The 57,671-nt window shown below is 40.8% G+C and carries 50 protein-coding genes (1 of these 50 only partly in view); 41 read left to right on the top strand and 9 right to left on the bottom strand.

Annotated elements, in window-relative coordinates:
* Positions 1–1,113, bottom strand: partial view of an ABC transporter ATP-binding protein gene (locus MHB64_RS20350; RefSeq protein ID WP_341135262.1) — the 5' portion only. Its footprint begins 729 nt before the window's first position; only the first 1,113 of its 1,842 coding nucleotides appear in the window; it begins with the start codon at positions 1,111–1,113; its stop codon lies beyond the left edge, outside the window.
* Between the two features lie 42 nt (positions 1,114–1,155).
* Positions 1,156–2,280, bottom strand: coding sequence for a helix-turn-helix domain-containing protein (locus tag MHB64_RS20345; RefSeq protein ID WP_094873422.1), 1,125 nt, complete (start codon positions 2,278–2,280; stop codon positions 1,156–1,158).
* A gap of 186 nt (positions 2,281–2,466) precedes the next feature.
* Here MHB64_RS20345 and MHB64_RS20340 point away from each other — a divergent pair, with 186 nt between their 5' ends.
* From MHB64_RS20340 to rbsB, 8 genes are all read left to right on the top strand, one after another.
* Positions 2,467–2,931 carry a DinB family protein gene (locus tag MHB64_RS20340; protein WP_094875613.1) on the top strand — a complete coding sequence of 155 codons (465 nt, stop codon included), beginning with the start codon at positions 2,467–2,469 and terminating at the stop codon, positions 2,929–2,931.
* A 51-nt stretch (positions 2,932–2,982) separates the two neighbouring features.
* A complete protein-coding gene (locus MHB64_RS20335; protein WP_094873419.1) occupies positions 2,983–3,378 on the top strand; it encodes a VOC family protein in 396 nt (131 codons plus the stop codon).
* A 140-nt stretch (positions 3,379–3,518) separates the two neighbouring features.
* Positions 3,519–4,499, top strand: coding sequence for a LacI family DNA-binding transcriptional regulator (locus MHB64_RS20330; RefSeq protein ID WP_042189849.1), 981 nt, complete (start codon positions 3,519–3,521; stop codon positions 4,497–4,499).
* A 27-nt stretch (positions 4,500–4,526) separates the two neighbouring features.
* On the top strand, positions 4,527–5,405 hold the full coding sequence (rbsK, locus tag MHB64_RS20325; RefSeq protein WP_341135261.1) for a ribokinase: 879 nt from the start codon (positions 4,527–4,529) through the stop codon (positions 5,403–5,405).
* A gap of 2 nt (positions 5,406–5,407) precedes the next feature.
* Entirely contained in the window at positions 5,408–5,806 is a 399-nt protein-coding gene (gene rbsD / locus MHB64_RS20320) for a D-ribose pyranase (protein WP_094873415.1), read from the top strand.
* An 18-nt stretch (positions 5,807–5,824) separates the two neighbouring features.
* Positions 5,825–7,306, top strand: a complete 1,482-nt coding sequence (locus MHB64_RS20315; RefSeq protein WP_076286606.1) for a sugar ABC transporter ATP-binding protein — start codon at positions 5,825–5,827, stop codon at positions 7,304–7,306.
* Between the two features lie 2 nt (positions 7,307–7,308).
* On the top strand, positions 7,309–8,277 hold the full coding sequence (locus tag MHB64_RS20310; RefSeq protein WP_341135260.1) for an ABC transporter permease subunit: 969 nt from the start codon (positions 7,309–7,311) through the stop codon (positions 8,275–8,277).
* Positions 8,278–8,289: 12 nt separating this feature from the next.
* Positions 8,290–9,207: a ribose ABC transporter substrate-binding protein RbsB gene (gene rbsB / locus MHB64_RS20305; RefSeq protein ID WP_094873412.1), complete on the top strand. Its 918-nt coding sequence runs from the start codon at positions 8,290–8,292 to the stop codon at positions 9,205–9,207.
* 68 nt (positions 9,208–9,275) lie between these two features.
* On the opposite strand, the gene MHB64_RS20300 is transcribed toward rbsB, so the two are convergent.
* On the bottom strand, positions 9,276–11,084 hold the full coding sequence (locus MHB64_RS20300) for an LTA synthase family protein (protein ID WP_341135259.1): 1,809 nt from the start codon (positions 11,082–11,084) through the stop codon (positions 9,276–9,278).
* Positions 11,085–11,290: 206 nt separating this feature from the next.
* Between MHB64_RS20300 and MHB64_RS20295 the strand changes: the two genes are divergently transcribed.
* From MHB64_RS20295 to MHB64_RS20230, 14 genes are all read left to right on the top strand, one after another.
* Positions 11,291–11,896 carry a sigma-70 family RNA polymerase sigma factor gene (locus MHB64_RS20295; protein WP_341109097.1) on the top strand — a complete coding sequence of 202 codons (606 nt, stop codon included), beginning with the start codon at positions 11,291–11,293 and terminating at the stop codon, positions 11,894–11,896.
* Positions 11,889–13,187 (top strand): DUF4179 domain-containing protein, encoded by a 1,299-nt coding sequence (locus tag MHB64_RS20290; RefSeq protein WP_341135258.1) that lies wholly within the window; start codon positions 11,889–11,891, stop codon positions 13,185–13,187. The genes MHB64_RS20295 and MHB64_RS20290 overlap by 8 nt, the downstream gene beginning before the upstream one ends.
* Before the next feature lie 68 nt (positions 13,188–13,255).
* Positions 13,256–13,741, top strand: a complete 486-nt coding sequence (locus MHB64_RS20285; protein ID WP_341135257.1) for a hypothetical protein — start codon at positions 13,256–13,258, stop codon at positions 13,739–13,741.
* 192 nt (positions 13,742–13,933) lie between these two features.
* Positions 13,934–15,946 carry a serine hydrolase gene (locus MHB64_RS20280; protein WP_341135256.1) on the top strand — a complete coding sequence of 671 codons (2,013 nt, stop codon included), beginning with the start codon at positions 13,934–13,936 and terminating at the stop codon, positions 15,944–15,946.
* Between the two features lie 143 nt (positions 15,947–16,089).
* Positions 16,090–16,821 (top strand): class I SAM-dependent DNA methyltransferase, encoded by a 732-nt coding sequence (locus tag MHB64_RS20275; protein WP_341135255.1) that lies wholly within the window; start codon positions 16,090–16,092, stop codon positions 16,819–16,821.
* A 65-nt stretch (positions 16,822–16,886) separates the two neighbouring features.
* Complete coding sequence (locus tag MHB64_RS20270; RefSeq protein ID WP_341135254.1) at positions 16,887–17,483, top strand: hypothetical protein; 597 nt, start codon at positions 16,887–16,889, stop codon at positions 17,481–17,483.
* Positions 17,480–18,064, top strand: coding sequence for an adenylyl-sulfate kinase (cysC, locus tag MHB64_RS20265; protein ID WP_341136106.1), 585 nt, complete (start codon positions 17,480–17,482; stop codon positions 18,062–18,064). The genes MHB64_RS20270 and cysC overlap by 4 nt, the downstream gene beginning before the upstream one ends.
* Before the next feature lie 18 nt (positions 18,065–18,082).
* Positions 18,083–18,862 (top strand): SDR family oxidoreductase, encoded by a 780-nt coding sequence (locus MHB64_RS20260; RefSeq protein WP_094874755.1) that lies wholly within the window; start codon positions 18,083–18,085, stop codon positions 18,860–18,862.
* 139 nt (positions 18,863–19,001) lie between these two features.
* Positions 19,002–19,478, top strand: a complete 477-nt coding sequence (locus MHB64_RS20255; RefSeq protein WP_094874754.1) for a GNAT family N-acetyltransferase — start codon at positions 19,002–19,004, stop codon at positions 19,476–19,478.
* A gap of 67 nt (positions 19,479–19,545) precedes the next feature.
* Positions 19,546–20,250, top strand: a complete 705-nt coding sequence (locus tag MHB64_RS20250) for a class I SAM-dependent methyltransferase (protein ID WP_341136105.1) — start codon at positions 19,546–19,548, stop codon at positions 20,248–20,250.
* Between the two features lie 20 nt (positions 20,251–20,270).
* Entirely contained in the window at positions 20,271–21,020 is a 750-nt protein-coding gene (locus MHB64_RS20245; RefSeq protein ID WP_094874753.1) for a DUF4184 family protein, read from the top strand.
* Between the two features lie 1,124 nt (positions 21,021–22,144).
* Entirely contained in the window at positions 22,145–23,365 is a 1,221-nt protein-coding gene (locus MHB64_RS20240) for an ATP-binding protein (protein ID WP_341135253.1), read from the top strand.
* 125 nt (positions 23,366–23,490) lie between these two features.
* On the top strand, positions 23,491–24,144 hold the full coding sequence (locus tag MHB64_RS20235; protein ID WP_094874497.1) for a YetF domain-containing protein: 654 nt from the start codon (positions 23,491–23,493) through the stop codon (positions 24,142–24,144).
* A gap of 94 nt (positions 24,145–24,238) precedes the next feature.
* The gene (locus tag MHB64_RS20230; protein ID WP_094874498.1) at positions 24,239–24,508 is read left to right on the top strand and encodes a hypothetical protein; all 270 of its coding nucleotides are present in this window, start codon (positions 24,239–24,241) and stop codon (positions 24,506–24,508) included.
* Between the two features lie 226 nt (positions 24,509–24,734).
* On the opposite strand, the gene MHB64_RS20225 is transcribed toward MHB64_RS20230, so the two are convergent.
* Together MHB64_RS20225 and MHB64_RS20220 are read right to left on the bottom strand one after the other, a co-directional pair.
* Positions 24,735–26,144 carry an MDR family MFS transporter gene (locus MHB64_RS20225; RefSeq protein WP_341135252.1) on the bottom strand — a complete coding sequence of 470 codons (1,410 nt, stop codon included), beginning with the start codon at positions 26,142–26,144 and terminating at the stop codon, positions 24,735–24,737.
* Positions 26,145–26,231: 87 nt separating this feature from the next.
* Entirely contained in the window at positions 26,232–26,657 is a 426-nt protein-coding gene (locus tag MHB64_RS20220; protein ID WP_094874500.1) for a MarR family winged helix-turn-helix transcriptional regulator, read from the bottom strand.
* A 205-nt stretch (positions 26,658–26,862) separates the two neighbouring features.
* Here MHB64_RS20220 and MHB64_RS20215 point away from each other — a divergent pair, with 205 nt between their 5' ends.
* The 5 genes from MHB64_RS20215 (at position 26,863) to MHB64_RS20195 (ending at position 30,633) form a co-directional block, all read left to right on the top strand.
* On the top strand, positions 26,863–27,378 hold the full coding sequence (locus MHB64_RS20215; protein WP_094874501.1) for a CAP domain-containing protein: 516 nt from the start codon (positions 26,863–26,865) through the stop codon (positions 27,376–27,378).
* A 170-nt stretch (positions 27,379–27,548) separates the two neighbouring features.
* Positions 27,549–27,938, top strand: a complete 390-nt coding sequence (locus tag MHB64_RS20210; RefSeq protein WP_341135251.1) for a hypothetical protein — start codon at positions 27,549–27,551, stop codon at positions 27,936–27,938.
* Positions 27,935–28,765, top strand: coding sequence for an AraC family transcriptional regulator (locus MHB64_RS20205; protein WP_280786499.1), 831 nt, complete (start codon positions 27,935–27,937; stop codon positions 28,763–28,765). Before MHB64_RS20210 ends, MHB64_RS20205 begins: the two co-directional genes overlap by 4 nt.
* Positions 28,766–28,838: 73 nt before the next feature.
* The gene (locus MHB64_RS20200; protein ID WP_341135250.1) at positions 28,839–30,068 is read left to right on the top strand and encodes a multidrug efflux MFS transporter; all 1,230 of its coding nucleotides are present in this window, start codon (positions 28,839–28,841) and stop codon (positions 30,066–30,068) included.
* Positions 30,040–30,633 (top strand): hydrolase, encoded by a 594-nt coding sequence (locus MHB64_RS20195; protein WP_094874505.1) that lies wholly within the window; start codon positions 30,040–30,042, stop codon positions 30,631–30,633. The genes MHB64_RS20200 and MHB64_RS20195 overlap by 29 nt, the downstream gene beginning before the upstream one ends.
* 69 nt (positions 30,634–30,702) lie before the next feature.
* On the opposite strand, the gene MHB64_RS20190 is transcribed toward MHB64_RS20195, so the two are convergent.
* Positions 30,703–31,515 carry an undecaprenyl-diphosphate phosphatase gene (locus MHB64_RS20190; protein WP_094874506.1) on the bottom strand — a complete coding sequence of 271 codons (813 nt, stop codon included), beginning with the start codon at positions 31,513–31,515 and terminating at the stop codon, positions 30,703–30,705.
* A 291-nt stretch (positions 31,516–31,806) separates the two neighbouring features.
* Here MHB64_RS20190 and MHB64_RS20185 point away from each other — a divergent pair, with 291 nt between their 5' ends.
* The 4 genes from MHB64_RS20185 to MHB64_RS20170 all read left to right on the top strand — a co-directional run bounded on the left by MHB64_RS20185 (position 31,807) and on the right by MHB64_RS20170 (position 39,258).
* Positions 31,807–32,358: a GNAT family N-acetyltransferase gene (locus MHB64_RS20185; protein WP_280786497.1), complete on the top strand. Its 552-nt coding sequence runs from the start codon at positions 31,807–31,809 to the stop codon at positions 32,356–32,358.
* Between the two features lie 155 nt (positions 32,359–32,513).
* On the top strand, positions 32,514–34,019 hold the full coding sequence (locus MHB64_RS20180) for a hypothetical protein (protein WP_341135249.1): 1,506 nt from the start codon (positions 32,514–32,516) through the stop codon (positions 34,017–34,019).
* 12 nt (positions 34,020–34,031) lie between these two features.
* Entirely contained in the window at positions 34,032–34,790 is a 759-nt protein-coding gene (locus MHB64_RS20175) for a DUF6063 family protein (protein ID WP_094874508.1), read from the top strand.
* Positions 34,791–34,824: 34 nt separating this feature from the next.
* On the top strand, positions 34,825–39,258 hold the full coding sequence (locus MHB64_RS20170; RefSeq protein WP_341135248.1) for a hypothetical protein: 4,434 nt from the start codon (positions 34,825–34,827) through the stop codon (positions 39,256–39,258).
* Between the two features lie 472 nt (positions 39,259–39,730).
* Here the strand turns inward: MHB64_RS20170 and MHB64_RS20165 are convergent, their stop codons facing one another.
* On the bottom strand, positions 39,731–41,194 hold the full coding sequence (locus MHB64_RS20165) for an ATP-binding protein (protein ID WP_341135247.1): 1,464 nt from the start codon (positions 41,192–41,194) through the stop codon (positions 39,731–39,733).
* A 205-nt stretch (positions 41,195–41,399) separates the two neighbouring features.
* Between MHB64_RS20165 and MHB64_RS20160 the strand changes: the two genes are divergently transcribed.
* Both MHB64_RS20160 and MHB64_RS20155 read left to right on the top strand, forming a co-directional pair.
* Positions 41,400–42,122, top strand: a complete 723-nt coding sequence (locus MHB64_RS20160) for an MOSC domain-containing protein (RefSeq protein ID WP_341135246.1) — start codon at positions 41,400–41,402, stop codon at positions 42,120–42,122.
* Between the two features lie 83 nt (positions 42,123–42,205).
* On the top strand, positions 42,206–44,275 hold the full coding sequence (locus tag MHB64_RS20155) for a serine hydrolase domain-containing protein (RefSeq protein ID WP_341135245.1): 2,070 nt from the start codon (positions 42,206–42,208) through the stop codon (positions 44,273–44,275).
* A 94-nt stretch (positions 44,276–44,369) separates the two neighbouring features.
* Here MHB64_RS20155 and MHB64_RS20150 read toward each other — a convergent pair whose 3' ends face one another.
* Positions 44,370–44,801, bottom strand: a complete 432-nt coding sequence (locus MHB64_RS20150) for a flavodoxin domain-containing protein (protein WP_094869257.1) — start codon at positions 44,799–44,801, stop codon at positions 44,370–44,372.
* 413 nt (positions 44,802–45,214) lie between these two features.
* Between MHB64_RS20150 and MHB64_RS20145 the strand changes: the two genes are divergently transcribed.
* The 5 genes from MHB64_RS20145 (at position 45,215) to MHB64_RS20125 (ending at position 51,839) form a co-directional block, all read left to right on the top strand.
* Positions 45,215–45,556 (top strand): DUF4181 domain-containing protein, encoded by a 342-nt coding sequence (locus MHB64_RS20145; RefSeq protein ID WP_179281539.1) that lies wholly within the window; start codon positions 45,215–45,217, stop codon positions 45,554–45,556.
* A gap of 210 nt (positions 45,557–45,766) precedes the next feature.
* Positions 45,767–45,988 carry a hypothetical protein gene (locus MHB64_RS20140; RefSeq protein ID WP_341135244.1) on the top strand — a complete coding sequence of 74 codons (222 nt, stop codon included), beginning with the start codon at positions 45,767–45,769 and terminating at the stop codon, positions 45,986–45,988.
* Positions 45,989–46,071: 83 nt separating this feature from the next.
* Entirely contained in the window at positions 46,072–47,442 is a 1,371-nt protein-coding gene (locus MHB64_RS20135; protein ID WP_094869259.1) for an MFS transporter, read from the top strand.
* Positions 47,443–47,480: 38 nt separating this feature from the next.
* Positions 47,481–49,181 (top strand): glycoside hydrolase family 3 protein, encoded by a 1,701-nt coding sequence (locus MHB64_RS20130; protein WP_341135243.1) that lies wholly within the window; start codon positions 47,481–47,483, stop codon positions 49,179–49,181.
* 123 nt (positions 49,182–49,304) lie between these two features.
* On the top strand, positions 49,305–51,839 hold the full coding sequence (locus tag MHB64_RS20125; protein ID WP_341135242.1) for a GH39 family glycosyl hydrolase: 2,535 nt from the start codon (positions 49,305–49,307) through the stop codon (positions 51,837–51,839).
* Here MHB64_RS20125 and MHB64_RS20120 read toward each other — a convergent pair.
* A complete protein-coding gene (locus MHB64_RS20120; RefSeq protein WP_179281540.1) occupies positions 51,787–52,632 on the bottom strand; it encodes a lipase family protein in 846 nt (281 codons plus the stop codon). The two genes, MHB64_RS20125 and MHB64_RS20120, sit on opposite strands and share 53 nt — an antisense overlap.
* A 215-nt stretch (positions 52,633–52,847) precedes the next feature.
* On the opposite strand from MHB64_RS20120, the gene MHB64_RS20115 reads away from it, so the two are divergent.
* The 3 genes from MHB64_RS20115 to MHB64_RS20105 are packed head-to-tail and all read left to right on the top strand — an operon-like array spanning position 52,848 to position 57,631.
* Positions 52,848–54,608, top strand: coding sequence for a cache domain-containing sensor histidine kinase (locus MHB64_RS20115; protein ID WP_341135241.1), 1,761 nt, complete (start codon positions 52,848–52,850; stop codon positions 54,606–54,608).
* Positions 54,586–56,229, top strand: a complete 1,644-nt coding sequence (locus tag MHB64_RS20110; RefSeq protein ID WP_341135240.1) for a response regulator transcription factor — start codon at positions 54,586–54,588, stop codon at positions 56,227–56,229. Before MHB64_RS20115 ends, MHB64_RS20110 begins: the two co-directional genes overlap by 23 nt.
* 22 nt (positions 56,230–56,251) lie before the next feature.
* A complete protein-coding gene (locus MHB64_RS20105) occupies positions 56,252–57,631 on the top strand; it encodes a carbohydrate ABC transporter substrate-binding protein (protein WP_341135239.1) in 1,380 nt (459 codons plus the stop codon).
* The last annotated feature ends 40 nt before the right edge of the window (positions 57,632–57,671 follow it).

Genomic DNA, 57,671 nt, shown 5'->3' with positions numbered 1-57,671 from the left:
AAAACCTACATTCTCAAAGGTGATAGGGCATAAACCACTAATTGTTTGGTTGTTATTCATCGGCGTTTTTTGCTGAAAATGTTCCTGATTACATTCACGGTTTTCATCTTCTTCAGGTAAATCAAGGACTTCAAACAATCGCTTACCTTGCGCCAGCGAGGCTTGTAATTCAGTCCATAGATTAGCCAGCTTTGATACAGGGTTTGTAATTTGCTCGAAACAAATAAGAAATGCTGCTACTGCCCCCACATCCAGTCTTCCTTGGATAACTAGATATCCGCCATAGGAGAGAACATATAACAATCCACTAAGAATAACGGCAAAGGGCATATTATAGCCCACAGCTTCTAAGCGTGTGACAGGTAAATGAATGTTGAAATATTGCCTAACACGTTGTGTGAATTGATGATGCAGTTTAGATGCCAGGGAGAAAGCACGCACGACCTCAGCACCCTGTACCGTATCTTGAATAAACATTTGTTGCGCAGTTTCAATTTGCTGTCTTTGCTCGTGCATGGAACGTAGGCGGGAAGTGAAGGGAATCATCACAAGTGGAACAAGCGAGCAAATCAATATAGTTCCGAGCGTTAAGGCATATTGGAGTGAGAGCAGATAAGTTAATAGAAATGTAATTTGCATCAGATTACTGAATAGTTCGATGGTCTTCTGATTGATACCTTGCTGGGCAGCTGGGGCAGAATCATTGATACGACTAATGAGATCAGCAGAATGATACCGGTCCAAATCTTTCATCTGTACATTTAGTAATCTAGCTAGCAAAGATACCTGAAGCTTAGAGGTCGACTTGAATTCAAGCACACCTGATAAGTAAGTCAATAAGAAGCTGGCTAAAGCATCTATAATAACGATTACTAGAGCAAAGATAGCACCAGACATCAAAAAGGACATGTTCTGATTCGTAGCAGCGTTGATTATACGTCGTAAAGATTCGGCTATCCCAACTGTTGCAAGGGAAACGACGGCTGCTAAGAGACATAATATGAGGTACCAGCCTAAATAGGGTTTTCCAAGTTTCAGTAAACGCATAAAAGTGTTAGAAACTACTTTGGATTTTTTGATCGAGTCTGCTTCTATGTTTGTAGATCCATTCACTTTAGACCCTCCCCACTATGGTTTGAATTTGCTGTGGTTCAATTAAAAGATAGGAGGTTCCTCATCGAGCATTACTTTTGTGGTGACGGCAAGTAATTCTCTCAATTTATCCATTCGAAGATGGTAATATAATCGATGATCGGTTCTTTTTAGTTCGATAAGGTCTAAAAAGAATAGGAAGTTGGCATGATAAGTTACTGCCGCGGGCGTTATGCCAAGTGCTGATGCAATTTCTTGTCCATAGTGAGGGCGATTCCTTAAGAGCAGCAAGAAGTCTAAACGCCGTTTATCCGAGAATGCTTTTAAAAAAAGTTCAGTTTTCTCTCGATCAGCAGCAGGTCCGAATACATGATCATTAAAAATGCCGAATATAACCCAAGCGATACGAGAACTTCCTGCGTAAAAGAAGAGAACATGATTCCCAACTTGTGAGAAAAAGCTGACATGAAAAGTAGTGGGAACATCATAAACTGCAGGTTCATTTTTGTTGATATCACGAATGAATCTTTCAGGATTTGCTAGGAACAGACCTTCATAACGCTGAGAGGCTTGTTCAGACTCCCTTCTTAACTCCTCTTTCCAAAGTGAAAAAACATCCTTGTAGAACTGGTGTAAGAGCTGCATATATCGTAGCTTGGCTTCTTCGGGATAAGCAAGACACTCTAGTAATGGCCCCTGCGCTTCAATCACATCCAGCTGCGGTTTTGTTCTTGCCACAAGCTCAGCCATTAAGCGGGTATCCTTCTTAACGATTTCCCAATCGTTTCCTTCTAGCAACTCATCTAATTTATCGTAATACACACCATATACCATTTCAGCGACTACCTTTTCTGCAGGACTCTTTTCCAATCGTTTTATCCATGCTTCAGCTGTTTGTGGTTCCGGACAGGTGCAAATGGATTCATAGAAAGCAAAATCGAGGGCTTTATGAAAAAAGTTGTACTGGAAAAAAAACTGAAGCTCTCTGTAGGAGTGAGGGGATAATCGTGCTCGTGCATCTTTATGATAAGACAACGCTTGTGGGTCCATTTCAAGTTTGTAATCCTCTGCTGCCTTAAGCAACTGCTCTTCACAAGCAATCATTCCCATAGAAACAATGAATTCCAAAGCTTCGTTGTACGCAAATTTTATGTTCGATAGTAAGGTATCTTTCATGTTATCTTCCATCATAACCTCCGATATTCTTTGTTGCATAATTTAAATGTTTGGATAATTCGACTAATATTTAATGATTACTTAATGTTAAAATAAACCATTCCTTTTCTTTTGTAAAGGGATATTTTACAATTCGTACTAACTGCTGGGATTCGGTTGACGTGCATGGTAAACTATGGATAAAAAAGGAGGGCTATGATGGACCCAATCGTGTTCAAACAAATTGAATTTGTACGGAGTGTTACCGTTCGTGCAGTTGAAGTACTTTCCGAGGAAATACTAGATATTATTCCACAGGGCTTTAATAACAACATTAGATGGAACTTGGGACATATTTATTTGGTGCAAGAGAAGTTTGCTTTTCATTCCGCTAGGGAGCTTATGCAATTGCCGGAAAGCTTTGAACGGTTATTTGCAAAAGGTACTAAACCTGCAGCGTGGAGCGAGAAACCACCAACACTTGAAGTGTTAATTGAGATGCTTTCGGAGCAACCCAAACGTATTCAGGAAGCTATGCACAATCGCTTAAGTGAGCAAGTAACCCCTCTTACAACGGGCAGTGGATTAACCTTAAATACAATCGGAGAATTCATAAATTTCACACTTTACCATGAAGGGATGCATTTTAATACAATCAAACTATTAAATCGGTTTGCTGATTAGAGTCTACAGAGATCTTTAGAAGACAGAAGTCTAAGGTCAAGGAGGTATCCGATGGAGGTTGGAAGAATTTTAGGTATTGCTTATAATGTGATTCCAGTTAAAGACTTGGAGAAATCTGCAGGTTGGTTTGTGAAACATTTTGGTTTTAATATTAGGGATCGAAGAGAAGGCAACCTAAGCTTATATAGAGAGAATAGACCGATCCTATGTTTAACACAAAGTGATCATGATTCTAGAGCTGTATTCGAGGTAAGAAATAAGAAAAGATGGGTGATCACTTTCTTTACTAATGATGCCGTATCACTTCATAACAATTTGAGTTGTGAAGATGTGAAAGTCGGAAACATTAGTGACGAAGGTGAGTATGGTAAGTTTTTTGTATTTGAAGATCTGGATGGTAATTTATTTGATGTTTGGGAACACCATGATTGTGAACTGGTTTATTAGTCTCACTAAGGATATCGAGTTCAATCGATATCTTTTGTTATATATTGGAACGAAAAAAGATTTGTAATGAAAACGGTTTTATGATAATCTAATTAATGTAATACATGTAACCGGTTACACATTGGGGGATGAATTGAATCATGATGACGATTAAAGATGTCGCAAAAATAGCAGGAGTTTCGGTAGCAACCGTTTCTAGGGTGTTAAATGAATCTGGTTATGTGAATATCGATACTCGAAAAAAAGTTGAGGCAGCTATTAAAGAAATGAATTATACCCCTAATGAGGTTGCAAGGTCATTGTATAAACGGAAATCCAAATTAATTGGACTTCTATTACCTGACATTACGAACCCATTCTTCCCGCAATTAGCACGTGGGATAGAAGATCGGATGCAGGAGCATGGTTATCGGATAATCTTTGGTAATAGTGATGAGAACGAGGAAAAGGAATTGGATTATATTCAAACCTTTATCCAAAATAATGTCATTGGCATGATCTCATCCACTAATTTTCCTGAGAAAGATATTTATTCTAATTTGAAAATTCCGGTTGTATTTCTTGACCGTACTTCTAATGACAGTCCCTCCGTATATGCAGATGGCAGAAAAGGCGGACGCCTTGCTGCTCAAGAAATCATTGCACGGGGGAGCACCAAGATTACAGTCATGCAAGGACCGGCACATATTAAACCGGCGCAAGATCGATTTCAAGGTGCAATTGAAGTACTTGATGAAATGGGAATCACTTATCAAGTGATCCAGACGTCATCCTTCTCCCACACAGAAGCGGAACAATGGGCTGTAGAGTTGTTTGATAAATATATAGATACAGATGGTGTAATTGCCAGTAATGATATCGTGGCTACAGCAGTAATTCATGAAGCACATCGCTTAGGTAAAAGAGTGCCACAGGATCTCCAAATCATTGGATTCGATGATATCCCACTCAGCAGCCTGTTGTCGCCTTCGTTATCTACTATCCGTCAGCCTGCACATGACATGGGCCGTGAAGCAGCTGGTTTACTTATTAAGTTAATTGAGCAAGATAAAGTAGAAGATAAAATCATTCAATTACCCGTCAGCTTTGTGGAGCGGGAAACAACAAGAAGAAAAGAATAGATGACAACATAAGAAAGGTTGATGGACATGGCTAAGATTTGTGTAATCGGAAGTTGTTCAATGGATTTGGTAGTGACCTCATCCAAGCGACCTCACGCAGGGGAAACTGTTCTTGGAGAGAGCTTCGCTACCGTTCCAGGAGGTAAGGGAGCGAACCAGGCTGTAGCTGCTTCGCGTTTGGGCGCAGAAGTTACGATGGTTGGTTGTGTGGGTGAAGATTTCTATGGTACGGAGATCATGGAGAATTTCAAGAGAAATCGGGTTCTTACCGCTAATGTGGAACCGGTTACACATATCGAGAGCGGGACTGCTCACATCATTTTAGCAGAAGGTGATAATAGCATTATCGTTGTAAAAGGAGCTAATGATTTAGTCACTCCTGAGTTGGTTGAGCGTGCGCTTGATACTATAAAAGGGTCTGATATGGTGCTAATCCAACAAGAAATACCCGAAGAAACAGTGTTTTATGTAAGTGAGCTTTGCGATAAATTCAAAGTACCTATGCTGCTTAATCCAGCACCTGCTCGTCCCATCAATGACACGATTATAGAAAATGCCGCCTATCTGACACCCAATGAACATGAATGTACAATTTTATTCCCTGGGATGAGTACTACAGATGCTTTACGGAAGTATCCTAACAAGCTGTTTATAACAGAAGGAAGCAAGGGCGTACGATTTTATGATGGAGAACAAGAAGTTCTGGTTCCTACTTACAAAGTTAACGCTATAGATACGACTGGAGCTGGAGATACTTTTAATGCGGCATTTGCAGTTGCTTTAGCTGAAGGCAGCTCCATTCTGGATAGTGTAAAGTTTGCCAATCGAGCAGCATCTTTATCCGTTACTAAATTTGGTGCTCAAGGTGGTATGCCAACAAGAGCAGAGGTGGAGGCGAATCTGTAATTATGAAGAAACACGGAGTGTTAAATAGTCATATTTCTAAAGTGCTTGCGGACTTAGGTCACACCGACACAATTGTCATTGCCGATGTTGGACTTCCTGTTCCACCGGGTATTCCGAAGATTGATTTGGCGGTTAAACTAGGGGTCCCTAGCTTCCAAGAGATCGTTGATATGATTTCAGAGGATATGGTCATCGAAAAGGTGATCGTTGCAGAGGAATTAGAGACTGACAATAAAGTCACCTCTCAATATTTGAATAATAAATTCAAGGGAATACCGATAGAGGCGTATTCACATGAGCAATTTAAGCAGCTGACCCAGCAGGCTAAGGTTATTATTCGCACGGGTGAAGCTAAACCATATGCAAACTGTATTTTACAAGCTGGGGTCTATTTTGGATAAAAAGGGGGTTCTAAGTGTATGCACATTACGATGAAAGATATTCATAAGTCTTTTGGCGCTAACCGTGTATTGACCGGTGTGGATTTTGAACTTAAGGATGGTGAAGTTCATGCCCTGATGGGTGAGAATGGCGCAGGTAAGTCTACGCTGATGAATATTCTGATCGGTCTGCACCAACGTGACCAAGGCACCATTCGTATAGATGATCAGGAGAAATACTTTACGAATCCCAAAGAAGCAGAACAATATGGAATCGCATTTATCCATCAGGAGCTGAATGTATGGCCAGATATGACGGTGCTGGATAATCTGTTCATTGGCAAGGAACGAACATCCAAATTCGGCCTGTTAAATAGGAAAGAGATGAAAGCGTTAGCAAATGAACAGTTTGCTAAGCTCTCTGTGACCATTCCTTTGAACCAAGAGGCAGGGGAATGTTCAGTAGGTGAGAAACAGATGATTGAGATCGCTAAAGCGCTTATGACTCATGCGAAAGTTATTGTTATGGACGAGCCTACCGCTGCATTAACCGAGAGAGAAATACAGAAACTATTTGAAGTCATTGCTTCGCTAAAGAAAGAAGGCGTCTCTATCGTCTATATTTCGCATCGGATGGAAGAGATTTTTACGATATGTGATCGAATCACCGTTATGCGGGACGGGAAAACCGTGGACACGAAGCCCATTCCTGAAACTAATTTTGACGATGTAGTTCGGAAAATGGTAGGTCGTGAATTAACGGACCGGTTCCCTGAGCGTACTTCTAAACCCGGAGAAGTGGTTCTTGAAGTTAAGAATGCTTCAAAGAAAGGGCAATTTAAAAATGCTAATTTCTCTGTACGAGCTGGTGAAATTATAGGATTCTCTGGATTAATGGGATCTGGACGTACAGAGATGATGAGAACCTTATTCGGATTAGAATCATTAGACCAAGGTGAGATTTGGGTGAAGGGACAGAAGATTACCATTCGGAATCCCAATGACGCTATGCAAGCTGGAATCGGCTTTGTAACAGAAGACCGAAAAGATGAGGGGTTAATCCTGGATTTCTCTATTCGAGATAATATGGTACTTACGAATTTATATGACTTCGCCCCTAAAGGTGTAATCAATGCTAAGAAGGAACAAGAATTCGTGGACATGCTTATTAAACGGCTGCACATTAAGACACAATCATCATCGACTTTGGTCCGGAATTTATCTGGGGGTAATCAACAAAAAGTAGTGATCGCCAAATGGATTGGTATTGGCCTCAGTGTTCTTATCCTTGATGAGCCTACACGCGGCGTCGATGTTGGGGCTAAGAGGGAAATCTATCAACTTATGAACGAATTAACGGAACGTGGCGTCGCCATTATTATGGTATCCTCAGAACTTCCTGAAGTACTAGGGATGAGTGACCGCATCGTAGTTGTTCATGAAGGGGAAATCAGTGGAGAACTTTCACAACAAGAAGCTACGCAAGAAAAAATAATGACGTTAGCTACAGGGGGGCAATAGTAATGACTACTATCAAAGATGAGAGTGTGAAAAAAGGTTTCCAAATCGGGCAAATCACGCAGAAATTAGGGCCATTACTAGGGCTAATCATTCTAATTATTATCGTAACCGTGCTGAACCCAAGCTTTATGGAACCCCTTAATATCCTGAATTTGCTTAGACAAGTCGCAATTAATGCGCTAATCGCTTTTGGGATGACCTTTGTTATTCTAACGGGTGGTATCGATTTATCAGTAGGGTCTATTCTAGCTTTATCCAGTGCCTTCACTGCCAACTTGATGTTGTCAGGCTGGGATCCAATCTTAGCTATTGTTGTGGGTTGTTTAGCGGGTGGAATGATGGGGATGGTCAACGGACTGATGATTACGAAAGGCAGAATGGCGCCTTTTATTGCTACACTCGCGACCATGACTATTTTCCGCGGATTAACGCTTGTATACACGGACGGTAATCCGATCACAGGTCTCGGTGACAGCATGACGTTCCAATTGTTTGGTCGCGGATATTTACTAGGAATACCTGTACCTGCTATCACGATGATTATCGTATTCGCTGTCTTGTGGATTGTACTGCATAAAACACCATTTGGCCGTAAAACGTATGCTATTGGCGGTAATGAGAAAGCTTCCATTATTTCAGGGATCAAAGTAGACCGCATCAAAATAATGATCTATTCCTTAACGGGTATGTTATCAGCATTGGCTGGCGCCATCTTGACCTCTAGATTGAACTCGGCACAACCAACTGCAGGTACATCCTATGAGTTGGATGCGATCGCGGCAGTAGTATTAGGGGGGACGAGCTTAACCGGTGGCCGTGGACGTATCGTAGGCACATTAATTGGTGCTCTTATTATCGGTATTCTGAACAATGGCTTGAACTTGCTCGGCGTATCATCATTTTACCAAATGGTAGTTAAAGGGATCGTTATTGCGATTGCTGTACTCATAGACCGTAAGAAAGCCGTATAAGGGGGATTCCACATGAAAAAGCTCACATTAATTTTTACTTCCTTACTCTTGATTCTTATGACGGGCTGTTCCTTAGAGCCTCCAGAGTGGGCTAAGCCTAACAGCGGCGGGGGCCCAGGGAATATGAAGATTGGATTATCCATATCTACCTTGAACAATCCATTCTTTGTATCTGTTAAAGATGGAGTTTTGGCAGAAGCTAAAAAGCTTGGTATGGAGGTTCTCGTTATCGATGCGCAGAATGATTCGGCCAAGCAAAGTAATGACGTTGAAGATTTAATGCAAAAAGGTGTAAATGCGCTGTTAATCAATCCGGTAGACTCCTCAGCGATCTCGACGGTTGTTCAGACGGCTAACAGTCTAAATATTCCAGTAGTTACTTTAGACCGCTCTGCAGATAAGGGCGATATTAAAGCCCTTGTTGCCTCTGATAATGTAAAAGGTGGATCAATGGCAGCTGAATATATTATAGAGCAGCTTGGAAAAGGTGCAAAGGTTATAGAACTAGAAGGATCGCCGGGAGCATCAGCTACCCGTGAACGCGGGAAAGGGTTCCATGAAATTGCCGACACGCAGCTTGAGGTAATTGCGAAGCAAACTGCCGATTTTGACCGTACGAAAGGGTTGACCGTTATGGAGAACCTGCTCCAAGGGAATCCAGATGTACAAGCGGTTTTCGCTCATAATGATGAAATGGCTCTTGGTGCTATAGAAGCGATTCAGAGTTCAGGTAAGAATATTCCTGTCATCGGTTTTGATGGAAATGAAGATGCACTTAAATCCATTGAGGCGGGTAAACTCACAGGAACCGTTGCTCAGCAGCCTGCATTAATTGGACAGTTAGCGATTCAAGCAGCGAAAGACGTATTAGATGGCAAGACGGTTGAGAAACTGATTGCCGCACCTCTAAAACTGGTCGTAAAAGAATAAGTAAATGGCTATTTAAAAACACTGCATTCGCCGATTTGGTGAGTGCAGTGTTTTTGGTGTATATAAGCTTATTTTTCCTCAATTACTCTATCTGGTAACTGTGTTACATAGCTATCTGATAGATGGAGAAGCTCTAACGCACGATTGAACTCATCCTCGGTAGTTTGTTGCGCGTGGTCACCATCGCCAGATAAGGTATAATGCTGACCATCCTCGAAGCCACTGCCAGATAGGAAGAGCTCTTCATTATTTACGAAAGAACCTGTTGGCAAATAATAGCGCTGAGGAAGTAGGTTAAAAGTCGATTGATTCAATAAATCTTGTCCGAAATGAATATGATCCGCAAGAGAAACACCCAATAAATTAGATACGGTCGGTAAAATATCCACTTGTCCGCCTAGCTGTTCTTTAACACTTGGGGTTGTAATCCCCGTCGCTGATAAGATCAAAGGAATATTAATCAATTCGCGTTCCGTATATTCATGACCAAGGATCTCTTGCAATAAGACCTGATCATCCTCTTTTAGAGAGAAAATAGGAAGTCCGCGGTGATCTCCGTACAATGCAATCAAGCTGTTATCCCATACCCCATTTTGTTTGAGCTCATCGATAAAAAGACCAAGTGCATAGTCAGCATAGTTCTGAGCACGAATATAGTTTCCGACTAACGTTCCTTCATATCGTTCTGGAAGGGTCATTTTGTATTTATCCTCTGGAATGGTGAATGGATTATGCGCTGACATCGAAATGACGTGAGAGTAGAAAGGTTGATCCTTCTGATCCATTCTTGCTAGCTCCGCGGCTGTTTTCTCATACAATACTTCATCGGATGCTCCGTAAAATACAGTGTCCTCTTTACTAAAGTAAGCCTTATCGTAGTAACGATTAAATCCTAATGCACTATAAAGCTCACCACGGTTCCAAAAGTCGACTTCATTCGTATGGAAGGTTGCCGTATCATAACCCTGCGCTTGAAGTAGCTTAGGTAAGCTTGGAAGCTCTTTAGGCGCATACATTTGAGTGGCTGGGCCATCAGGTGGAACATAGAAAGAAGTATTTACAATAAATTCGGCGTCAGAAGTGTTTCCTTGTCCAACCTGTTGGTAGAAACGTGGAAAATAGTAACTGCTAGCCGCAAGCTTGTTCATATTTGGTGTGACCTCTACTCCATCAATCTTAAGATTGATTAAGAAGTTCTGGAAAGACTCCATTTGAATAATGATGAGGTTCTTTCCTTTGGCCGCTCCAAATAAAACTGGATTAGAGGTAGCTTGAATTCCTTTAGTTTCATTTATCGCTGCTTGTGTAATCTCAGAGACATCAATTTGTTCTTCTTCCTCATTGGCTAGCAGAGAATAAGCTTCATAATTGAGAATGCCCATTTGCTCGGCTTTAACAGTTTCGTTCATACTGGCTCGGTTAGGAAAAATATTCATTGCGCAAATGACGATGGAAATACAGAACAAGATCGCAACCGCTTTCCGGTTACTTTTACGCGACATGGCTTTTTTCCAGTTAAGTGCCTTTTGTTTTCTAAACATGATCAAACCAATGACAATGATATCCACGAAAATAAGCATATATTGCGGACGAAGGACCGAGAAAATACTTTTCTTAACGGCTCCTACTTGTTTGACCTGGTCTAATACTTGTGAAGTAGCAATGATGCCAAAATGATTATGATATACAATGAGTGAGAAAAATAGAGTAGTAATCAACACATTGACCAGCATGTAGATGGCCATTTTTCGTTTCGTTGCGAACCATTCAATCAAGCAAAAGACTAAAAGTATAAAAGGGATTTCTTTAAGCCATGTGGTCCAAGTAGGCCCATCTTCAAATAGAAAATACCAAGCAAAATAACTTTTAACTAGCATAATGAGAGAGAAAAATAATAGAGATCTTTTACTGAGTGTACGTGGTTCTTTAAACGGCATCTCTTGTGCCCATCCTTTTCTTTTAGATTAGTTCATTCTATTACATTGAAGTGTTTAAAATCAACTAGATTGGGGTATAGATGAGGCTTATTTTCCTTAATATTACATTTGGGTGAATGAAACCATACATATTATAAAAAAAGCTTTTGAAAAATGAACTTTTTAAGGTATTCCAAACTCTTATAGGGGAGAGAGGTGAAGGTATGGATGTCGCTCGATGGGTAAAAAAAGCTAAGAAGGGAAATAAAGAAGCCTTGCTCCACTTAATTATGTCTGAAAAAGACGTTTATTATAGGCTTGCTTTCAGCTATATGAAGAATCCGCATGATGCCATGGATGCCATGGATGAAATGATCGTCACACTTTATGAAAAGATCGGTCAACTAAAGAAAGAGGAAGCATTTTATAGCTGGAGCAAGACGATCTTAGTGAATGGCTGTAAACGACTACTTCATAAGCGCGGCAAGCTGGTGCTGTTAGAGGATTGGAGTAAGGTTGACAATAGGGAAATAGGCCAAATAGTGAGTAGCAAGGATCCTTATCGCAGAAGTGAACAACAAATGGAGTTGGAGACCTTATTGTTACAAGTAAATGAGCATCAGAGAGAAGCGATTCAATTAAAATATTTTCATGATCTCGATTATCAAACAATAGCTGACATTACAAAGGTTTCGATAGGAACAGTTAAATCAAGAATTTACCATGGTTTACAAACGCTCAAAAATCAGTTCAGAGGTGATGTTGATGAATAATAATGTCGAAGAGCGATTAGCTGATGAGAAGACACGCATAGCGTCCATTACCGCACCTGAAGAATTAGAAATGAGATTAAGAAAGGCTTTGAATTCGGCTCCCGCAAAAAGAACGAAAAGAATAGCACCGATTTGGAAGGTTGCGGCGGTTGTTTTATTGGTGACTGTGATCTCTGGACAAAACTACAATGCTTTTGCTTATTATGGCAAGCAGCTTTTTGGCTTTGATGAATTGCTTAATGGCACAACTTTACAACAGCTAAATGAAAAAGGGATGGGACAAAACGTCAACAAGAAGACTACGTTAGTAGATGGGACGGAACTTACCATTAACGGAATTATGGCGGACGCCAATCAATTCATTATGTATTACACGTTAACTAACCCCAATGGACTAGAGGATAGGTCTGTAGACGCTTTTAGACCCTCAAAAATAAGTGGTTTTTTAACTGATTCAAACGTAGTAAGTGGGACTTCATTGATTAATGGAGGGCATACGGAGATTAAAGGACAGATGTCATTTGACAGCGTAAATCCATTTTCAAAAAAACTAACGTTACACTTTTGGCAGCAGCTAAAGGAGAACGGCCAGATGAGCGAAGGGACAGTTACGTTCCCTTATAACCCCAATGAGGCCATGGAAACTCAGATTAAACAATCGATCAATAAAAAGATAAAAGTCGACAAAGGTGCGATTACCTTTAAATCAATCACAGCTACACCAACGATGACTGTAATAAAAGGGAAGCTGGATGTCGATAATTTTGATCGAGTGCAGCTTGGATTACATGGGATACAATTAATTGTCGATGGAACACCTGTAGAGATCTTGGGTAGTGGTAATCAAACCTCATTAGGTGGAAGAACATTTGATATTCGCTTCGACACATTACCTAAGGAGCTACATTCCATACAGCTAGTCGTTAAAGAGTTTCCTGGATATCAAAAGCTGGACGAAAAGTATTCCCTGACTTCTCTTAGTGATAAGCCATTTATGTTGGGTGATAAAGAATTATGGTTAAAGGATATCTCCAAAACTTCTCAAGGCATCGAAATAACAATCTCTTCTGATGATGATGTAATGCTGGATGGTGTGTCTATAGAAACGAGCAATGAGAGTACACCTTTAAAAACAACGATCAATCAAAAAGAGACAAAGCAAGTGGATGGCAAACTAATGAAAGAACGAACTTTATTATTTGATACACAAACAGTGCCTGAGTCACTACTAATAGAAGGAATGCACTATTTGAAGGCATACAATAAAGTGATTGAGATTCCTGTGAAGTGAATAAAAGTGCGATATCCATTTTTTATAACATATGGTAATCTATATGGACGTGAGAAAAGGAGGGGCACATGAATCATATAGGGGTTTATAGAGTAAGGCGTCCGTCGTTAATACCGCTGCTGGTGTATATCAGTCTGCTAATGGGGATTCAAATATTTCAAATTTATAACTTGAACTATCGCTATACCGCTAGCGACGATTTGGTGCTTTCTTGTTTACTTTATGGTCAGGCTATTATTTGTCTGATTGTTGCATTCGTGTTAGTCTACAGGATATTTACCATCAGAAGGGTTGTTGAAATTCAGATTCAACCGGAATCTATATTAATAGAAGATCTAAGAATAGAAGCAGAGCGGATTAATGATATTTATATAAAGGGATATTTTAGTCCTGTAGTTGGGATTAGACCTAAAGTGAATAAATTTGTTCCTTATAAATTATGTTTTAATTTTTTGTCCCAAAAAGATGAAGATGAAGTGATGAAACAGTTAAAAGCTTGGGCCGAACGAAATCAGATCAAAGTAACGCATAAAAATTTTTCAAGATGGCTATAAGCTCCTCTAAACTAATATACGAAATGGAAGACACTGACTCCTTGTTGGTGTCTTTTTTGATTAGCCTACACGTCATATGACATGTAACAAAGCTAAGTGGTGACAGAACGTTTCTAGCTAGAATGACATTCCGTTTGTGATACTCAGAACAGATTCGGAATTCACAAATAACCCTATAGAGGAGAATGGATTATGAAGAAAAAGACACGCAGGCTCAGCGTCATCGCACTATTATTATCAGCAGCTGTATTTACAGCATGTTCAGCACCAGTCTCCAGTAACGCAACAAACACGACTGAAGCTCAAACTACGACGGAGGAAAGGTCAAACAGCGCTAAAGTAGCTTTTAATGGAAAAGAAATCGAGACTTTCGCGGACCCTATATATGCGCAGAAAATGAAGGAATACAATGTGAACGGATCCAATTTTGTAGTGGTTAAAGACGGAAAGGTGCTTGTGAATAAAGGGTACGGATATGCGGACAAAGAAAAGAAAACCCTTGTCGATAAGAATACCGTCTTTCAGATCGCATCCGTCTCGAAGACATTTACCGCTTTAGCAGCTCTGCAGCTAGTGGAACAAGGAAAGATGGATCTTGATCACGATATCAATACGTATCTTGGAGGAATGAAAGTACCTAATGAAACGGAAACTCCGTTAACCTTAAGAAGTATGTTGTCATACACAACGGGCTTTGATTACCCGGATAAAGCTAACTTTGTTGCACCGGAATATGTAGATCAAGACATCCCCATGAAAAAGTTTATGACGGAGCATATGCCGACGGTCGTTCGGACACCAGGTGAAGCTTACACCTATGATAATTTTGCCTTTTTACTTGCGGGTTACGCGATTGAGAACATAAGTGGTATCCCGTTTTATAAGTATATGGAGAACCAGGTGTTCAAACCGTTAGGGATGGACTCTACCAGTGCACGTTTTACCCCAGAGCTTTTAGATAGAATGGCCACACATTATGGTCCAGATGGTAAACCTCATCCAACCTTTGGGCATGCTCCTACTGATGGGCCACAGGGCAGCATCCTTTCCACAGGAGAAGATATGGCTAAATATTTAACTCTTTTTCAACAACAGGGTAGCGTGAATGGAAAGCAAATCATTAGTAAAGAAACCACAAAGATGATGCAAACGTACTCCGTTTTTGCGAATGAATTGCTTCCGATGACGACGATTGGAGGATTTGAAGGGTATCGTAATGATCTGATGAACGGCCATCATGTGGTTCTCAAAGGGGGGAATATGCCTGGTCATCAATCCCTGATCGTATTATTGCCCGAGGAGAATACCGCTTTCTATATGTCTTATAACAATGACACAATGATGAGCTTAGATATTTATGAAGCCTTGATGGATCACTATTTCCCTGAAAAGAAAGCGCCAGAGGCGCCAACGTATCTCCCATTGCCTGCATCAGAAGCTGCTAAATATACTGGAACTTATTTGAACACAAGATTCTATTTCTTGAAATCGAACTTCACCTACGCAGATGGCAATCTAATTATGGAAACTGGAACTAGCGGTACACATACGTTAAGAATGATTAATCCGCTATTGTTCGAAGATGAATCAGGTAATAAATTGGCCTTTAAAAAAGATCATAACGATCAGATCGAATATTTTTATTATACGAATCCTAATAGCCCAGACTTTGTTTCAGATGCTCGTAAGGTGCACACGAAGCCAGCATTCGCTGATGTATCTGAGGAGAGCGCTTATAAATCTTACATCGACAACCTGTATTCGCTTGATGTGATAAGTGCTAAATCTGGCAACAATTTCGAACCACAGGAAACCATGACACAAGGTGAGTTTATGGATGCTCTAATTCTTGCCCATGGATGGTACGGCTTTCCTCATTTAATTGAGGGGAATAAAGAATTAACGAAAAAAGGAATCCCTGGTTTTGATCGTAATGCTGTCATCACAAGACAAGTAGCAGCCGTTATGATTCAAAATTTAAAACAAGCTAAGAAAGCATCGGAAATCACGCTTAAGGGGGATACAGATGTTTGGGCCGCTGATGCGATCACAGCCTTAGTCTCTCAAGGCATCGTCGATCCAGATACAAAAGTGAATGATGACGGGACTGTCGATTTTCGTTCTAAAAAGCCTTTGCTTCGCCAAGAAGCGAGTGCAATACTTGATCTTGCTTTTGGATACTATACGTTGCCAATCAAACACTAAGGAATTGGACGCCTCAGAGAGACTCTTTGGGGTGTTTTTTTTATGATAGGTTTAAGAGCTAAATGAAATTATCGGTAGTATAAGGTTATTTTAAATGCTAAAATTACCCAAAAGTATACTCTAAACAGCAAGGGGGTATTTTTTTGGATTACAAAGGGTCATCAGTGTATGACAATGCGGATTTTTTCTATAACTATTTATTAAGAAGGAACAGAGCGGATAGCCCAAATAACATTATTGAAAAGCCGGTTATATATGATTTTATGGGCGATGTACTTGGGAAAAAGGTGCTCGATTTAGGATGCGGGGATGCTAAGTTCGGATATGAGTTGCTTGAGCAGGGATGTATCTTTTACGAAGGTGTGGAAGGTTCAAGTAATATGGTCAAAGCGGCAAAAGAACTGTTAAATACATCTAAAAGTGAGATTCACCATGCTACTATGGAGAGTTGGAATTACCCAAAAGAGAAATATGATTTGGTAATCTCTCGATTGGCTATTCATTATTTACAAGACCTAGAACCAATCTTTGATAGTATCCGTAGTGCGCTTATCCCTAATGGTCAGTTTATTTTTAGTGTACAGCATCCGGTTCTAACATCATCCATGAAAAGTGCAACAACTTCAGAAAGAAAGTCGGACTGGATCGTCGATAACTATTTTGAAATGGGTAAGAGAATGGAGCCTTGGATTGGAGAAAGTGTAGTTAAGTACCACAGAACTTTTGAAGAGTATTTTCAGTCACTGAAACATGTTGGATTTAAAATAGAGGATATTAGAGAATGTAAACCAAATCCTCAGTTTTTTAATAGTGTAGGAGAGTATAAGAGAAGGATGAGAATCCCACTTTTTCTCGTGTTTAAATGTTTAAAATAGTTTGTTGAAGTAACGCTAGTCTAATGAGCATATGAATGAAAAGAATTGCAATAAGGAGGACTAAGATGAAACGGATGCAGTTTATACGCCCAACTGAGCATTATGATCAAAGAATTACAGATACCGATGAGCAGATTTGTGCATTGATAAAACAACGTAAGGAAGGCTCGGATAATAATCCAGGATTCCCACCTTTTGAGTATATTTCAGATTGGGCGGCGAAGTTTGAACTCTACGAGGATTTTTTAAAATCGGTATTTGGGACATTATTTAGTGAAGAACATTTTAAGCCGATGGTCGAGCCAACGGGTTTTAGAAAACATATTGCTGTTCTACAATCTATTGAGGCAGATGAGTTCTTCTATACACTGACCTCTATACGACAATACAGGAATGCAAGTGTTATCACGCTTAGTATGGATTGGGATATTACCTCTGAATTATATGCCAATAAACTTCACCATTTTGAGCTGTATATAGGAGAAACGTACGATAGTCGAATGACGAACGGCGGAAGTTCATCAGGCCATGCAGCTTATAACTACGTAGTATCACCGCCGCTTCCTGATGATATCTCCGGTATAAATTTAGAGTTCAGGGAATTTAGTTCACCCTTAAAGAAGGATGGGACAGGTAATGAAATTGTGTTTAAGCTAGAATAACTGTACAAAGTATTTTAACAATAGAATCTAGCAGGAAGAGGTACGTCTCTATGAATCAAATGATATGGCTAACTGGACTATCAGGTTCAGGTAAAACGACGCTTGCAGAGGAACTGAAAAATCACATTGAGAATTGCTACATTCTGGACGGTGATACATTGAGGAGAGGTATTAATCAGGATCTTCAATTTAGCGAAAAGGATCGATTGGAAGTTGGTAGAAGAATTGGTGAGATTGGTAAGATTCTGCTTGATGCGAACCTGAATGTGATCGTTGCCTCGATCTCTCCCTACCGCTCTACACGCGATAAGGTCCGTTCTCTCATAGGGGATTCCTACAAGGAAGTTTATGTTCAATGTCCTTTGGAAGTATGTGAGGAGAGAGATCCGAAAGGTCTATATAAACAAGCAAGAGCCGGACAAATCAAGCATTTTACGGGTATTGATTCTCCATATGAGGAGCCCGTTAGCCCGGATGTGATCGTAGAGACAGACAAGTTTTCCATAGATGAATGTGTGTCGAAAATCCTTCAATGCCAATCAGCTATGAAAATTAGAGCGGGTGCCTATCCTCCTAATTAATGAATGGAGGTACTAGAGTTGAACTCATTGAAAAATAAAATAGCAATCGTTACTGGAGCAAGCAGATCCACAGGAATCGGAACAGCCATATGCCGTTCACTTGCAAGCCAGGGGGCAGATATTTTCTTTACGCATTGGCATCCTTTTGATGAAACGGAAGGGAATGGTGGAGAAAAGGAATGGCCGGAGCAACTTTGTGCAGAACTGAAAAGCTTGGGAGTCAGGGCGAGTCACATGGAAGCAGATTTTTCCAATCCTGAAATCTCAATAAAGATTATGGATCAGGTAGAACAAACTTTAGGAAATGCTTCCATTTTAATTAACAATGCAGCTTATTGCGTGCCCACGAATTATCAGAACCTGAGCATCACTTCGTTAGATCAACACTATGTAGTGAACAATCGTGGCACGGTTTTACTCAGTACTGAATTTGCCAGAAGGTTCGAAAAGAATTATACAAAGGGGACTCCAGGTAGAATTATTTTTATGGTTTCTAAAGGGCCTGACCCTGATAACCTGGCTTATATATTGACAAAGGGTGCATTAATTGGATTAATTGAACCTCTTTCTGTTGGTTTAGCTCCGCTTCATATCACAGTCAATGGTTTTGATCCGGGTCCTACGGATTCCGGGTGGATAACGGATGAGATGAAAACTCATTTTTTACCTATGTTTCCAATGGGAAGAATCGGTTTGCCAGAAGATGCAGCTAGAGGCATTAGTTTCTTAGCGAGTGATGATTCGCAGTGGATTACGGGGCAAGTGATTAAGTCTGAAGGTGGATTTCTAGGAAAATAAAAGACATAAGTACTTCATCCTGGCTACCGATTGAACGGTAGCCTTTTTTAGCTAGTGGGCAGACTATCGCCATAAAACATGGAAAATGATGATATAATATCCAAACTCAATAATTTAGATATGAAGGGAGAAGCCCAGCATGATTACGCTCAGAAAGATCACACTAGAAAATCGACGTGCTATTTTCAATTTGGAGGTTTCAGACGATCAACGTCGCTTCGTAGCGTCCAATTTATCAAGTATGGCTTCGTGTTATGTCCTTGTAACCAATGGTGGTCATCCCTTTCCGTTTGCGATTTACGCGGATGAAGAGCCGGTTGGTTTTGTGATGATGACTTATGGTATTACTGGATATGAAGTGCCATCCTTTGTAAATGATAGCTATTGTATCCTGCGACTAATGATTGATAAAAGATACCAGAATCAGGGCTACGGCCGAGAAGCCATGACAAGAATTTTAGAATTTATCCGCACTCTACCGGCAGGCCCCGCACAATATTGCTGGATTTCTTATAAGGCTGATAACTTGCCCGCTAAAAGGCTCTATGAAAGCTTCGGTTTCCGTGACAGCGGCGAAATTATTGAAGAAGAGCTAACAACCGTATTGCGACTTTGATTTGCTTTCCACTTTTCAAAGGTGTTTCTTCAGCATTATGCTTAATTTAGAAAGCCCGAGGTGTGATATGGAAAGGGTAGCGAATATTAGAACGGCAGAGAAGAGATATCATGACATGTGTTACGATAGTTATAATTTATTCGAGCCAGGTTCCTGGCTACATAGACCCGTAAAGACGGTAATTGATCTATTAGAAGAATACAGAGATCAAGAATACTTAAGTGTATTAGATTTAGGAGCTGGAATTGGTAGGAATAGTATCCCCATAGCGGAATCCATGGAAAATAGAAATGGAAAGGTAGTTTGCGTTGATTTATTGGAGTCTGCCATAGAAAAATTACAAAGTTATAGTAAGCAATTTGGAGTCGAACCATTTATTGTAACAAGATTATCTGATATTGAACATTTCGTTATCGATAAGGAGGAGTATGACATTATTTTAGCAGTGTCTTCTTTGGAACATGTAAGTTCGGAGAAGGTACTTCACAGAAAACTTAATGAAATGATTTATGGAACAAAAACAAATGGGACCAATTGCATTATTATCGGATCGAACATACAAGAGGTAAACCTTGAAAATGTTGAAGAATTAGATCTAATGTTTGAAGTGAATTTATCTACAGAAAAAATGATGGACTTATTAGTTCATCAGTACACTGAGTGGGAAGTTCAACAACAATCTGTAAAACAATTAGAATATGAGATTGAAAGAAAAGGACAAGCTGTAAAACTGACAACAGACTGTATTACCTTTGTTGCTAAGAAGTTATAAAAAAACACTAGGAGATGATTATGCCTTTTACCTTTGCTCATCCTATTTTTGCACTTCCGTTTAAATATGTGAAACCAAAATATTTTAGTGCTACCGGCTTGATTCTAGGAAGTATGTCACCTGATTTTGAATATTTTATTATGCTTGAGCCCTATCAAAGTATAGGACATTCTCTAACAGGACTATTTTTGCAGGCGATTCCCCTATGTGTGATCCTTGCCGTGATTTTCCATAGTATCGTTAAGGAGATTTTAGTATTGCATCTTCCTTCAAACTATAATATCGATCAACGAGCATACAATACCTTGAGCAAGTGGAGTTTGAATTCTAAGGGCTGGGTAGTGTTTATCCTATCTGTGATTATTGGTTTCTTAACACATGTGTTCATCGACGGGTTTACGCATTTTAATGGTTACTTTGTTGAGCGATATTCTCCTCTAAGAGAATTAATGATTTATAATTTACCTCTTTATAAAATACTTCAGCATTCTTTTTCGGTATCCGGATTACTCTTGCTAATCTGGATGATAATTAGTTCTTTGTATCGACACCATGAAACGGTAACGATAATGCCAACAGTAACAACAAAACAAAAAGTTATTTTCTGGACATCAGTAGTTGTTGTAGCTGTAGCTGTAACCAGTATGAAGTTACTTTTTAGTTCGAGCAGGAATATAATTGGTATTTTTGTGGTTTCGCCTATTACAGGGGGATATTTAGGAATACTGCTTGTATCGATCATAATAAGAGGTTTACAAAAGACAAAATAATCATAATTCGTTAAATAAATTACGAGTAAGAATATCATCGCATCATTAAAGCATTCATTGGTTGTTTTTTGCAATAATAGAATTTATAAAATTTCAAGACTGCGGAGAAATGTGAAACGAATTCAATGAATGGTCTATATTCAACTGCTGGCTAAGGGGACCTTATATCCTTCGAAATGCATGTTTTAGTCGAGCTTACGGACAAATATATGTGGAAAACCGAATACAATGTCCGCCGGTAACGTAAACGAGCCGAATGTATGCGAAAAATCGAATACAATGTACCGATAGTAACATAAACGAGCCGAATGTATGCGAAAAATCGAATACGATGAGCTTCCGGTACGTAAACGAGCCGAATGTATGCGAAATATCGAATACAATGTGTCGACGGTAACGTAAATGAGCCGAATGTATGCGAAAAACCGAATACAATGTGCCGCTGGTAACGTAAACGAGCCAAATGTATGCGAAAAACCGAATACAATGTGCCGCCAGTAACGTAAATGAGCCAAATGTATGCGAAAAATCGAATACAATGTGCCGCTGGTAACGTAAACGAGCCGAATGTATGCGAAAAATCGATTACAATGTCCGCGCCAGTAACGTAAACGAGCCGAATGTATGCGAAAAATCGAATACAATGTACCGTCAGTAACGTAAACGAGCCGAATGTATGCGAAAAATCGAATACAATGTACCGCCGGTAACGTAAATGAGCCGAATGTATGCGAAAAACCGAATACAATGTGCCGCAAGTAACGTAAACGAGCCAAATGTATGCGAAAAATCGAATACAATGTCCGCCAGTAACGTAAACGAGCCGAATGTATGCGAAAAACCGAATACAATGTGCCACCGGTAACGTAAACGAGCCGAATGTATGCGAAAAATCGAATACAATATACTGCCGGTAACGTAAACGAGCGAGCGCCCTGATTCACTCCAAGGACGCCGTCAGGTCCTTTTTTTATTATTTTAAAAATGGTTGAGAAATACATAGTTAATATGGGGAACTTTACTTATAATATTATTTTAGCGTATTTTTCCAGTGCGCTATCAAAACCTTTATTTTATGCAACACTAGGCTGAAAGGAAGTTATCCCTTGTTTGAGACTTTGCTTTTGAATTTCTTTTTTTTATTGTTTCCAATTGTAATTTTTCTGATTTTCTTTGAGAATCGAGCTTTTGCTTATAATAGTAAGATTCTGGTTCTTCTGTCGGCAGTAACGATGTGTCTCTGTATAGCCAAACCTTTTAAACTCGATATGGGTTTTATTTTTGATTTGAGATATGTCCCGTTTATTATTGTGGCTCTTTTTGGTGGATACAAGAACGTTCTACCGCTGTATATCCTTTTAAATATCTATCGATTTTATGTAGGGGGAGAGGGTACGTTACAATCCTTTCTTTTCGCCACTTCAATCCTAATCCTGGTCCCTCTATATAGTAAAAGGTTCTTAAAACTAGATTCGAAAAGTCGCATCATCGCGGCAACAATAATTTCTTTTCTGACGATGGGATTTTACCTAATTACATTAGGTTTTACACAGGGGAGTTTAAATCGGGAATATTGGTTTCTCACCTTAAATGCCTTTACGACCCATGTCGGGGTGATGTGTATCAATATGATCTTAATAGAAAAGATTATTACTAATATTAAGAATCGCGACCGAATTATGCAATCTGAAAGATTAAATGTTGTGAGCGAGTTAGCGGCAAGTGTATCACATGAAATCAGAAACCCGCTTACAGTGACCAGCGGTTTTTTACAGCTGTTGAATAAATCGAAGACGATCACAAGGGAGGAGAAACAGTACGTAGAATTATCTCTATTAGAATTACAGAGGGCTGAAAAAATCGTGAGTGACTATCTCTCATTTGCTAAGCCGCAATCCGATAATATGGTCTATTCCAACATGCAGCCAGAGTCAGAATATACTAAGAATATCATCATGCCTTATGCCACTATGCACAAAGTAGAGGTCAAATTTAGTTTTAATAATTCGCTATTTAAAAATTATGATCGCAATCAAATACAGCAATGTCTTATTAATCTTTATAAAAACGGAATCGAAGCCATGAAGGAAAAGGACGGTGGTACGCTGTTCATCGATATTTCGGAAAAAAAACAAAATATTATTATCAGTATTCGCGATACTGGCATTGGAATGACAAAGGAAGAAATATCGCGTCTCGGTAAACCGTATTATTCGACCAAAGCTGAAGGGACGGGACTAGGGATGCTTATGGTCTATAGTACCATTGATAAAGTGAAAGGCATTGTTGAAGTCGATAGTGAAAAAGGGAAAGGCACAACGTTCCTTATCACCATCCCAACATAACGGCAAGTTGCAGAGAGTCTTGTTTGCTGTTTATCCCCCACTAGGAGTGTGTAATACCTTTCATGAATGGATTTCGTGTCATAAGGTCAACGACCCTGTGCGAAGTCCCATCTGGAGGTGCACCAATGGATATATTTGTAACTATAGGTGTTAAACTGATCATTAGCTTCTTTGGTTTGTGGATTATTACCTTTATTACTGGCCGCAAGACACTTAGCCAATTGACGCCACTCGATTTCCTGTCATCATTGATTTTAAGTGAGATTGTAGGGAATACGATATACGATGATGAGGTGAAGGTCTGGCATCTGCTGTTTGCTCTATTTATCTGGACCGCTTTGTCTTATTTGTTTGAAAAGGCGACTACCCATTTTGTGAAGTTCGGGAACATGGCAGAAGGTCGGACAGTACTATTAATCGACGCTGGCAAAGTGAATCAGGATTTGATGGAGAAATACGATATTGAGTTTACCCAACTGCTGTTCATGCTGCGGCAACAAAATATTTTTTCGTTAAGTGAAGTAAAGTATGCTTTGCTCGAGACGAATGGTTCTCTGTCGGTTATGCGTAAGTCTGAAGATGAGCAGTCCTCTACTTTTTCCGTTACAGTTATTGATAAAGGTAGGGTACTGGAAGAGTCCATGCGGGGCAGGTCGATGAACAAGGAACAGATTCAGAAGCGGGTCATGGAGCAAGGCTATAAATACATTGAGGATGTTGCCTATGCTGAATTTAAAGAAGACGGAACGCTCTATATCATACCTAAAAACAAGTCATAAACCAACATGACGAGACGCTGGAGTCGGTAGACTCAAGTGTCTTTATTTGAAATTAGGAGTGTCTAGTTGATAATAAATTTTAATGGAGGTAAAGATGATTAGTTTAGGATTGTGGATCTTAACCGTTCTAATTGTGCTAGTTGTTGTAATGTTTCACGTAGGAGCATTATTAGATTTTATCGAACCTAGCGTCCTGCAAACTCAGCTTTTTGGTCTTCACATCACATTGTTTGGAGTAGTTGTGATATTAGCCTACGAGGGTGGTCGTGGGTTAGGAGTTTTTATTGGATTAATTGGACTTTTTACGGGTATGTCGGGCTCTTTTAGAGATCCCTCTAAATCGGATGACAAAAGGAATATCTGACAGCCTACTTCTGATCGAACAGAAATATAATGATGCGAAAAAATGAGAGCTGGATAGTATTGAACAAGAGCAGAGGAACTGCTATTTATATGAAAAGGTAGGATATAAACGAACAGAAGAAACAAAGCAAGTAAACGATAAGTTAACCTTAGTATTTTATGAGAAATATATGGAATAAAATTTAGACAGCGGACAGCTCATGTCCACTGCCTTTTTTTGATGAAAATTAATGAACTCTAATACGCTTCACAAATAACGATAAAATCAATCCTATACCTGCAATCACTGCGATAAATATGTATGCATATGTAATTCCTGCGGTTAAAACTTCAGGCTGTGCAGCAGTTGGATGTGTGTTAGCGAATCGTGTTTGCCCGCTAGACATTAGTGTAACAGCGAACGTTGTACCAAGAGCACCTGCGATTTGTTGAAGTGTATTCATGACAGCAGCACCGTCCGGATAGTATTTCACGGGTAATTGATTTAAGCCATTGGTTTGAGCGGGCATAAAGACCATTGCTAATCCGATAAACATAGCGCAGTGTATTAAAATAAAGGTCAGGCTACTGGTTTCAGTAGAGTTGCTTGTGAATAGAAAACCTGCAATGGTTACGATGGAGAATCCAAGCGGCAGCAATAGCTTCGGGCCGAATTTATCAAATATTCTCCCAGTCACTGGAGCCATAGCTCCGTTAATCACACTGCCTGGAAGGAGTAAAATTCCTGCAGCTGTGGCGGATAACAATAAACCTCCTTTTAAATATAACGGTAATAAAATGGCAGAGGACAAAATGATCATCATTCCAAAGAAGACCATAATAAGACCTATTGTAAACATAGGATATTTAAACACTCTTAAATTTAGCATAGGCGTTTCCAATTTAAACTGTCGTAAAACAAACAGGATTAAGCTGATGACACCAACGATAAGAGGAAGATAGACAATGATTTCACTGAAAGCATGGTCAGCGATGTTGCTAAATCCAAATACGATGCCACCAAATCCGAAAGTAGAAAGCAGGATGGATAAAATATCTATTTTAGGCTTAGAGATTTTGGCTATATTTTTGATGAATGTTAATCCGAATCCAAATGTAAATAATAATAAAGGTAAGCTGATCCAAAATATAAACTCCCAGCCCAAATGATCCACGATCAATCCAGATAGCGTTGGTCCGATGGCCGGAGCACACATCGTCACTAGTCCCATCATTCCCATGACCGTTCCGCGTTTATGTGCAGGGAAGATAATTAGAATAATGTTCGTCATTAGGGGAAGCAATAAACCAGTTCCCAAAGCTTGCACTAAACGCGCAATTAATAAGGAGGTGAAATTGGGGGAGAGGGCAGCAATTAAAGTACCAACGATAGATAATAGCAAGGATGCTGTGAATAATTGTCTGGTGGTAAACCATTGCATTAATAGGGCGGATATCGGAACGAGGATACCTAATACAAGTAAATATCCTGTGGTTAACCATTGAACCGTTGAGGCGTTGATTGAAAATTCATCCATTAAGTTGGTAAAAGCCATATTTAAGGCGGTTTCACTAAATAGCCCAACGAATGCTCCTAGCATAAGTGAGAAGGCCATTAGGGCGGGACGTTTAACTTGAACAGCTGCTGTTGATTCCATGATAAGGATAAACCTCTTTTCAGAAATAGATTCGAATTATTTTTATGCAAAAGATGATATGTCAACTATTGAGCAAGGGAGATGCATTTATGCCTCTCTTACATTATTCTGCACACGGGTTAACAAAGTTGTTAGCGTGGAGTAATCTGCAGGTGATAATCCTGCCGCTATAATTTCGTTTAATTTGATCGTCACCTCATTGATTGTAGTCTCTAATTTCCTGCCTTCGTCTGTGACAAAAACATTTACCGACCGACGATCTTGCGTACTTGTTACTTTATGTATATATCCCTTGTTCTCTAAGCTAGCGATCATTCGGGCAACACTGGCTTTATCCTTCCCAAGTTGATTAGCAATCTCATTCTGAGATAGACCTTCTTTCTCAAGCAACAACGCCATTAGTAAATGTTGTTCAGGCGCAAGCCGAACGGGTGCAAGCAATTTTGTTAAATAATTGGCTATTTCTAAGTGCAAATCTCGAATAACTAAACCTAATCGGTCTTTGGAATCCATGTGATCTCTCCTAATTGAAATATAGATGATATATCAACTTTCATGATCTGTTTATATTAACATAAAGTAACTAATGCATGTCAAGTTAAAGAGAAATCAAGTACATAGGGTTAAGAAAATTTAAAGTAGAATTATAGATTTTAGTACAAGCGTGAAGACCTCTTCCACAATATATTGTTATAAATACATTGTAGGAGGGAAAATCATGAAGCAAAGAATATCTTCAATAAGAAGAGTCAAAAGTTCTTTGAGTAAAGGAATAAAAGCGAAACGTAGTCCCGTTACGAAAAGAGTAGGGCAGCCAAGGATTCATATAAGACAAGCTAACGCATTTGAGTTGCAAGTCTTTCGATTAGTCAACGAGGAACGGACAAGTAGAGGAATTGCTGCTTTAACTCTTAATTCTCGGCTTACTGATCTTGCAGTTTTGAAGTCAAGAGATATGAGGGATAATAATTATTTTAGCCATACCTCTCCAACTTATGGTACCCCCTCTCAAATGTTAGATCGATTTGGTGTAGCTTGGCGTGCTTATGGAGAAAATATTGCGGAAGGCCAAGCCACACCTGAAGCAGTAATGAGATCGTGGATGAATAGCCCTGGCCATAGAGCTAATATTTTGGATCCTCGCTTTACGGATATTGGGGTTGGTTATGTAGGAGGAACATCTACTAGTCGATATCAACATTATTGGACGCAGCTGTTTATACAGAAACCATAAGAGATTTCAGAAAAGCCACTCTATAATGAAATACGCCTCTGATTGTGTGTCTGACCATTGAGGTGAAGTTCATTTACGGAGTGGTTTGTTTTGTATTTTTGACCTGTTTTACAGAAACCTTTCTGGATGAATGTCGTCTAACAAGATATGGAATTTTGAGGAGGGGAACTATGCGTAAAAAATGGATGCTTATAGGCGTCTTTCTGCTTATGGCAATCACTCCATTGATTGATGTCACAAAGGTACAAGCTGCAAAAGTATGGTTTGACGGAACTAGTAGCGCGGAGCAACTAAAGGCACTAGCTTCGATTAATAAAATCCGGCAACAAATGGGGTTGGATGAAGTAAAACTTGATCCTGCCCTCGTTAAGGCGGTGATTAATCATGCTCGCTACGCTAATGTTAATTTTACGATAAAGACTGAAGGCGATTTATCTATAGAAGTGAAAGGTCGTGAGTTCTTTACCCAACAAACGCCTAAAAAGAATGAAACGTTCGGATATGACGTAGAATACGATCCGATCGAACGTTCGGTGGACATTTGGACAGGTCTTTTATGAATATAAATAATCTATTTTTCCACATACTATATTGTAATTACAGATACTTTAATGACCCCAAGAGAAATTGGAGTAAGCTCGTTAGAACCCTTCAACATCATGAACTTCTCTTAGTGACTGGAGGGAAGGGCAGCTTTATGATTGAGCGAAAACGGCATTCGTTTAAAGCTGGTATGTTATTCTATATTTCTCCAGATGTTAAGCATTCAATAGAGATAGAGGCTGAAGATCCCTTATGCTTTCTGTCCGTTCATTTTAACTACGCGAAGGTGAGCATGAACGAGGAGAAATGGGGAATTAGTGGTGATGTGGATTCCCTCCATTTGCAAGCTGTATCCGAATTGAAGGATTATTATCAAGTGGAAGATATCTTCAGACAAATGATTCAGAGCTGGAATACGAAGCTGCCAGGATATGAATTTGTAGCGAAGACTTTGTTACAGCAGCTTATTATTGCAATTGCTCAAAATACACAAAAACAAAGTCAAAATTACTCCACTTCATTAAAAGTGGAAAAAATTATTAATTATATGCATCAAAAGATCAATGAGAAAGTTAGCTTGAGCGAATTATCTGAGTTGGTACAGCTTTCACCTGCTTATTTATCACGAGCATTCAAAGAGATTACAGGTTATTCGATCATTGAGTTTTTTAATAAAATGAAAATTGATAAAGCGAAAGAGCTGATTCTTGAAGGAGACATTAAAATCAAAGCGGTTGCGCAAACCCTTGGATTTACGGATGAATTTTATTTCAGCAGAATTTTCAAAAGAATGACAGGCATCAGCCCTTCGGAATTTCAGAGCAAAAATGTCCATGGAGTTTAGAATAATGCATGGTATAGAGCCAATCTGACTGTTAATATGAGGTTGTTATTGTTAGCAGAAAGAAGGCTTTTTTATGTCCATGTGGAAAAGAAATTTGATCGTTTGCTGGTTTGGTATGTTTGTAACGGGTGTAGGTATGAGCCAGATTGCGCCAGTATTGCCACTTTACATTAAGCATCTTGGCGTGGATAATGCCGATTCCGTTGCTCAGTTTTCTGGTATTGCTTTTGGAATTACCTTTATCGTTTCAGCCATATTTTCACCCATTTGGGGGCTGGCGGCAGACAGGTTCGGACGGAAACCAATGCTTTTGCGGGCAAGTCTGGGGATGGCGATTGTGATCAGCTGTATGGGTTTTGCGCCTAATGTGTATGTATTAATTGCACTAAGATTATTACAGGGCACAATAACGGGTTATAGTACAGCTTGTACTACATTAATAGCAACTCAGACGGATAAGGAACATGCAGGATATGCTTTAGGAACTCTTTCAACAGCCAGTATTGCTGGAGCTTTGCTTGGCCCAACGATTGGTGGTTTCATTGCAGAGAGTCTGGGTTTACAAAGTTCATTTTTTGTTACGGGTGGACTGATGCTGGTTGCCTTTATTACAACGGCTTTGTTCGTGAAGGAATCTTTTCATCGTGAAGATAAAAAGACGCTAAGTATCAAGGAAGTCTGGAGCAGTGTTCCAGAGAAAAGCCTAACACTAACCTTGTTTGTGACCTTCTTTATTCTAACCGTTGATTTATACTCTGTAGAACCGATCATTACGGTATATGTTACTCAGTTATCCAAGAGTGCTAGTCATGTGGCTCTGCTTGCTGGAATGACATTCTCTGCTTCAGGGTTGGCTAATATCATTGCTGCTCCACGACTTGGAAAGCTGTCTGACCGGATAGGGGCTCAAAAAGTCATATTAGTTGCGCTTATTGCGGCAGGACTTCTATTCATCCCACAAGCGTTTGTTCAGAATCCTTGGCAGTTAATGGGCCTTCGTTTTCTGCTAGGATTAGCTGCAGGCGGATTAATCCCTTCTGTGAATATTCTCGTTAAGAAAATCACACCGGACGCTCTTACAGGCAGAGTATTTGGCTTTAACATGTCGGCAGGTTATCTTGGTACCTTTGCAGGTTCGGTTCTAGGTGGGCAAGTGGCAGCCTGGTTTGGGATCCGGGATGTGTTTTTTGTGACGAGTGTTTTGCTATTGATCAATGCAGGTTGGGTGTATTTTAAAGTGTACAAAAAACTAAACTTAAATGGGAGAGAAGATCATGGAAGACTTGAAGAGATCAGAAACTGAAAGTATCGAAGCAAAGAAAACGGCACTGGTTGTAATCGACTTGCAGAATGGAATTATTCACAGTCCTAATAAGGCTCCGCACACAAGTACGCAGGTGGTTCAAAATGGGAGCAGCTTAGTTCAAGCTTTTACTGAAAAGGGTGCATTTGTAGTTCTTGTACGAGTATCCTCGTTAGATGGTCAAGATATGTTAAGACCTCATACAGATTTGAATATGAATGCAGCGTCCTTTCCAGAAGGCTGGGATACCTTAGTGCCTGAATTAGCTGGCTTCAAAAACGCACATGTGATTACTAAACGTCAATGGGGTGCCTTTTTCGGAACGGATCTTGATTTGCAGTTACGGCGCCGTGGGATAGATACGATTGTATTGTGTGGTGTGTCCACATCCATCGGCGTAGATACGACAGCTAGAGAAGCTTATCAGCTTGGATACAATCAAGTTTTTGTGGAAGATGCAATGACTGCTTCTACGAAAGAAGAGCATGACTATGTGTGTAAAACCATTTTCCCTAGGATCGGCAAGATTCGGTCGAGTGGGGAAGTAATATCCCTGTTAAAATAGGTTGAAAAGCCCTCATGCTCTCTGTAATCCCAGAGATGGTCATGAGGGCTTTTGTTTGAAATCACGTACTTACATGAAGATCAGGAGTAGTATCCCAGCCAAGAAGCAGTAATAAGAGAAGTACTTCAAATTACCTTTAGCCATAATCCCCATAAACCAGCGCATAGAAAAATACGTGACGATTAGTGTAGTGATAAATGCAATGAAGTATGGAATTGCTAGTTGCGCCCGGTTTGGGTCATGGGCAATATCAGATGCACCCATAACAAGTCCGCCCAGACTGATCGGTATATACAGCATAAAAGAAAAGCGTAAAGCAGTTTCTTGCTTCATCCCCATAGCGATGGAAGAGATGACCGTTGCGCCTGAGCGACTTATCCCAGGAATAAGAGCTACAGCTTGGGCAAGTCCGACTATGACTGCATCCTTCGTTTTCAAGTCCCCATCTTGTTTACGGCCGCGAAGATTACGAATTAACCATAAAGCAACCCCAGTTACCAGCAAGGCGATGGACACGGTGTGTACAGACGAGAAAATCTCCTCGATTTGGTCCTTAAAGAACAAGGCTAAGATAACTGCAGGCATGGTACCAATGATAATGTACAAAGAGAACATAAAATCTGACTTATATTCCTCTTTGCGGGTCAGAATAAATTGAATGAATCCAGTGATCAATCTTCCGATATCTTTGCGGAAAATAAAGCAAATCGCAATTAGAGAAGCCGTATTTGTTAGGATTTCAAATGATAGCCCATTCTGTTTTAAGCCTAGCAATTTCTGCGCGATGATCAAATGACCGCTAGAGGATACGGGGATTGGCTCAGTTGCCCCCTGAACAAATCCTAGTAACAAGTATTTAAGCCACAGTATAATATCTTCCATTTTTCCTCCCAGTATTTTTATAATCTTTTTAATCATAGCGCATTCAATGAAGAAATGACAATAGAACCATCGTGCCATATCGAAGTTCATCCCTTTAAATGAGGGCTTGACTGAACCAGTTATAATATTCTTGAATGGCTTGTTCACTAACCGAGCCTATCGCGAAAGTAAACTAAATGAGGTGGAACTATTTGTAGTTTATTAATTAAAATTCATCGGCAGGACATTCCGAAAGCCGCCAGCGTTCTGGCAGAAGCCTTCGCAAAGGATGATCCACTATATCAGCATATTTTGCCTGATGAAACAACAAGACTCCGCGTATTAAACATTTTTTTTCATCGTTATATTGAGATGTTATATCCTTATTCGGATGTTCTAACGACGTCAACTAATTATGAAGCTGTTGCCTTGGTGTTCCATTCGGAGCGTCAGAGCGGGACATTGATTTCGAACGTCAACTATATGAAACAAATTGGACTTGCGATTCTCAAGTGTTTACCGATTTGCCGAATCATTGGTGTGCGAGGATTTATTCGAGGACTAACTACTTTACGCAGTATGAGTTCCTTATGGTTATCGATGTTTGGTGATCAGAAGTATATGCATTTGGATATGCTTGTTGTGCAAGAACGTTACCGTGGGCAAGGATATGTATCAAAGATTATGATGGCGCTGCTCGCCGAATGCCGTAAGAAGAATGCATTATGTACATTAGAGACACAGACGCCAAGCAATCTTCCAATCTATGAGCATTATCAGTTCTGCACGGTTAAGGTCATCCCCTTGCCCAACAGTACACTAGAGCAATATTGTATGGTATGTACTCCAGATTCTGCGGAGTAGAAATGCGTGGATAGAATCTATGATTTTGTTTAACAAAAAATAGCATAACTTTCGAAGGATTGATATAATAGAAACATATATTCGCGTACTTTAGAACCCTATACGGATGTATACGGGTTTTATTTTTATTTGGTGAGGGTGAGGTTAACAGAAAGATGAATTGGTCGGATTTTGGTGAACGAAACAAACGATTGAATCCCCTATGGAACTTGGGGGCTGGCATGAACCTTGGTGAAATCCAACCGTACAAAGAGATGGTGTCTTTAAGCATCTTGTTACAAGTCTATTATTTGGAGCTAGAATCCAATGAGAGAAGATCCAAGGAAGATATTATAGCCCTGGCTTGGACTGCGTTGCAACGCTTTAATATCGCGAATCTCGGGACTACCGAATCCGTAGAACGTTTAGTGGACGGCCTGCTCTGGAGCGGAAATGGTGGGGATTTCGAATCCTATTATTATGATGATGCGGCTCGGCAAATGGCTGTGCAGAAATATAAGTATTTCATGGTGGATGAGGATGCGACCCGCAGCAGCTGGGAAGAAAGCGGCAGAACAATCTATCGTCTTTCTGAGTATGCCATGGAGCTCATTTTTATGAGTCATGAGATTATTGAAGAGTTCCAGATCAGCATCAAGCTGCTGGAGATTCAGATGCATATTAAGCATGGTCGTGTGACACGGGCGCTACAGGATGTGAATGAACTTATTTCCCGGGTCCGGAAAATGACCCATGAGCAGCAGGAATACCGGAATGCATTGCGCCGTAATCCGAAGCATATTTTTAGTGAATTCGGAGTGGCTCGGCATCAGCGACTCGAAGAGATTCATCAGCAGTTCGATGAAGAACGTAAGCATTTTGATAATATTCATCGTTCACTGGCCCGGCTAGCCAATGACGAGAAAGATGTGATCGACTTCAATGAGATTCGTATTCTTTCTGAACGGGTCGAACTTTCTAGGCGTGTGCACGATGAACTGGCTGAGGTAGTTCTGAATATTTTTGAGGTAGAGACCAATTTAAGATTGAACTTCCCTGAATTATTCTGGGGAGCTTCCGGCTTTAACTTCCGTACTCATGTATGGGAGGAATGGGTGAAAGATGAAGGCCTGCCAAGCGGCGATAGTCTTGAATTGCTGCTCAGCGGACTGTTCGCTCCGAATCAGGATTTCGTCTATCCGCTTCCCTGGGCTTGGGAGGAACAAGAGGTTGGTTTTATTCCAGATGTAGTGATGCATGAACTTGAAGATGAGTTGGAGGCTGAGGCAGTTCAATATATTCCTAAAGGGATTCCGTGGACGGAAGTCGTTGCATTGTGGAAGCCTGTGTTCAATGCGCTAGCTCAGCAAGGGAGCTTTACATTCACTGCGGATGCTTTTACCGCAGAGGAATTAACTAGATGGGCACGTACACCAGATGCTGTCGATCTATGGGTGCAGTTTTTTCATTCAGAGATTGTTGTACAGGAACAGGCCCCGGAGAACAGCAATGGATCCGATGAATGCCAGTTACTAATCCGGTATGTACTTGCGGATGATCCTCAACTGGAGGACTTGCGCGGCAAGCTGCTGCGGACGAGCATTGCGCCAGAGACAACCCCATGGGTACGCTGGTCTGGTCTGGATATGAGTCCTTTTATTATAACGATCGTGGAGAGGTGAGAAGTTACTAGTATGAGTTATACATTAGAACAGGTACAGCAAGCATCACGGTTATTTTTTGAATTACTTCGTAAAAAAGTAATCCCTCTCGATGATCCGGCGGCGGCAGAATGCCTTCAGGATGCAGGAACCTATGATGCACTACAATATGTTGCTAAGGAAGCAGGCTGCCGAGTGATGAATTCCGGGCACCGTCTCCATTTGCTGGTTAATCCACTCGGGTCAGTGTTCGCTACCAACTTCACCCAGTTGAAGAACAAATATTCACGAATTGAGCGCAAAACTCATTTACATATCATTAATATCATTATCCTTGTTTTTCTGGCTGAGATGGACCAGGACGAAACTCACTTTAAGTCTGGGCAAGACAGTATGTCCTACATACAGATATCTGATCAGGTGTCCTCTCTCTTTCAAGCGTGGATGCAGATGGATGCTGAAGGTCGGTTTAGCCAGCAGTGGCAATTGGATATCCAAGCGATGTCTAAAGTGTGGACCAACCTTTATATGCAAACTAAGAGTCAGGAAGAAAGTGATCTTCTGACAAGAGGGGCAGGCTCACGTATTGGGCTGATCCATGAAGGCATGAAACTCCTGGAAGAGGAGAAGCTTGTGTTCATTTCGGAGTCAGAGAAGCGGATATTCCCGCGGGAAGAGCTTTACGAAAGAATGCGGTATTTATATCATGATGTCGACCGGTATCAGGAATTAAAGAAACTCATCGGACGAACTTTAGCTGAGAAAGACGGTGCTACTTATGCCGCGGATTGAACGCATACGGATAACAGGGCTTAAATACGAGAAGATGCTCAAGAAGTATGATGATATGATTCTGGACCTCTGTAACGAAGAGGGACCATCCAACACGCTGATTACTCTTATGAATGGTGGCGGGAAAGGCGTCCTGCTGCAATCCATATTTCAGTTATTAATGCCCAAAACACCATGGGGAAAAGACAGTGAGAACCAGGTGGAAGCATTTTTTCATAACCATAAAAAACAACTTAAACCCTATACCTTTCACGTAGCGATCGAATGGCGTCTCGACAACACTGAGCGTAATGTGTATATGACGACGGGTATAGCTATGACCGCACATAACTCGCTGGATCAGCAGGATATTAAAGTGGATTACCTGCTGTATGCACTTACTGATTATGGCGAAACGTCTGAACTTACCCTTTCGACGCTGCCGCTTTTTGATGAAGAGACTGCTGAACCTACGAGTTTTGAAACGATCCAGCAATTTGTGCGAGATCGACGGGGGGAGATTGTACCTTTCGGTAGCCATAGCTCGGATTTAAAAAGATATTATGATTTCCTGGCTACCCGGGATATCCATATCGCTGAGTGGCGCAATATGCGGCGAATCAATGGGGAAGAGGGCGGTATCAAAGGTTATTTCAAAAAGAATGATGCCTTTACCAACCATAACTTATTCGAAAAGCTAATTATTCCTGAGATCGGCTCCAGTCTGAATGAGTCACCGCGAGAAGAAGACAATACGCTGCAACGGATGTTTATCGATACGGCGACAGTAGCTCAGCGCCTACCGATGCTTGAACAGCGGGAACAAGTCTACACAGAGTTTCTTGGAATGACAGCACCTTTATACGAGCTGGTGAAGCTAGGAGTAGAGGCAGAGAGCACTGTTCAAGAAACGGAACTACGTGGACGTCAGATCTATACGGTTATCCATGAAGAGTTGAGGAATGCGGAGGAAGAGCGAAGTAAGGTTGCTAATGAACTGGCTGGGCGTTATCAGGAATCGAAGCAATTGCGATTTGAGACGGACAATCTCAAGTATTTACGCAGCAAGGAAGAAATGGAACTGAAACAGGAAGAGTTTAACAAGCTCAGTGATCATCAGAGACGGGCACGTGGACGACTGGACGATTCCAAGGTTCAGGAGAAGAAGCTAGAAGTGGCTCATTTCTTGGCCAAACGTATGCTCCATACACGACAAATTGAGCAGTGGCAGAAAGAGATTCAAGCGATTGAAGGTTCTCTGGAGATGAAAGAACGTCAAGAGGTCATTCAGGCTGCCAAGGAAAAGCTTCGGAAACAATGGGATGTGGTATTCATCCTCTGGGAACAAACGATCAGAGGGTTTGGAACCGCGGAGCGAGCTCTGTCGACTGAAGAAAAAGGACTGCGTAAGGAGCGGGAGAGCTTCTTGCTGGAGTTAGCAGGCCTTGATATCCAGATTAATGAATTGACGTTATCTATTCGGCAATATTCAGAAGAGCTCGGAGCATTCGCAGCCCAGCATGGTCAGGAAGCTGCCCATGCTTCAGTAGCGGCGCTTCAACGTACAATTTCAGCTGCCAAAACGATACTTCTGGATATGGAAGCATTAGAGGAACAGCAAAAAGAGGCTGAGAATCAAAAGCTGACATTGCATAAGAATCATGCCGAGCTTAGCGAGAAACATCGTTCTTATGAACGTGAGGCAGACGAGCTTGGGGCACTGCTTGATACACAGACCTATAAAGAATCACAGTTATGGTCACAGATTGTTGTGCTGCTGGAAATGTTTGATGAACATAATCGTTTGGGAGCTACTGGCCTTTTTGAAGAAAAAGATGCTATTCAACTACGATTTATCCGAAAAATGGATGAAGTGGAGCAGCAAACGAAACGTTCCAGACGGGATTACTACAATCAGCTCATGGACGTGGAGCTTCAGAATCAATCCTACTGGCTGCCGAATTCAGATATTCTGGCGGTCAAGGATACACTTGATTCGCTTAAGATTCAATCCACACCGGGCAGTTCCTATTTAAATGATCGCCCATACCTTGAACGTGAGGAAGAGCTGGAGCGCCATCCACTCCTTCCTTATAGCCTCATTGTAACTCGTCGCGAAGCTGATAAAATCAAGCCGGATCTGCTAAAGGATACACTGTTGAAATCAGCGGTGCCGATTTTTATCCGTGAAGAGATGGCAGCTTCAGATCAAGTATCATTTAACCTTTTTGCGAACCAAGGGCCACAAATGGTACTGGAACCAGACCGTTTCTTTAACTTTAAGAGCGGTATTCAAGCGAAGCTTAAGGAGCAAGAACAAGTGCTTCTGGACGCGGAGGCTTATTTATCGAAGCTGAAATCTGTGCGTCAGGAATATGAGCGGTTATATCAAACAGAGAACACTGTGACGATTACAGCCAAACGCAATACCCTTATGAAATTGCAAAGTGAGCTTCAGCAGAGTCTTATCAATCTGGACAACGAGATAGATGAGAACGAGGGTATACTTGCTCGGATCGGTCGGGAACTTATCGAGAATAAAGCGCTTAGTGCAGAACAGGAGCAGAGAGCAGCAGCATTGCATGGTTGGATTGAACGTTCGAAGAAACATGAACAGGATCAAAAGGAGAAGAAAAAGTATACAGATCGTAAGAGTTTAGTGAGCAAAGAGCTTGCGAGTAAGGACAAGCAACTCGAGCATCTTGAAGCGCAAATGGTAAGCCTTGGCGGAGAACGTGAGAAATGGACGGGAGATGCCAAATATGCTCTATTTCCTAGACTGCAGCATTGGTTTCCTGAGATTGTATTTCCGACATATCACCAGCTTTCAGATGATGTGGAAGTCACACCAATTGTTCCCGTAGAACAGAATCTTCTGTTGCAGCAGCTTAGTACCGTTGAAAGCCTGCAGCAATCACTGACGGAGAATGAGCTTGAAATTCGAACAAGAGCCGCCCAGATCAAAGCGGCAAGCGAGAATCTAACCGAGCTTGAAGCCAGCTTGAATCAAGTGGATGAGCATTGGCGGAAGGTGACAGAACCTGCTGAATCTACCGAATCTATTATGGCTGCAAGAAACCGTCAAAAGTCGGAAACTGCTTCACTGGAAGAAGACTATCAGATGATTCACGACTCTTTCATCCGCTGCCAGACCGAATTGGAGAATTTGCAGAAGGAATTGCGTAAGGTAGAGAAAGGAATCAAAGAGAAACATGAGCGTGCCGTGGAAATTTGGAATGAGCTACTCGAGCAAAAAGAGGCGGACATTCAGGAACGTATCCAAGAGAATGAGCTTATGCTTAACCAGTGTAAACGATCTTTGGATCGAATGGATGCGCTCATTCAGACGTTATCCAATCAAATCAAGATCATGAATGCACATATTGAGGATCGGGTTAATCTACGGACTGTGCCAGAAGATTTAATGCTGAGCGTTAGAGAAAGCTGCGAGTCTCTTGTTGCTGACTGGCTTCTTCGCATTAAGGATAGCCGCGTTAGACGGGACGAGGTCTCCAGAAAGGTGAAGGAAGAGAAAAATTCATTAACCGGAAAACTCGCTAAGAATGAACGGAATTCTGAACTGGAGACCAAGATTCTAGATCGTCTAAATACGGTTCATTGGGATAACTTCGCGATTGCTCAGCAAGTCCTAGATTCGATGTTACGTAGTTCACGTGATCAGATTGAGAGCATCCAAAGCGATAAGGAAGAGATGGGTCTGTCCCGCAAAATGTGGGTAGCCCGGGCTTCTTATCGTGTAGTACAAATCATTGATATTATGAAACGAATGGAACGTCGGATGATTATTCATAATGAGAATAATTATGCCTTCCCGCTGGTACGCCTGAATTATAAAAATATCAATGTACCGAGAACAAGCGATGAGGTAGAGCCGATGGTGAGCGACTATTTCAATCGGTGTATCCATGAATTGCTTTCGAAATATCCGAAGATTGAACAAGTACCAACACTTATAATCAAAGAGGTTATCAATGACGGACGAATCGTCTATGCGGCGCTTCAGAATCGCTTTCCGATTCTTCAGGTATATAAACCGGTAACGGAAAATTACTTCCTCTACGCCGCTCCGGAAGACTACCATTATTCCGACTGGGAAATCATCAATCGGGGTGCGCTGGATGAGGCTGTCGGCAGTGGCGGACAGCGCCAATCGGTACAACTGTTGGTAGCAATGATGATCATGACACATAAACGTGTAAATCGTGAGAACAAAGGGTGGACGGTTTTTTTATATGACAATCCATTTGGAGAAATGGTTTCAAATAACGTGCTTGATCCTGTATTTGAAATTTCTAAGGCGCTCAAATTTCAGTGGTTGATTGTTACGCCACCGGAGCTAGTGAAGAATGACGTCAGCGTTCGCTTTGGTGTGTATTGGCAGCTCTATTTCGGGGGTGTCAAAGGGGACATGTTAGAATCCACCCTAGTCAAGGGAGGAAGAAAGCTCATTCCTGTTTCGCTTTTTTGATCAGCAGCGTTTACCAGCGTCCATAATGAAAGAAGCTCTAGTAGCATAATGCTGGAGCTTCTTTTTCGTTATACATTATCCTTATCTTTCTCGCTTATAACGTTTACCGGCCTTAAAGGACGCCGAAGGCGTATATGCTTACTATAATAGAATTAATAAAATTTCGAGACTGCGGAGAAATGTATGCGAAAAACCGAATACAATATGCCGCCGGTAACGTAAACGAGCCGAATGTATGCGAAAAATCGAATACAATATGCCGCCGGTAACGTAAACGAGCCGAATGTATGCGAAAAACCGAATATAATGTGCCGCCGTAACGTAAACGAGCCAGCACCGTTATTCTCCCGAAATTACCCGGGAATGGGCTTGTTATTAGGAATAAGTGCACTATGGTTCGTTAAGCGGAACCTCCCTACGAAGGTATGGATACTAGTATGAATAAGGATCATTCATTGCGGAACTTCTTATGTTATATGACAGCTTCCTCTGGCTCTAAAATTTTTGGAATGGTTACCGTAAATGTAGTGCCTTGCTCAGGAACACTTTCTACAGTGATCGCTCCGCCATGATTATGTACAATATTCTGCGTGATCATAAAGCCAAGACCTGTTCCTGTTTCTTTTGTCGTGTAAAATGGTTTACCAAGTGCTTTAATCTGTTCCTCTGTCATCCCGCAACCTTCATCTTGCACGCTGATTCGGGCTTCACTTTCATTTGTAAGCACATGAATATATATATTTCCTCCACTATCCATTGCTTCCATCGCATTTTTAAGTAAATTAATAAATACCTGTTTCAGCTGATAAGCCTCACCATGGATCCAAATGGAGTGATCTGTACAGACAGGGAGGATCTGAAGGTTTTTCAGTGCAGCTTGTCCATTCATTAGTGTGGTGACTTGTTCTAGTAAAGATAATAAATCCACTGGTTTACTGACATGCGTCGTTTGTGGCTTGGATAAGACCAGCAGCTCGTTGACGATAAATTCGATGCGTTTCAATTCAGACTCAATAATGAAAAAATATTTATCATTCATGCGCTCAGAAGAGCGAAGCAGCTTCATAAAGCCGTTAATGGCGGTAAGCGGATTTCTGATTTCATGAGCGATTCCAGCTGCTAATTGCCCTGCGGTAGATAATTTCTCGGATTGGATTAGCCGTTCTTCTTCCAGCATTTGCTGAGAGACATCTTTAAATATTCCGATAAATGCCATGTTTCCATTGAAGATAATCGGAAGTGTGAATCCATCCACAAATTTCTGCTGACCATTTAAGCAATTGATTAAGTAGCAAACAGAGCCAATCGTATCACCACTGTAATATCTTTCCCTTCGTTCTTGAAGGATTGCATGATTGGTAAGGTCTACAATATTAGTAGTGGATGTACCCACCAATTGATTCAGGCTTTCCGCATGGATTAACTGTAAGCCCGCTGAATTCACATACTGAATAATCCCTTTTGCTGTAACAACAACGGTCAGAGGTAATCCCTCCAGGAGTTGCAGGAATGATTTATCTTTTTCTAATAGACTGCTCTCCGCTTCTTGCAGCTGAGTTTCTATTTGCCTGATCAAGGTCTTGTTCTCAAATTGAGTAAAATAATATAGGGGTGCACCATTAGCATCCGAAACGATAGATATGGAGATCTCTATGGATAACAGTTGTCCGGTTGGTAGGTAGTAGTTCTGTTGGAATCGATGCGGATGGATGTTCATAGAGGAAAGAGACCTTCCAAGCTCAGCAATTTCATGGATCTGACTTAGAAGAGTTCGGACAGATGGTGAAGGTGTTATTAACTCGTTATGATCGTACCCCAACAGGTTACTTAGGGCTGAATTCCATTTTAGGAACGTTCCATCTAACGAAACTAGAGCCATTCCAATTACAGCATGTGTAAAAGCAAAATCAAAACTTTGGAATTCATTGGACCGCACTGCTATTCACCTCTCATATTCTTTCCACTATATGTAATAGTCATAGTATAAAACATATATTCAAGTAAAATATATAAATTTTTATGTGATCGAGAATCGTCCGAAATAGCTATGTGTTGTTGTGAAAATAAGGGTGCAAGAGTCAAACGATTTCAGGTAGAATTAAAGGATATGTTGTATTTTTTGAAAGTGGAGGCGTTGTACCGTGCAAACAATCATTGGTGAAATCAGAGAAATTAATCGCTATCCAGTCAAGTCATTTGCAGGTGAACGATTGGAAACCTGTGTGATAGAACCGTATGGAATGTTAGGGGATCGCTTCTGTGCCTTTTATGATGAGTCAAAAGAGGGCTGGTGGCGGTATTTTACGGCTAGAAATAATCCTAAAATGCTTACCTACCAAGCGCAATTTATCAATGGAGAAATTCATGTAAGGGCTTCGGATGGACGAACCTTTGGGTGGGATGAGCATTTATTGGAAGAAATCCAAAGCCAAACTAAAACGCGAATTACCATGTCTAGTATAAAAGCTTCACATCCACAGCCAGAGCACCCGCAACTGTTATCGGTGGATGGTGCCAGCATATTGCTCATTACGGATGCTAGTTTGAAGAAGCTAGAGGCTGCGTGGGGACATTCCTTAGATCAGCGCCGGTTTCGTGGGAACTTTGTTATAGCTCTAAGCGATGAATCTCTTTTCGAAGGGGATTGGATCGGGCGGCAGCTCTCCATAGGAGATGTTCAGCTACAGGTAGATAGTTTTTGTGAGAGATGTATGGTTATCACGATGGACCCGGATAGTCAGGAAAGAGACCCTAAATTATTGAAAAAACTAAACCAAGAGTTTGAACTACACTTCGGAGTTTACGCTTCTGTAGTTAAGACAGGGGAAATCAGAATCGGAGACAAAGTAGAATTAATGGAATAGATAATGATATAAACGTCCTTTACATTCCCATGTGGATAATTTACCCTTTAAAGGAATGGAAAATTCATAGCGGGAGGGAATGTATGAAGAAGAAAATAATATCCCTGTTGATGGTATTTTTACTTTTAGTAGTTTATCTTCCTACGAATGCATTAGCAGCAGATAGTAGCAAAACGCAAACATATGTGAACACTCAGAAGGTCGCGGCAGAGAAGGCAGCATTCTTAACGGAAAAGATAGGGACGACAAGTCTCCAATATGCTCTTATCGATGGCGATAATATCGTTATGAGCGGCACAGCTGGATACAGCCATGTGGAGAGCAAGACAGCACCAAGCACTACAACGATGTATGGAATTGGCTCGACGAGTAAAATGTATACGACCGCTTCTATTATGAAGCTCGTTGATCAAGGAAAGGTAGATTTGGATGCACCTGTCGTATCGTATCTGAATCATTTTACGATGGAAGATTCACGTTATAAGCAAATCACCGTACGAATGCTACTGAATCATTCATCAGGTCTAGGGGGTTCGAACTTATCAAACTCTTTCTTATTCAATGATTCTGATTCTATCGCCAAAGATAACTTGCTAGCGACTTTGACAACTGAGCGTCTAAAGGCAGATCCAGGAGCCTACTCAGTATATTGTAATGATGGATTTACGCTGGCGGAGTTGATTGTTGAGAAAGTCAGTGGAATGGACTTCACCACATTCATCCATCAGAATTTTACAGGTCCTTTAGGGCTTGGGCATACGAAAACGCCAGTAGATTCTGTGGATTCTAGACAGCTGGCAAGTGTATATAATGCTACCTACCCTGCCGCCTTACCCCAAGAGACGATTAACGTGATTGGAACAGGGGGCATCTATTCTACGGCTGAAGATTTGGTGCGTTTTGCAACTATTTTCACTGGAGGATCGAAGGGGATTCTGTCAGAAAAATCAATAAAAGCGATGGAGCAAGAGGAGTACAAGCGTGGAATGTGGCCGAAAGGAAAAGATAATTCGTTTGCGTACGGATTGGGCTGGGACAGTGTGAATTTATATCCATTCAATCAGTACGAGATCAAAGCTCTGACAAAGGGAGGGGATACAACTCTGTATCATACTTCACTTGTCATATTGCCTGATCAGCAGATGGCAGCAGCTGTGGTATCTTCTGGTGGGGATAGCTCAACTGATCAGATGCTTGCTAACGAAATATTGCTCAGTGCGCTACAAGAAAAGGGAGTTATCAAGGAACTAAAACCTACACCTACATTTAAAGCTTCGAACAAAGAGGCTATGCCGCAGGAATTGCTGGATTATGCTGGTGTCTATGCTGATTCTACACAACTGATGAAGATAGAGATTACAAAAGCTGGGGATTTGAGTATATCTTCGATTATGGCACCTACATTTCCAGCTCAGAAATTTTCGTATAATACAAACGGTGAATTCTTAGATGCAGCGGGTGCTAATAAAGTTAGCTTTGTGAAGGAAAGCAATAGTCGCATCTACCTTTGGATTCAAGGGTACGGGGTCATTCCAGGGCTTGGTGAGACTGCTCTTTCTCAATATGCAGCTGAAAAGCTAGAGGCGAATGCTTTATCCAATGAGGTCTTGTCAGCTTGGCAGCAGCGTCAAGGGAAATTGTATTTTGATGTCAGCGAGAAGTATAGCTCACAATTTTACATGAGTATGCCAGTAGCTGGAATTGCTATGTTCCCTGATGCACCGGGCTATATGGGCTCGAATAAAATAACCGGGCCGAATAAAGCTGAAATGACCGTGCAAATTCCAACTTTAGGTGGGCGCGATCTTGCGGATATTGTTTTTGAAAATAAAGAGGGTGTGGAGTATCTCAAGGTTGGAAACCAATTATTTATTACACAGGATGCGATTAAACCTATCTATGCCGGCCCGCAATCATTGGTAACCATTCAAGCAGATGGATATGCAAGATGGTATGAAATACCTGAGACAGCATCAGGCAAGTTGATGACAGTAGGGCTACCACCTAAAGGTTCCTTTGCTGTTTATGATGCGAATGGTGTGTGTGTAAATTTCTCTACTGTCAGTGGTCTTACGCAAGTTAAACTTCCGAGTAACGGGAAAATTGTATTTGTAAGCGATGTGGGTGCGAAGTTTGAATTGACAATCAAGTAGTAATAAACCATTCAATTCTATTTTATAAAAAAATCCTGTTATCCAGATCATTGATCTGGATAACAGGATTTTTATTAGAAAATTCTATATTCCTCTATTTAAAATTCTTAGAAAACTCTTTTATTTTATCTACAAAAATCCCCTTGAGCTGATCAGTACCTTCTTTGGGAGCCTTATAGGCTTTATAACCGCCAAAGGATTCGATGCAAACTGCAGCCTTTTTTAAATCATCCGGAAAATTCTTCTCAATTAGTTGCTCAGTAGTCTTTGGTTTTTCGTTACAAATATAGTAGCCCATCTTCTTATTTAGTAGCTCATCTTTATTTTTTTTGATAAAATCACGAATCGCTTTATATATCTTCTCGTCTCTTACTCCAGCACCTAAAATAATGCTATCAAATGCCTCAAGACTTGGCTTCTCTATTTCAATATTACAGATCTTACTCTGAGGGAGCTCGTCGGATAATACCTTTGCGCATTGCTCTGTTGCCCCTGATTTTGTAGCGTATAGAATAAGTACTGCCATTGTGGTCCCTCTTTTCAGTTTAAATTGTTCAGGTTTCAAACCACCCTCGTAAATTGAATGTCTTGATAATCAAGATATTATCCATGCTATCGAAAATGCAGATCTTTTGTCAAGTTAGCAACAAGTTCTCATGCGTTAATCACACACCCTTATTATGGTATCATAGGAATAATTACGCTATCACGAACTGCATCTTTTAAGAATCAAACGATAAAGAGGGGAGTGGAGATAAGTTGAGTATCATCGTAATGCTAGTCATCTATTTTTTGCTTGGAGTATTCGTGATTAAATTAGGCATCGATAACTCTAGAAGTACACAAATTTCAAAAGAAATATTAAATGAGTTAAGAGAAATCAAAGAATTAATGATAAGAAATAAATATGAATAACTTCTTAGGATGGGGGCAACAGGAATGATCATTCCATTTTTAATATTAATCCTTGCCTTTTCTGGTTATTTTCTTAGAATATGGATTGTTGGTCCGGATAAAGAAAAACTTTCTGACGACGGCAATGAGCTAAATATAAAAGGCAAATTAATAATCGGACTTATTGGATTAATTTCAGTAATTGTAATAATGATAGCTGATGGTGTACAGGGGACGGGAATGAAGTGGTTTTGGATTGTATTTATAATTATTGCCCTAGGATTTCAGTCATTTATTGATTGGAAATTTTTAAAGCATACGAAACAACATATCGTTTCACTGATCTTGGTAGTCGAAGGTGTGGTGTTAGTTTATTTCCTTTTCTAATCGTTTGAACCATAAAGCCTAACCTCCTGCCAACGTGCACAAGGGATTAGGCTTTTTTGCTTATTGTAGATAAACGATCCTTTTGTTTTATTGATCACTTTTTCACATAAGAGGAGGGTTAAAATCTACCCTAGTTTTAGTTATTATTCGCCTATCCGAATTCATTAATGGAGCTTTATACTTTTAACGCGTGGGTATGGGCTGGTATTTGTGGAGATTCTGCTTGTCTGTGCGGAAGTGCGGGGAATCAGCACCTCGACTAGCCGCGTGATTATGGGAGATCATTTTGCAACGGATGTATTATTTGGAGCATTTATTAGAATTACTGGCATGCTGCTGTTCTGTAGGCTCTTTAAGGTTGATCTGTATCCAAATAGTCAACCTAACGCTTCCGCTCTGTTAAAAGATAAAAATGCCCCCTATTTCCGTTAAAATACGGACAGTGTAAAAGAATCAGCTTCAGTACAATGCAATTAAGAAAACGCTAACAAAATGCGACGCGGGGGGATGGCAGTATGAATGAAAATCAAATGCCATGGAGAGAGCGAATTAGTTATGGGCTAGGGGATACTGCGTCAAATCTGATATTCCAGATGACAACACTTTACCTCATGTACTTCTATACGGATGTGTTTGGTCTGAACCCAGGTGCGGTAGCGGTGGTATTTCTTGTTGCACGGGTAATCGACGCGATTGTCGAGCCGTTCATTGGTGTCATGATTGACCGTACGCAAACAAAGTGGGGGAAATGCAGACCCTATTTTCTTTGGCTTGCTGTTCCTTTCAGCTTGACTGCAGTACTTATGTTTTTGACGCCGGATTTTGGTGATACGGGTAAACTTGTATACGCATACATTTCGTATACCGTGCTTGGTATTATGTATTCTGGTATTAATCTACCACTGTCTGCAATCCTGCCAAGTCTGACTAGTAATTCTAATGAACGTACAGTGATCAATACGGTTCGTATGATATTCGCCGTGATTGGAGTTGTTACAGTTAGTGCTGGAACGATGCCGCTTGTGAAAGCTTTTGGTGGCGGCGATCAAGCAAAGGGGTTTCTGGTCACCATGATCCTGTTCTCAAGCATTGCACTGCTGCTGTTTCTAAACATGTTTGCGAACACTAAAGAACGCGTAAAAGCCATTGATGAAAAACCGCTTCCGATGCGAGAAGGTGTTAAAGCGCTCAAAGGCAATGTACCTTGGTTGATCATGCTTCTGATGAGCTTGTTCCTGTGGATCACAACATCGATACAAGGACAGACCAGCATTTATTACATGACCTATTATATGAAAAAGCCTGAACTCATTCCTATCGTGAATTCGATGCAATTGTTGATGATATTTTCAATGGTGATCGCTCCTTTTGTAGTAAAGAAAATTGGGAAAAGGAACACCATTATTATGGGATCAGTGGTTTCTATCCTTGGCTACCTTATTGCAATTACTGGGGGGAACTCCCTTTCTGTTCCGGTGCTGTTGGCAGGGCTTCTTATAAGCGGGCTTGGCATGGGAGTTGGAGCAGGTCTGATTTTTGCAATGATGGCCGACACGGTTGATTATGGGGAGTGGAAATCAGGTGTTCGGGCACAAGGCCTACTTTATTCAGCTGCTAGTTTTGGGGTTAAGGTGGGGATGGGACTCGGTGGAGCACTTGGTGGAGTGATATTATCGATGGGTGGTTATGTAGCTAACTCCACGGCGCAGCCAGAATCAGCATTAGCTGCGATTTCATTTAACTATTTGTGGGCACCGATTATTGGCCAAATTATTATGATTACTTTGCTGTTGTTCTATCGTCTTGACAAGGATCAACCCGTTATGATGCGTGAGCTCGAGGAACGTCGCAATTCTTCTATCGCGAATGGCTGCTTAAACATATGAATTCCAATAAATAAATTGGAGAGAGTGAGGTTGGAGAAATGATTGATTTGAAGGCAAAGCCTTTTCATCTAGATGATGAAGGGATTAAATGGGTAGAACAAACCTTAGCCTCTCTGGATTTGGCAGGCAAGGTCGGGCAGTTATTTTGCCCGATCGGTTTCACCGATGATAAGGTGCAGCTGGCACTTTTGACACAAGGGATTAAGATTGGCGGGATTATGTTCCGTCCCGGTCCCGGCAAGATGGTGCAAGAAACACATCGCTACTTGCAGGATACATCAGATATTCCTCTTCTAATTGCTGCTAATCTTGAAGCAGGAGGTAATGGTTCTGCGGCAGAGGGTTCTTTCTACGGCAAGCAGCTGCAAGTGGCGGCAACGGATAACACCGAAATGGCTCGTAAACTTGGCATCATTGCCGCGCGGGAGGGTGGTGCTGTAGGCTGTAACTGGGCATTCGCACCCATTCTCGATATCGACTATAATTTTCGTAACCCGATAACCAACGTTAGAACATTTGGTTCTGATCCGCAGAGAGTAGCTCGCATGAGCAAGGCATATACCGAAGCGATTCAAGAACATGGCATGGCGGTATCTATTAAACACTTCCCTGGAGATGGCGTTGACGAAAGGGACCAGCATTTGTTGACCTCTATTAACTCACTTTCAGTGGAAGAGTGGGATGCTACCTTTGGGAAGGTATATACGGATTGTATAGAAGCTGGCGCACATACGGTCATGGTGGGGCACATCGCTCATCCTGCCTATTCCAGAGAATTACGTCCGGGAATTACAGATTTGGAAATTATGCCTGCAACGTTAGCTCCTGAGCTTTTAAATGATTTATTACGTACCAAGCTCGGCTTTAATGGATTGATTACTACAGATGCTACACCAATGGCAGGATTCACAATGGCCATGAAGCGGGAGCTAGCGGTTCCGACATCCATAGCTGCGGGTTGTGATATGTTCCTCTTTAACAAGAGTTTAGAAGAAGACTTTGCCTATATGATGAAAGGAATTGAGACTGGCATTCTGACAGAGGAGCGCGTGAATGAAGCAGTGACTCGTATTCTTGCAGTGAAAGCTGCGTTGGGACTTCATAAGAAGAAACAACAAGGCACGCTCGTTCCAGGAAAAGAAGCTCTTGCCACCCTTGCTTGCGAAGAGCATGTGCGTTGGGCTCAGGAATGTGCAGATGAGTCAGTTACATTGGTGAAGGATACACAGGAGATGCTCCCAATCCGTCCGGAGAGTCACAAACGTCTACTGGTATTCACACTAGGGGGCGAGGAAGGTTTATTCGGAGGGGCAGATATTGCACCGTACTTCATTTCCAAGCTAAAAGAGGAAGGATTCGAGGTAACGCTCTTTAATAAGAGTGAAGTAGATTTCAGTGCCATGTTTGGAGGTGTAAAAGCGTTAACGGATCATTATGATGCTGCGGTCTATATTTCAAATTTGGAAACCCATAGTAATCAAACCGTTGTACGGATTAATTGGGCACCTCCATTTGGGGCAGACATGCCATGGTTTATTCAAGAAATGCCAACAATCTTCATTTCTGTAGCGAATCCCTATCATTTGATCGACGTCCCGCGTATACCAACGTTTATTAATGCCTATTCACCAAGTAATTATGTGGTAGATGCTCTGATTGAGAAGCTTGTGGGGCGTTCCTCCTTTAAAGGAGTTAATCCTGTGGATCCGTTTTGTGGCTATTGGGATACACAACTATAATCAGAATTTATAGAGATCTGTAATAGTATCAAGCGATGGAATAGGATAGTTCTATTCAATCGCTTTTTTTATAATATAATAGGACAAAAGACATCTATTGAGAGAGTGAGAGGAGGGTGCTAGTTGCAAAGCTACACCTACGAAAATATTGAGATGGACGATCATCTTCCGGTCCACATGTTTTTGCACAGTACCCATCAGGTCCCGAATCATTGGCATGATAGCATTGAAATATTATTCGTGCTCAAGGGGAAACTTGAGCTTTTCACAAAAGACAGATTTAGAGAGTTAAATGAAGAAGATTTGTTCTTGATTAATGCTAATGAAATTCATGCGATTAAAGCAGAAGAGAATAATTTGGTGCTAGCGCTGCAAATTCCAGTTTCTTATTTAATTCTGATTGAACCTCAGATCGAAAGAATGTTATTCAATTGTAATTCTGCGGCTTCTAGCTATGAAGAACAATCTAAGTTTGATGAACTTCGTACATTGCTGGCTGAGATGATGCTTCTCCACAATAAGCGCCCACAAGTGTATCATTTACGGATACAGTCCTGTCTTCTTAATTTAACTTATTTACTCATGCAAGGATTTCGTGAACAGGATCAAAGTCCTGAGAAACAGGATGATAAGCATCGTGAACGGCTATTGCGAATTACCTCTTATGTCAAAGAGAACTACAATCGGGCAATTAACATCCAGCAATTGGCCCTTCAGGAGTATTTGACTGTTCCGTATTTGTCGCGTTTTTTCAAAGCGTATATGGGTACTTCCTTTACCAAATATGTGAATGCGGTGCGTTTGGATAAAGCTGTAAAAGATTTGACGCTTACCAATCTATCGATTACACAGATCGCTCATGATCATGGGTTTCCCAATCTGAAATCCTTTAATGCGGTGTTTAAAGAGTTCTATCGACAGACACCTGGAGAATACCGGAGGACTATCTTGGACGGACGCAGTTCATTTAAGAAAAGCAGTGTGGCCCAGTTTAACTACTTTGACATGAATCCCACACAGGCGTTTGAGTCGCTATTCAAATATCTCCCTAACAAAAATTTGTCAGCTGCTTCCAATCTACCAGTGGCCCTTACTATACATAAGCAGACCCATGAGATTTCGGTAAAGTCTAACCAAAGTAAGGAGCTTGCGCATAGTTGGAAGAAGCTCATGACGGTGGGAAAGGCCAAGGAGGTATTGTTTGCAGAGGTACAAAGACATATCAAGCAAATGCAACAGGAAATTGGGTTTCAGTATATACGGTTTCACGGTATTTTTGATGATGAGATGATGATTTATGGCGAGAATGAGCGGGGAGAAGTAAGCCTGAACTTTGCTTATAGCGATTCATTATTTGATTTTTTACTGTGCTCCGGATTGAAACCGTTTTTAGAGCTTTCTTTTTTACCACGCCAGCTTGCGGGAGAGGAAGCTACTTCTGTTTTTTATAAAAAGAGCTTGGTGGGTAGTCCTAAGGACCTCGGTAAGTGGAATCAGATGATCCATCAGTTTATTACGCATTACATCCATAGATATGGCATTCATGAAGTGAGGCAGTGGTATTTCGAGGTGTGGAACGAACCGGAAATCCATATTTTTTGGCCAGATACTTATGAAGCTTACTGTGAGCTGTTCATTTCAACATTTCAAATCATCAAATCCATAGATCCTGAGCTATGTGTAGGGGGGCCAGGTGTTTTATCTTTTACGTTAATGCAGTCAGATTGGCTGACAAGGTTTATGAACGATGTGTGCAGACGAGGCGTAAAGCCTGATTTTATATCCTTTCACAGTTATCCGTATGATGAATCGTTAAGATCAACTCAAGTGATTCAGGTGGATTATGAAGAGAATCCGGATGTGTTGTTTCAGAAAATAGAGCTTTCAGCAGATACAGAATATTTATCGCGAGTCATTATTAAATTGAAGAAAACCGTATCTGAAGCTATGGGAAGGGATGTTCCTGAACTGCATATGACAGAATGGAATGCCACAGGCTCTCACCGCGATTTAGTGAATGATACATGCTTTAAGGCAGCCTATATCGTGAAAAATGTTCTGGAAAATATGGATGGTCTCCATAGTTTTGGTTATTGGACGGCTACGGATTTGCTAGAGGAGTTCAAAATGTCGTCAGAAATGTTTCATGGAGGTCTGGGGCTGATGACGTATAACGGGATACCAAAGCCATCCTTCTATGCGTTTAAACTGCTTGCAAAATTAGGCCGCCAATTCATTCATCAAGGGAAAGGATATTACGTTACTAGCAGTGATATGGGGCTGCAGGTGTTGATGTATGCTTATGCGCATATCGATTCATTGTACCAAAAAGGTGATGCCTCGCTCATTAATCGCACGAATAGATACGATGTGTTCGAAGAAGTTGGAGATATAGAGTTGACGTTGGAGCTTACAGATATTCATCCAGGCTCGTATTCTATCAAAAGACATACAATAAACAGACAAAATGGAAGCGTTTTCGACCTGTGGGTACGAATGGGGGCGCCTCATCCTATTGATGCTGACACCCTTAATTATTTGAAGCAAGCGAGCTGCCCGCAACTGAACTTTGAACAAGTCGAAATAACGAGCACCTATTCATTAATTAGTAAATTGTCTCCACATGAGGTGCAGTTGGTGGAATTGATGCGCTTATGATGGGGGGATTTACAACTGGACAGAATCCAGGGTTTGTTAAACAAAGTTCCTCGGAGTACTGCGGTTGAAGCTTGGAGAGCTCTGTGAAATAGTAGCTGATCATATGATTACTACTTGCCGATCCATTCTGGAATGACAGTGATAAAAAAGTATGGACATGACTGTAATAGTACTTCGTTTCCCTTTTAGGTAGCCTATATACATGTGGAGGTGCGTAGGTAACAACATCAAAGAGATTGGCATAACGGTAACTCTTGCGGACATATTGTTTAAAAGCATTAACGAAGTTCGGATCGCCTACACGTGGTGAGCCATAGGTGAACAGAATAGGTGAGATGTGCGAGGTGTTGGCCGCAAGATCAATAGCACATAAAGTGGCGAGTGCTCCGCCAAGACTGTGACCAGTAATGTATAAGGTCTTATCGGGAGATAACTTAGCGAGTGTAGAGATAATCCCATCGCGTGCTGATGAGTAGATATTCGTGAAACCGCGGTGGGTAAGGGTATCTTCTTTAATGTAATTGAATCTCTCTTGTGAGGCCATAACGTTTGACATCCAATCGGTTGTGGAGCTGGTTCCGCGGAAGGCAACGATAATCTCTTGTGGAGATTCCAAAATAAATCCAAAGCGTTCCCACACCTCGCTGATGGATCTTGCTTCAATCGTATCCACGATCTGATAATCTAATGGAACGACGAACGAACCGTCTTTATTTGAGAACTGCGCATAGGTCTGTCCGCAGATAGCAGCTAGAAAGATAGCCCTTTGCTCTTGATCATTTTTGGTACCCATGTGCATCCCGCCCTTCTTCCTAAACTATATTAGGGGGACGAGGGAGAGATTCCTATATCATGCGAGACCCTGTACTAATGTGAAAGGGCTAAATGGTACACCGTTGAATACTTACCTCAGATGATCTGTTATTAGGAGGTTTTACGATATGAATCTAACTTTAGTGTACGCTAATGATTAAATTACTTCGAAAGTCAAAAGTTCAGCGACGCTTAATGATTTCATTTCTGCTGCTTGCTATTATCCCACTATGTACCTTCGGCTTTCTGGCTTACCATAAATCGAATGAAGCAATCACCTCTAAGACAACTACCTTTGTTAATGATATATTACGCCTCTTAGGAAGCAAGATCGGAACAGAAGTGACAAAATATGAGACTTTCGCTGATCAAATCATGTTGAATGGAGATATTCAGCAAGCCCTGCTCCGCTACAATAGATTGAGTGATCTTGATATTAGTAACATACATAAGAAGTTTGAAGACACTGTGTTAAGCGATAAATTTTGGTTGTTTGCTACAATCAAAACACTACAGATTCTAACTAATCATGGACAAGTTCTGTACGATTATGGATACGAAGAATTTACTACAGAGGATAAACAGCGAATATTTGCTCTGGCCAAACAGAATAAAAGTGCGGATATCTGGACCACAGCCCATACGACAGCTGGTGATAATATCCTTTCATTGGCTAGGAGGATTCCACTTTCATATGGATCAGGCGAAACTGTGGGGTTCGTCATTATGGGAATTGATGAGGAATTATTCTCACAGATTTTGTTTGGAAGCATTAATATGGGACAGGGTAGTGAACAAATCATTATGAATGATGCAGGAGAAATATTGACGAGCAACAATCACCTGTTTCATTCGGATCAAGATTTGGAAGCTAATCGTACTTTAAATCATTTGATTAATTCCCGTATGGAGACGGGGATAGTAACGCTGCGGGCGGAACCCTACTTTTTCTTAAATACACATAATGAGGTACTTCATTGGAATGTAATTAGTTTAATTCCACAAGCCTATTTGAATATGGGATCTGTGGAGATTAGAAATGAAATGTTCTTCATTGCCGTCATATGTGTAGTTGTTTCATCCTTATTTGCAACCTTCATCTCTATTAGTATCTCCACACCCCTTAAGAAGTTAGTGAGTGGAATGAACCAGGTCATGCGAGGTGATTTAAAGGTAGAAATAAACGACAAGCATCCAGATGAAATCGGATATCTTTCAGGGAAATTTGAAGCCATGATCGAGGAAATCAAACTATTGATCGAGCGTGTGGAACAAGAACAGGCACAGAAGAGGGGGATTGAGCTGCAAATGTTGCAGGCACAAATTAATCCGCATTTTCTATTTAACACATTGAGTTCGTTAAAATGGACGGCGATGCTAAGTCAAGCGGATAGTGTAAGCAATGGTTTAGGTGCACTGGCTGAATTACTTCGAAGTACAATTGTTCAGAAGAATGAACGGATAACGCTAGGGGAAGAGCTTCGGAACATCAAGAACTATGTCGTTATTCAACAAATTAGATACGGGATGTCTTTACAGGTTGATGTGCAAATTCCTGAACAGTTATTAGATACTCAAGTGTTGAAATTTTTGCTTCAGCCCATTGTAGAGAATTCGATTATTCATGGACTAAGCGGTGAGAATATGGAACCTAGGATTACAATGACTGCTGAATTGAACGGAGTGGTGTTAAAGATTAAGTTAAGCGACAATGGGAAAGGGATGAGTGCTGAAAAGTTACAGGAGATATTACAGCTTAGAGATAATCATTCAGAGAATCGATTAGCAAATATCGGTATTGGAAATGTGCGGGAGAGAATCAAATTACATTATGGAGACCCCTATGGATTAGAGATTTGGAGTAAGCCTGATCAAGGCACGGATGTTATCATCACGATACCTTATATTTCTACACTTCAGGAGGACTCAGCTGATGCGGATACTAATTGTGGATGATGAGAAAATAGTGAGGATTGCACTCAGTACACTAATTAAATGGGATGAATATGGTTTTAAATTAATGGGTGCTGTTGCAGATGGATACAAAGCTCTTGAGGTCATAGAGACAGAACCGATCGATATCGTGATTATGGATCTAGTGATGCCTAACATGGATGGACTTGAATTAATTCGAACGCTCAACGAACGGAAATTCACTGGGAAGTTTGTGGTGCTTAGTAATTATGATGATTATGCTTACGTGAGGGAAGCCATGAAACTTGGAGCAGAAGATTATATGTTGAAGCTGACGCTTAAGCCAGATGAGCTGATTCTTCTGCTGACTAAGATCACGGAGCAGTTATTAACGGAACGAGAGCTTAAAGAACAGGATATTCATATGAAAATTAAGCTTAATGAAACGCAGCTTCAGCAACGGAACAGCATATGGAGAGAGCTTCTTTTAGATCAGGAGCAGGACATGGTTTATTTGATGCAAGAAACACAGAAGTACGGGATACCCTTCGATAGACTTGCTGGTAATCTTATTATGATAAGAATCGATGATTATGTGGAGGCGCTAAGTAACGGTAAAATTAATAACAAGAGACTACTTAGCTTTTCTATAGCGAATATTGTGAAAGAAACCGTGTCAGATCACTTTGCATTTGATTTCATAGAGATGGAGAGTCATCAGTATATTGTTATAGTTTATGAACAGAGCGGTTATTTTGAAGAACCCAGTTGGTTACTGTTAATGAATAACTTAGTGCAGATGCTTAAGCTTTATTTGAATTTAAGTGTCAGCATTACATTAAGTGATGCATTTGTAGGTTTGAAGCAGTTGAGAGAACGATACACTTTGTGTCTGCGAGCATCAACTTACAACTTTTATACAGGGCCTGCATCTGTCTTAGTTGCTGGGCATTCAAAGTTAACCCAGTCACTACACTCCATTAACTATGTGGAATGGCTGGATCAAGTCAAAGCAGCAGTTGAAGTAGGGAATACAACGCTAGTATTGGAGAACATAAGCATATTATTTAATGAGGCAAAACAAATCAAATGGGACCCGTCAGCCTTAAAATTTCACCTTTTGGGTTTATTATCTGACCTAGACAACATGATCTTAAAATGGAACACACAAGTACTACCGTCCACTGAACAAAATAGGGTAGGGGCAACCACACTCTTAGAGAGTTTTGAGAGTGATATTTCACAATCTGAGTCTATGGAAGGGCTTATTCTAACTATTGAGCAAGCGATGCAGGAAGCCATTAATCTATTGTATCAAGTTAAAAGCAATATTTATCGCAAAGAAGTATTTCGAATCACGGAGATTCTGCAAGAGAATGTTGAGAAAAAAATAACGCTTGACCGTCTCGCTCAAGAAGTAAATATGAATGTTAATTATTTATGTCGTGTATTTAAGCAAGATACGGGTAGAAGCATTGTTCAATATATGAATGAACTAAAAATCAATAAAGCGATTGAATTGTTAAAGCTTCCGGATACGAGGATAAAAGAGGTGGCTTCACAGGTGGGGATAGATGATCCGTTTTATTTTAATCGAGTATTTAAGAAGATCGTAGGGCTTAGTCCTTCAGATTTCCGTAAGAAATTACTCGCAACTAAATAAGTCCAAGGAGGAGACACCTGTTATGAAATATGTGGAATCTATTAAAAATAGTTTAATATTCGCAGGTGTGATCCTATTATTATGGGCTAGCGCAGGATGTACTCCTTCGGATTCGAGCCTGAACAAAATGCAATCCTCCCAAGTGAAACATGAGTTTGCGAACAAAATTCTGAACTTAGCTGTATTTGAGGGAGGGCAAGGAAAGGATTATTGGCTCGCGGTGAAACAACGATTTGAATCAGACTATCCAGGGGTAACTGTTAATTTGACTTCAAGCCCCAAGATCATGGAAATACTTAAACCGCAAATCGCCGTTGGCAATCCACCCGATATCATTTATATCTCACAGAGTGAGACGACAGGTATGATTGAAGAAATGTTGAGAGATAAATTATTACTTGATTTGACGGATGTATTTGAAGGGAATGCTCTCGATAATCAAGTACCGCTTAAGAATAAAATGCTGGATGGTATTTTAGATTATGCTAATCCCTTAGGGGATGGGAAAATTTATGCTGCACCGTTCTATACCTCTCCAATGGGGCTAATCTATAACAAGACTCTTTTTGAGAAAAAAGGCTGGAAGCTCCCAGAGACATGGGATGAATTCTTGAAGTTAGGTGAGCTCGCTAAGAAGGATGGAAGATCACTATTCACCTACCAAGGTTTGTTCCCGGGTTATTTAGAGTCTATTTTCTGGCCGTCGGTGGCATCTGTGGGGGGGATGGAAGACGTCTGGAAGGCGGAAAATTATGAGAAGGATGCATTTAGGTCCGATTCCGTCAGGCGAATAGCCGAGGTGTTAAGTGCTATTGCACAAAAAGGTTATGTCATGCCAGGAACCGTTAAATTAAGCCATACGCAAGCACAGGCTGCTTTTCTACAAGGTAAGGCATTGTTCATTCCTTGCGGAATATGGATAGAGAATGAAATGAAAGGCACTCCACGCGAAGAAGGCTTCGAATTTGGTTTTCTCGCACCACCAGTGTTCAATAAGGGGGATCAGAGGTATGTCATGTCCTATTTGGATAGCCTGTTTATTCCCGCCAAGGCGAAGAATATTGAACTTGCCAAGGAGTTCCTGCGTTATCAATACAATGATGATATCGTTCAATTAAATGCGGAGAAATCCAAAGGGATAGTCACGGTTAAAAATGGTCTGGAAATCGTAAAGCCATACACTTCTCCAATATTCTATGATTCCGTTCAAATATCTCAAAAAGATGTAGCGCCGATTGTTTTTCAATGGAAACAAGCATCGCAGCTAGTCATCAAAGACGTAGAGGCAATATGGAACCCCATAACTGGCCTAATGAGCAATACGCTGACTGTTAAACAGTGGCAAGATGAGGTTGAGAAAATAACCAAGAGTGTGCGGGAATTAAGTTCTTCTAAAGAATAAAACTGTTTATTCCGTGTCCTAAATCGTACAGGTTTTGTTC

It is taken from the genome of Paenibacillus sp. FSL K6-2859 (genome assembly GCF_038008265.1).
Lineage (GTDB): Bacteria > Bacillota > Bacilli > Paenibacillales > Paenibacillaceae > Paenibacillus_AQ > Paenibacillus_AQ nitricinens.
The sequence above is the reverse complement of the archived record's forward strand: the minus strand, read 5'-3'. Positions and strand labels throughout refer to the sequence as shown.

Excerpts from the sequence above, each read along its gene's own strand:
- MHB64_RS20345 (WP_094873422.1), bottom strand. The coding sequence starts at position 2,280 with ATGGAAGATAACATGAAAGATACCTTACTATCGAACATAAAATTTGCG.
- MHB64_RS20340 (WP_094875613.1), top strand. The coding sequence starts at position 2,467 with ATGGACCCAATCGTGTTCAAACAAATTGAATTTGTACGGAGTGTTACC.
- MHB64_RS20335 (WP_094873419.1), top strand. The coding sequence starts at position 2,983 with ATGGAGGTTGGAAGAATTTTAGGTATTGCTTATAATGTGATTCCAGTT.
- MHB64_RS20330 (WP_042189849.1), top strand. The coding sequence starts at position 3,519 with ATGATGACGATTAAAGATGTCGCAAAAATAGCAGGAGTTTCGGTAGCA.
- rbsK (WP_341135261.1), top strand. The coding sequence starts at position 4,527 with ATGGCTAAGATTTGTGTAATCGGAAGTTGTTCAATGGATTTGGTAGTG.
- rbsD (WP_094873415.1), top strand. The coding sequence starts at position 5,408 with ATGAAGAAACACGGAGTGTTAAATAGTCATATTTCTAAAGTGCTTGCG.
- MHB64_RS20315 (WP_076286606.1), top strand. The coding sequence starts at position 5,825 with ATGCACATTACGATGAAAGATATTCATAAGTCTTTTGGCGCTAACCGT.
- MHB64_RS20310 (WP_341135260.1), top strand. The coding sequence starts at position 7,309 with ATGACTACTATCAAAGATGAGAGTGTGAAAAAAGGTTTCCAAATCGGG.
- rbsB (WP_094873412.1), top strand. The coding sequence starts at position 8,290 with ATGAAAAAGCTCACATTAATTTTTACTTCCTTACTCTTGATTCTTATG.
- MHB64_RS20300 (WP_341135259.1), bottom strand. The coding sequence starts at position 11,084 with ATGCTAGTTAAAAGTTATTTTGCTTGGTATTTTCTATTTGAAGATGGG.
- MHB64_RS20290 (WP_341135258.1), top strand. The coding sequence starts at position 11,889 with ATGAATAATAATGTCGAAGAGCGATTAGCTGATGAGAAGACACGCATA.
- MHB64_RS20285 (WP_341135257.1), top strand. The coding sequence starts at position 13,256 with ATGAATCATATAGGGGTTTATAGAGTAAGGCGTCCGTCGTTAATACCG.
- MHB64_RS20280 (WP_341135256.1), top strand. The coding sequence starts at position 13,934 with ATGAAGAAAAAGACACGCAGGCTCAGCGTCATCGCACTATTATTATCA.
- MHB64_RS20270 (WP_341135254.1), top strand. The coding sequence starts at position 16,887 with ATGAAACGGATGCAGTTTATACGCCCAACTGAGCATTATGATCAAAGA.
- MHB64_RS20255 (WP_094874754.1), top strand. The coding sequence starts at position 19,002 with ATGATTACGCTCAGAAAGATCACACTAGAAAATCGACGTGCTATTTTC.
- MHB64_RS20250 (WP_341136105.1), top strand. The coding sequence starts at position 19,546 with ATGGAAAGGGTAGCGAATATTAGAACGGCAGAGAAGAGATATCATGAC.
- MHB64_RS20245 (WP_094874753.1), top strand. The coding sequence starts at position 20,271 with ATGCCTTTTACCTTTGCTCATCCTATTTTTGCACTTCCGTTTAAATAT.
- MHB64_RS20235 (WP_094874497.1), top strand. The coding sequence starts at position 23,491 with ATGGATATATTTGTAACTATAGGTGTTAAACTGATCATTAGCTTCTTT.
- MHB64_RS20230 (WP_094874498.1), top strand. The coding sequence starts at position 24,239 with ATGATTAGTTTAGGATTGTGGATCTTAACCGTTCTAATTGTGCTAGTT.
- MHB64_RS20225 (WP_341135252.1), bottom strand. The coding sequence starts at position 26,144 with ATGGAATCAACAGCAGCTGTTCAAGTTAAACGTCCCGCCCTAATGGCC.
- MHB64_RS20220 (WP_094874500.1), bottom strand. The coding sequence starts at position 26,657 with ATGGATTCCAAAGACCGATTAGGTTTAGTTATTCGAGATTTGCACTTA.
- MHB64_RS20215 (WP_094874501.1), top strand. The coding sequence starts at position 26,863 with ATGAAGCAAAGAATATCTTCAATAAGAAGAGTCAAAAGTTCTTTGAGT.
- MHB64_RS20210 (WP_341135251.1), top strand. The coding sequence starts at position 27,549 with ATGCGTAAAAAATGGATGCTTATAGGCGTCTTTCTGCTTATGGCAATC.
- MHB64_RS20205 (WP_280786499.1), top strand. The coding sequence starts at position 27,935 with ATGAATATAAATAATCTATTTTTCCACATACTATATTGTAATTACAGA.
- MHB64_RS20200 (WP_341135250.1), top strand. The coding sequence starts at position 28,839 with ATGTCCATGTGGAAAAGAAATTTGATCGTTTGCTGGTTTGGTATGTTT.
- MHB64_RS20195 (WP_094874505.1), top strand. The coding sequence starts at position 30,040 with ATGGAAGACTTGAAGAGATCAGAAACTGAAAGTATCGAAGCAAAGAAA.
- MHB64_RS20190 (WP_094874506.1), bottom strand. The coding sequence starts at position 31,515 with ATGGAAGATATTATACTGTGGCTTAAATACTTGTTACTAGGATTTGTT.
- MHB64_RS20180 (WP_341135249.1), top strand. The coding sequence starts at position 32,514 with ATGAATTGGTCGGATTTTGGTGAACGAAACAAACGATTGAATCCCCTA.
- MHB64_RS20175 (WP_094874508.1), top strand. The coding sequence starts at position 34,032 with ATGAGTTATACATTAGAACAGGTACAGCAAGCATCACGGTTATTTTTT.
- MHB64_RS20170 (WP_341135248.1), top strand. The coding sequence starts at position 34,825 with ATGCTCAAGAAGTATGATGATATGATTCTGGACCTCTGTAACGAAGAG.
- MHB64_RS20155 (WP_341135245.1), top strand. The coding sequence starts at position 42,206 with ATGAAGAAGAAAATAATATCCCTGTTGATGGTATTTTTACTTTTAGTA.
- MHB64_RS20150 (WP_094869257.1), bottom strand. The coding sequence starts at position 44,801 with ATGGCAGTACTTATTCTATACGCTACAAAATCAGGGGCAACAGAGCAA.
- MHB64_RS20145 (WP_179281539.1), top strand. The coding sequence starts at position 45,215 with ATGATCATTCCATTTTTAATATTAATCCTTGCCTTTTCTGGTTATTTT.
- MHB64_RS20135 (WP_094869259.1), top strand. The coding sequence starts at position 46,072 with ATGAATGAAAATCAAATGCCATGGAGAGAGCGAATTAGTTATGGGCTA.
- MHB64_RS20130 (WP_341135243.1), top strand. The coding sequence starts at position 47,481 with ATGATTGATTTGAAGGCAAAGCCTTTTCATCTAGATGATGAAGGGATT.
- MHB64_RS20120 (WP_179281540.1), bottom strand. The coding sequence starts at position 52,632 with ATGGGTACCAAAAATGATCAAGAGCAAAGGGCTATCTTTCTAGCTGCT.
- MHB64_RS20115 (WP_341135241.1), top strand. The coding sequence starts at position 52,848 with ATGATTTCATTTCTGCTGCTTGCTATTATCCCACTATGTACCTTCGGC.
- MHB64_RS20110 (WP_341135240.1), top strand. The coding sequence starts at position 54,586 with ATGCGGATACTAATTGTGGATGATGAGAAAATAGTGAGGATTGCACTC.
- MHB64_RS20105 (WP_341135239.1), top strand. The coding sequence starts at position 56,252 with ATGAAATATGTGGAATCTATTAAAAATAGTTTAATATTCGCAGGTGTG.